Origin of the sequence: Pseudomonas sp. PS02290 (genome assembly GCF_029960075.1) — a bacterium.
Taxonomy (GTDB): domain Bacteria; phylum Pseudomonadota; class Gammaproteobacteria; order Pseudomonadales; family Pseudomonadaceae; genus Aquipseudomonas.
In genome coordinates this window covers 56,826-113,804 of the sequence record NZ_JASCOY010000003.1, presented here as the reverse complement: position 1 = coordinate 113,804, position 56,979 = coordinate 56,826, and the positions used below count along the sequence as shown (strand labels likewise).

General features: G+C 61.5%; 51 protein-coding genes, 1 tRNA gene and 1 riboswitch (2 of these 53 running past the window's edge). Of the genes, 33 read left to right on the top strand and 19 right to left on the bottom strand.

Annotated features, from left to right (window positions below; genetic code table 11):
• On the top strand, nt 1-294 hold the 3' portion of the coding sequence (gene ygfZ / locus QMX88_RS02990) for a CAF17-like 4Fe-4S cluster assembly/insertion protein YgfZ (protein ID WP_282366151.1). It extends 648 nt beyond the left edge of the window; only the last 294 of its 942 coding nucleotides appear in the window; the start codon falls outside the window, past its left edge; its stop codon occupies nt 292-294.
• Nucleotides 295-391: 97 nt separating this feature from the next.
• Entirely contained in the window at nt 392-1,213 is an 822-nt protein-coding gene (locus QMX88_RS02985; RefSeq protein WP_282366149.1) for an HDOD domain-containing protein, read from the top strand.
• An 18-nt stretch (nt 1,214-1,231) separates the two neighbouring features.
• Here the strand turns inward: QMX88_RS02985 and QMX88_RS02980 are convergent, their stop codons facing one another.
• Together QMX88_RS02980 and QMX88_RS02975 are read right to left on the bottom strand one after the other, a co-directional pair.
• Nucleotides 1,232-2,656: a sensor histidine kinase gene (locus QMX88_RS02980; protein ID WP_282366148.1), complete on the bottom strand. Its 1,425-nt coding sequence runs from the start codon at nt 2,654-2,656 to the stop codon at nt 1,232-1,234.
• A complete protein-coding gene (locus tag QMX88_RS02975) occupies nt 2,649-3,320 on the bottom strand; it encodes a response regulator (protein ID WP_192171643.1) in 672 nt (223 codons plus the stop codon). The genes QMX88_RS02980 and QMX88_RS02975 overlap by 8 nt, the downstream gene beginning before the upstream one ends.
• A gap of 496 nt (nt 3,321-3,816) precedes the next feature.
• On the opposite strand from QMX88_RS02975, the gene QMX88_RS02970 reads away from it, so the two are divergent.
• From QMX88_RS02970 to QMX88_RS02955, 4 genes are all read left to right on the top strand, one after another.
• Nucleotides 3,817-4,797, top strand: a complete 981-nt coding sequence (locus QMX88_RS02970) for a Bug family tripartite tricarboxylate transporter substrate binding protein (RefSeq protein WP_282366146.1) — start codon at nt 3,817-3,819, stop codon at nt 4,795-4,797.
• Nucleotides 4,798-4,871: 74 nt separating this feature from the next.
• Nucleotides 4,872-5,330, top strand: coding sequence for a tripartite tricarboxylate transporter TctB family protein (locus tag QMX88_RS02965; protein WP_282366145.1), 459 nt, complete (start codon nt 4,872-4,874; stop codon nt 5,328-5,330).
• Between the two features lies 1 nt (nt 5,331).
• Nucleotides 5,332-6,846 (top strand): tripartite tricarboxylate transporter permease, encoded by a 1,515-nt coding sequence (locus QMX88_RS02960; RefSeq protein WP_065992418.1) that lies wholly within the window; start codon nt 5,332-5,334, stop codon nt 6,844-6,846.
• Entirely contained in the window at nt 6,839-7,870 is a 1,032-nt protein-coding gene (locus QMX88_RS02955; protein ID WP_282366141.1) for an AbrB family transcriptional regulator, read from the top strand. The genes QMX88_RS02960 and QMX88_RS02955 overlap by 8 nt, the downstream gene beginning before the upstream one ends.
• Nucleotides 7,871-8,057: 187 nt before the next feature.
• On the opposite strand, the gene ung is transcribed toward QMX88_RS02955, so the two are convergent.
• The gene (gene ung / locus QMX88_RS02950; RefSeq protein ID WP_282366139.1) at nt 8,058-8,753 is read right to left on the bottom strand and encodes a uracil-DNA glycosylase; all 696 of its coding nucleotides are present in this window, start codon (nt 8,751-8,753) and stop codon (nt 8,058-8,060) included.
• A gap of 171 nt (nt 8,754-8,924) precedes the next feature.
• Between ung and QMX88_RS02945 the strand changes: the two genes are divergently transcribed.
• Complete coding sequence (locus tag QMX88_RS02945) at nt 8,925-10,037, top strand: enoyl-CoA hydratase/isomerase family protein (RefSeq protein ID WP_282366137.1); 1,113 nt, start codon at nt 8,925-8,927, stop codon at nt 10,035-10,037.
• A gap of 287 nt (nt 10,038-10,324) precedes the next feature.
• On the opposite strand, the gene QMX88_RS02940 is transcribed toward QMX88_RS02945, so the two are convergent.
• Entirely contained in the window at nt 10,325-10,903 is a 579-nt protein-coding gene (locus QMX88_RS02940) for a hypothetical protein (RefSeq protein ID WP_282366135.1), read from the bottom strand.
• 277 nt (nt 10,904-11,180) lie between these two features.
• Nucleotides 11,181-11,282, top strand: a riboswitch (guanidine-I (ykkC/yxkD leader).
• A gap of 59 nt (nt 11,283-11,341) precedes the next feature.
• On the opposite strand from QMX88_RS02940, the gene QMX88_RS02935 reads away from it, so the two are divergent.
• The 12 genes from QMX88_RS02935 (at nt 11,342) to QMX88_RS02880 (ending at nt 26,022) form a co-directional block, all read left to right on the top strand.
• Nucleotides 11,342-12,409: a putative urea ABC transporter substrate-binding protein gene (locus tag QMX88_RS02935; protein ID WP_282366133.1), complete on the top strand. Its 1,068-nt coding sequence runs from the start codon at nt 11,342-11,344 to the stop codon at nt 12,407-12,409.
• An 18-nt stretch (nt 12,410-12,427) separates the two neighbouring features.
• Nucleotides 12,428-13,243, top strand: coding sequence for an ABC transporter permease (locus QMX88_RS02930; protein WP_192171652.1), 816 nt, complete (start codon nt 12,428-12,430; stop codon nt 13,241-13,243).
• Nucleotides 13,240-14,004, top strand: a complete 765-nt coding sequence (locus QMX88_RS02925; protein ID WP_122536042.1) for an ABC transporter ATP-binding protein — start codon at nt 13,240-13,242, stop codon at nt 14,002-14,004. Before QMX88_RS02930 ends, QMX88_RS02925 begins: the two co-directional genes overlap by 4 nt.
• Nucleotides 14,005-14,016: 12 nt before the next feature.
• A complete protein-coding gene (locus QMX88_RS02920) occupies nt 14,017-14,742 on the top strand; it encodes an urea amidolyase associated protein UAAP1 (RefSeq protein ID WP_282366123.1) in 726 nt (241 codons plus the stop codon).
• An 11-nt stretch (nt 14,743-14,753) separates the two neighbouring features.
• A complete protein-coding gene (locus QMX88_RS02915; protein WP_282366121.1) occupies nt 14,754-15,377 on the top strand; it encodes an urea amidolyase associated protein UAAP2 in 624 nt (207 codons plus the stop codon).
• A 150-nt stretch (nt 15,378-15,527) separates the two neighbouring features.
• Nucleotides 15,528-19,217, top strand: a complete 3,690-nt coding sequence (gene uca / locus QMX88_RS02910) for an urea carboxylase (protein ID WP_282366118.1) — start codon at nt 15,528-15,530, stop codon at nt 19,215-19,217.
• A 156-nt stretch (nt 19,218-19,373) separates the two neighbouring features.
• On the top strand, nt 19,374-22,766 hold the full coding sequence (locus QMX88_RS02905; RefSeq protein WP_282366116.1) for a dermonecrotic toxin domain-containing protein: 3,393 nt from the start codon (nt 19,374-19,376) through the stop codon (nt 22,764-22,766).
• Nucleotides 22,767-22,848: 82 nt separating this feature from the next.
• The gene (locus QMX88_RS02900; RefSeq protein WP_282366114.1) at nt 22,849-23,067 is read left to right on the top strand and encodes a cysteine-rich CWC family protein; all 219 of its coding nucleotides are present in this window, start codon (nt 22,849-22,851) and stop codon (nt 23,065-23,067) included.
• The gene (locus QMX88_RS02895; protein WP_282366112.1) at nt 23,057-23,749 is read left to right on the top strand and encodes a pseudouridine synthase; all 693 of its coding nucleotides are present in this window, start codon (nt 23,057-23,059) and stop codon (nt 23,747-23,749) included. Before QMX88_RS02900 ends, QMX88_RS02895 begins: the two co-directional genes overlap by 11 nt.
• An 83-nt stretch (nt 23,750-23,832) precedes the next feature.
• Nucleotides 23,833-24,717 carry an alpha/beta fold hydrolase gene (locus QMX88_RS02890; protein WP_282366110.1) on the top strand — a complete coding sequence of 295 codons (885 nt, stop codon included), beginning with the start codon at nt 23,833-23,835 and terminating at the stop codon, nt 24,715-24,717.
• A gap of 184 nt (nt 24,718-24,901) precedes the next feature.
• A tRNA-Gly gene (locus tag QMX88_RS02885) sits at nt 24,902-24,975 on the top strand.
• Nucleotides 24,976-25,212: 237 nt separating this feature from the next.
• Nucleotides 25,213-26,022, top strand: coding sequence for an EAL domain-containing protein (locus tag QMX88_RS02880; RefSeq protein WP_282366288.1), 810 nt, complete (start codon nt 25,213-25,215; stop codon nt 26,020-26,022).
• A 57-nt stretch (nt 26,023-26,079) separates the two neighbouring features.
• Here the strand turns inward: QMX88_RS02880 and QMX88_RS02875 are convergent, their stop codons facing one another.
• From QMX88_RS02875 to QMX88_RS02865, 3 genes are all read right to left on the bottom strand, one after another.
• Entirely contained in the window at nt 26,080-26,850 is a 771-nt protein-coding gene (locus QMX88_RS02875) for an alpha/beta hydrolase (RefSeq protein ID WP_282366108.1), read from the bottom strand.
• Between the two features lie 441 nt (nt 26,851-27,291).
• Nucleotides 27,292-27,768, bottom strand: a complete 477-nt coding sequence (locus QMX88_RS02870) for a hemerythrin domain-containing protein (protein ID WP_133772400.1) — start codon at nt 27,766-27,768, stop codon at nt 27,292-27,294.
• A 256-nt stretch (nt 27,769-28,024) separates the two neighbouring features.
• On the bottom strand, nt 28,025-28,222 hold the full coding sequence (locus QMX88_RS02865; RefSeq protein ID WP_192171886.1) for an SPOR domain-containing protein: 198 nt from the start codon (nt 28,220-28,222) through the stop codon (nt 28,025-28,027).
• A 213-nt stretch (nt 28,223-28,435) separates the two neighbouring features.
• Here QMX88_RS02865 and QMX88_RS02860 point away from each other — a divergent pair, with 213 nt between their 5' ends.
• A complete protein-coding gene (locus QMX88_RS02860) occupies nt 28,436-29,467 on the top strand; it encodes a DUF4917 family protein (protein WP_282366286.1) in 1,032 nt (343 codons plus the stop codon).
• A 3-nt stretch (nt 29,468-29,470) separates the two neighbouring features.
• Here the strand turns inward: QMX88_RS02860 and QMX88_RS02855 are convergent, their stop codons facing one another.
• From QMX88_RS02855 to QMX88_RS02850, 3 genes are all read right to left on the bottom strand, one after another.
• Nucleotides 29,471-29,914 carry a DUF2442 domain-containing protein gene (locus QMX88_RS02855; RefSeq protein WP_282366099.1) on the bottom strand — a complete coding sequence of 148 codons (444 nt, stop codon included), beginning with the start codon at nt 29,912-29,914 and terminating at the stop codon, nt 29,471-29,473.
• Between the two features lie 3 nt (nt 29,915-29,917).
• Nucleotides 29,918-30,151 carry a DUF4160 domain-containing protein gene (locus QMX88_RS29530; protein ID WP_192171666.1) on the bottom strand — a complete coding sequence of 78 codons (234 nt, stop codon included), beginning with the start codon at nt 30,149-30,151 and terminating at the stop codon, nt 29,918-29,920.
• Between the two features lie 120 nt (nt 30,152-30,271).
• The gene (locus QMX88_RS02850) at nt 30,272-30,502 is read right to left on the bottom strand and encodes a hypothetical protein (protein WP_282366097.1); all 231 of its coding nucleotides are present in this window, start codon (nt 30,500-30,502) and stop codon (nt 30,272-30,274) included.
• A gap of 359 nt (nt 30,503-30,861) precedes the next feature.
• Here QMX88_RS02850 and QMX88_RS02845 point away from each other — a divergent pair, with 359 nt between their 5' ends.
• Complete coding sequence (locus QMX88_RS02845; RefSeq protein WP_282366094.1) at nt 30,862-31,761, top strand: DMT family transporter; 900 nt, start codon at nt 30,862-30,864, stop codon at nt 31,759-31,761.
• Here QMX88_RS02845 and QMX88_RS02840 read toward each other — a convergent pair.
• The 4 genes from QMX88_RS02840 to QMX88_RS02825 all read right to left on the bottom strand — a co-directional run bounded on the left by QMX88_RS02840 (nt 31,758) and on the right by QMX88_RS02825 (nt 35,093).
• The gene (locus tag QMX88_RS02840; RefSeq protein WP_282366091.1) at nt 31,758-32,975 is read right to left on the bottom strand and encodes a class I SAM-dependent methyltransferase; all 1,218 of its coding nucleotides are present in this window, start codon (nt 32,973-32,975) and stop codon (nt 31,758-31,760) included. The two genes, QMX88_RS02845 and QMX88_RS02840, sit on opposite strands and share 4 nt — an antisense overlap.
• A 124-nt stretch (nt 32,976-33,099) precedes the next feature.
• Complete coding sequence (locus QMX88_RS02835) at nt 33,100-33,717, bottom strand: TPM domain-containing protein (RefSeq protein ID WP_282366089.1); 618 nt, start codon at nt 33,715-33,717, stop codon at nt 33,100-33,102.
• Between the two features lie 27 nt (nt 33,718-33,744).
• On the bottom strand, nt 33,745-34,530 hold the full coding sequence (locus tag QMX88_RS02830; RefSeq protein ID WP_282366087.1) for a TPM domain-containing protein: 786 nt from the start codon (nt 34,528-34,530) through the stop codon (nt 33,745-33,747).
• A complete protein-coding gene (locus QMX88_RS02825) occupies nt 34,530-35,093 on the bottom strand; it encodes a LemA family protein (RefSeq protein ID WP_420793016.1) in 564 nt (187 codons plus the stop codon). The genes QMX88_RS02830 and QMX88_RS02825 overlap by 1 nt, the downstream gene beginning before the upstream one ends.
• A 341-nt stretch (nt 35,094-35,434) precedes the next feature.
• On the opposite strand from QMX88_RS02825, the gene bglX reads away from it, so the two are divergent.
• From bglX to QMX88_RS02790, 7 genes are all read left to right on the top strand, one after another.
• On the top strand, nt 35,435-37,732 hold the full coding sequence (bglX, locus tag QMX88_RS02820) for a beta-glucosidase BglX (RefSeq protein ID WP_282366081.1): 2,298 nt from the start codon (nt 35,435-35,437) through the stop codon (nt 37,730-37,732).
• Between the two features lie 43 nt (nt 37,733-37,775).
• Complete coding sequence (locus QMX88_RS02815; protein ID WP_282366080.1) at nt 37,776-39,539, top strand: sensor histidine kinase; 1,764 nt, start codon at nt 37,776-37,778, stop codon at nt 39,537-39,539.
• Nucleotides 39,533-40,879, top strand: a complete 1,347-nt coding sequence (locus QMX88_RS02810; protein ID WP_282366079.1) for a sigma-54-dependent transcriptional regulator — start codon at nt 39,533-39,535, stop codon at nt 40,877-40,879. The genes QMX88_RS02815 and QMX88_RS02810 overlap by 7 nt, the downstream gene beginning before the upstream one ends.
• Before the next feature lie 671 nt (nt 40,880-41,550).
• Entirely contained in the window at nt 41,551-42,873 is a 1,323-nt protein-coding gene (locus QMX88_RS02805; RefSeq protein WP_192171676.1) for an MFS transporter, read from the top strand.
• 249 nt (nt 42,874-43,122) lie between these two features.
• A complete protein-coding gene (locus QMX88_RS02800) occupies nt 43,123-43,587 on the top strand; it encodes a hypothetical protein (protein WP_282366076.1) in 465 nt (154 codons plus the stop codon).
• A 405-nt stretch (nt 43,588-43,992) separates the two neighbouring features.
• Nucleotides 43,993-44,316, top strand: coding sequence for a hypothetical protein (locus QMX88_RS02795; RefSeq protein WP_282366074.1), 324 nt, complete (start codon nt 43,993-43,995; stop codon nt 44,314-44,316).
• Between the two features lie 211 nt (nt 44,317-44,527).
• A complete protein-coding gene (locus tag QMX88_RS02790; RefSeq protein WP_282366070.1) occupies nt 44,528-45,151 on the top strand; it encodes a flavin reductase family protein in 624 nt (207 codons plus the stop codon).
• On the opposite strand, the gene QMX88_RS02785 is transcribed toward QMX88_RS02790, so the two are convergent.
• Together QMX88_RS02785 and QMX88_RS02780 are read right to left on the bottom strand one after the other, a co-directional pair.
• Nucleotides 45,152-45,391 carry a hypothetical protein gene (locus QMX88_RS02785; protein WP_192171680.1) on the bottom strand — a complete coding sequence of 80 codons (240 nt, stop codon included), beginning with the start codon at nt 45,389-45,391 and terminating at the stop codon, nt 45,152-45,154.
• 117 nt (nt 45,392-45,508) lie between these two features.
• Entirely contained in the window at nt 45,509-45,862 is a 354-nt protein-coding gene (locus QMX88_RS02780) for an antibiotic biosynthesis monooxygenase family protein (protein ID WP_282366066.1), read from the bottom strand.
• A gap of 370 nt (nt 45,863-46,232) precedes the next feature.
• Between QMX88_RS02780 and QMX88_RS02775 the strand changes: the two genes are divergently transcribed.
• Entirely contained in the window at nt 46,233-47,186 is a 954-nt protein-coding gene (locus QMX88_RS02775) for an AraC family transcriptional regulator (RefSeq protein WP_442969426.1), read from the top strand.
• 26 nt (nt 47,187-47,212) lie between these two features.
• On the opposite strand, the gene QMX88_RS02770 is transcribed toward QMX88_RS02775, so the two are convergent.
• Nucleotides 47,213-48,841 carry a 5-guanidino-2-oxopentanoate decarboxylase gene (locus QMX88_RS02770; protein WP_282366064.1) on the bottom strand — a complete coding sequence of 543 codons (1,629 nt, stop codon included), beginning with the start codon at nt 48,839-48,841 and terminating at the stop codon, nt 47,213-47,215.
• Between the two features lie 147 nt (nt 48,842-48,988).
• Here QMX88_RS02770 and QMX88_RS02765 point away from each other — a divergent pair, with 147 nt between their 5' ends.
• On the top strand, nt 48,989-49,876 hold the full coding sequence (locus tag QMX88_RS02765; RefSeq protein ID WP_282366062.1) for a LysR substrate-binding domain-containing protein: 888 nt from the start codon (nt 48,989-48,991) through the stop codon (nt 49,874-49,876).
• Nucleotides 49,877-50,336: 460 nt separating this feature from the next.
• A complete protein-coding gene (locus QMX88_RS02760) occupies nt 50,337-51,842 on the top strand; it encodes an MDR family MFS transporter (protein WP_282366060.1) in 1,506 nt (501 codons plus the stop codon).
• A gap of 18 nt (nt 51,843-51,860) precedes the next feature.
• Here the strand turns inward: QMX88_RS02760 and QMX88_RS02755 are convergent, their stop codons facing one another.
• Complete coding sequence (locus QMX88_RS02755) at nt 51,861-52,682, bottom strand: cache domain-containing protein (protein WP_282366058.1); 822 nt, start codon at nt 52,680-52,682, stop codon at nt 51,861-51,863.
• Nucleotides 52,683-52,910: 228 nt separating this feature from the next.
• Complete coding sequence (locus QMX88_RS02750; protein WP_192171687.1) at nt 52,911-53,555, bottom strand: TetR family transcriptional regulator; 645 nt, start codon at nt 53,553-53,555, stop codon at nt 52,911-52,913.
• Between the two features lie 256 nt (nt 53,556-53,811).
• On the opposite strand from QMX88_RS02750, the gene QMX88_RS02745 reads away from it, so the two are divergent.
• Nucleotides 53,812-54,972 carry an efflux RND transporter periplasmic adaptor subunit gene (locus tag QMX88_RS02745; RefSeq protein WP_282366052.1) on the top strand — a complete coding sequence of 387 codons (1,161 nt, stop codon included), beginning with the start codon at nt 53,812-53,814 and terminating at the stop codon, nt 54,970-54,972.
• Nucleotides 54,973-54,975: 3 nt separating this feature from the next.
• A protein-coding gene (locus QMX88_RS02740) for an efflux RND transporter permease subunit (RefSeq protein WP_192171689.1) crosses the window boundary here: on the top strand, nt 54,976-56,979 show its 5' portion. It continues 1,131 nt past the right edge of the window; only the first 2,004 of its 3,135 coding nucleotides appear in the window; the start codon lies at nt 54,976-54,978; its stop codon lies beyond the right edge, outside the window.

Sequence of the window (56,979 nt, the reverse complement as noted above, 5' to 3'; positions counted from 1 at the left end):
ATCGTGGCGCGGATGCAGTACCTCGGCAAGCTTAAACGCCGGCTGTATCGCCTGACTATGGCCGGCAACGAGCTGCCCGAGCCCGGCGCTGCGTTGTTTTCGCCAGTACATTCAAGCGCGGTAGGCAACGTTGTGATCGCGGCCCGGTCTGATGTCGGGATCGAGGTGCTGGCGGTCTTGCAGGCGGATGCGGCGGAAGATGGTCGGATCCACCTTGGTGGGGCAGAGGGCGAGGCCCTGCACTTGAACGAATTGCCCTACACCCTCGACGCGAAGCTCGAAACACAGCGTTGAACCCGGTTGAAGCATGTGCGAGACGTCAGCGTAGTCACCAGCGCCGTCCCCTCGAGTGGGCGGCCGCTGGCCGGAATGCAATGTCCAGAGATCCAATATGAGTAGCATGGCTGACGAAGTGCAGAGGGATCTGATCAAGGCGATCGACAAGGATGCTCTGTTTCTGCCAACTCTCCCTGAAGTTGCACTGAGGATTCGTCTGGCGGCGGAAGACTCGGAAATTTCCATTGCAGCGCTGAGCAAGGTCATCGGCAGCGACACCGCGCTGTCGGCCCGGCTGATCAAAGTCGTCAACAGCCCACTGCTGCGGCCGAACTTTGAAGTCAGCGACGTGCTGACGGCGGTTCGACGTCTGGGCGTGAACTACAGCTGTAACCTGGCCATCGGGCTGGTGGTGGAGCAGATGTTTCACGCCAAGTCCGATGTCATTGAAAACAAGATGCGCGACATCTGGAAACTCAGCATGCAGGTGGCCGGGGTGTGTAATGTCCTCAGTTACCGCAGTGCGCGTTTAAAGGCTGACAAAGCCACCCTGGCCGGGCTCGTTCACCTCATTGGCGTGCTGCCAATCCTGACTTACGCCGAAGACAACTACGAGTTGCTCGCCGACCCTATCAGCCTCAATCACGTTATCGAACGCATCCATCCAGTCATTGGCGAGCGGCTTCTGCGCTCGTGGGATTTCCCGGAAGGCCTGGCGATCGTGCCCCGGCAGTTTCAGAATTTCAGCCGTGTTTCCGATCAGGCCGACTACGTGGATCTGGTGCAGGTGGCGACGATTCACATTCATGAGATGAACGGCACGCCGTACTCCAATCTGCAGTTTCAGTCAGTGCCAGCCGTGTCGCGGTTGGGCCTGAACATGGCTGACGGCGCGCTGATCAACGAGATGAATCAGGCGATGACGCTGCTGTACTGATCGCTTTTATGGGCCCGCTCAGCCGAGTCCCACCAATCCCGACTCCGGCACCATAAAGCTCACCCTCACTTTCAGGCCCCGCTGTGCGCCGTCATGCAAGGTGATGCGCGCCAGATGTGCCCTGCAGATTTCACCCACAATGGCCAACCCCAGGCCCGAACCCTTGCTCTGCTGATTGCGTCGATAGAAGCGCTCGAACACCCGGTCGCGCTCGTGAGCCGGAATGCCGGGGCCGTCGTCCTCGACTTCCAGCGTGCACGGCGCATGGACGCGCAAGATCACGTTGCCGCCCGCAGGGGTGTGGGCCAGGGCGTTGTCCACCAGATTGCTCAGCAGCTCGTTGAGCAACGTGGGTTCGCCGCGCATCCACACCGGCTCGTCGGCTTCCAGCGCCAACGCCACACCCCGGGCGTGGGCAAGCGGCGCCATAGCCATGCCCAGTTCCCGCGCCAGTTGGCTGAGGTCGAGCAATTGCGCGCCGCCTTCGGCAATGGCTCGCGCGCCGTTCTCGATGCGTGCCAGCGACAGCAGCTGGTTGGCCAGATGGGTCAGTTTGTCGGTGCCGGAGGCAGCGCTTTCCAGGGTGTTGCGCCACGCGGCGGGCTCCTGATCACGCAGCCCCAGCTCCAGCCGCGCCTTCAAGGCGGCCAGCGGCGTGCGCAATTCATGGGCCGCGTCGGCGATGAACTGCGCCTGGCGCTCGAACTGCATGCGCAGCCGCTCGGTGAAGTGGTTGAGGGAGCTGACCAGCGGGCGCAGTTCGTGCTGCACCTCGACCAGCGGCAGCGAGCGCAAATCGTCAGGCTGGCGTTCTTCCACCGCCGTACGCAGGCGATCCAGGGGCCGCAACGCGGCGCTGACCGTGAACCAGACCAGCAACAACGCGCCGCTGCCGAGCATGCCCAGACGCAGCAAGGTGTCGGCCATCAAGGCCTGAGCCATGTCCACCCGGGCTTCTTCGGTTTCCGCCACGCGGATCTCGGCCATGCCGTTCATGTTCGGTTCGCTTACGGCCTTGAGCAGGCTGACCACCCGTACGTCCTGGCCTTGATAACGGCCGCTGTAGAACTTGGCGAGGGCCGGATAAGCGTCGGTGCGCGGCGTGCCCGGCGGCGGCGCGGGGATGTTTTCGTAGCCCGAAATGAGCTTCTGATTGATGTCGTTGACCTGGTAGTAAATGCGTCCCGCGCTGTCGTAGGCGAAGGTATCCAGGGCCACGTAGGGTACGTCGGCGCTGAGGGTGCCGTCGCGCTCCGACAGTCCGGCGGCGATGGTCCGCGCCGAGGCCAGCAGGGTGCGATCGTAAGCGGTGTCTGCTGCTTCGCGTCCGTTCCAGTAGGCGCTCATGCCGCTGGCGATCATCAGCACCACCAGCAGCAAACCCAGGTTCCACAGCAAGCGCCAGCGCAGGCTGTTTTCCGCTGAAGGAAACGGATTAAGCATCCCGGCTTTCCAGCAGGTAACCCAGGCCCCGGAACGTGACGATCGCAATCGGGTGCCCATCGAGCTTCTTGCGCAGACGGTGTACGTAGATTTCGATGGCGTCGGCGCTGGCCTCTTCGTCCAGCCCAAACACCTGCGCCGCCAGTTGCTCCTTGCTCATGACCCGACCGGGGCGAGCGATCAGCGATTCGAGCACGGACTGCTCGCGGGATGTCAGCGTCAGGAGTTCTTCACCGAGGGTGAAGCGGCGGGTATCGAGGTCGTAGACCAGTTCGCCGCAGCGTTGCTGGCGTTCGCCGCCGAGTACGCTGCGGCGCAACAACGCCTTGACCCGCGCCTCCAGCTCAGACAGTTCGAAGGGTTTGGCCAGGTAGTCGTCGGCGCCGAGGTTCAGGCCGTGGACCCTGTCCTTCACGTCGCTGCGGGCGGTCAGCATCAGCACCGGGGTGTTCTTGCCCCGCGCCCGCAGACGCGCCAGCACCTCAAAACCGTCCATGCGCGGCAGGCCGACATCGAGCACCACCACGGCATATTCTTCGCTGCTCAGGGCCAGATCAGCTGCAACGCCGTCGTGCAGAACGTCAACGGTCAGGCCGCTGCTCTTGAGTGCCAGCGCGACGCTTTCCGCCAGTTGCAGATGATCTTCGACGAGCAGGACACGCATCGATTTCTCCCCATTGAGCATTTTATGGGCGGAGTTTACAGGCGCGCCGTCGTCTGTGAAGGCCCGGCGCGCTGGAATGACTCCGGCGCTGACGAGCAACGTCTCTGCAACGGTCCAGCCGAACGCAGCCTGAGCGCTTCGTGAAAGGTAGTTGAAAGGTTGATGAAAGCTTCGCTGATTAGGATCCCGTTACGACTTGTCACGATTGCGTCCCGCGTGACGCTGCTGATGCCAGGGTCGTGACGAAAAACGCCTCGATGCGTTTTCAACAATAAGAACAATATCGGAGTCATCAGTGATGCCCTCACTGCAATCATCGGCCCTCGCGCCGTCTGAATCCCATTATGTTTTCTGTTCACCTCGCAACCCTGTTGCGCGGTGTTTCGTCACGTCTGCACGTTGGCTGCCCGCAGTTTTGCGAAGGTGTGACACGACTGCCTGACGAACGTACGACCGCCTGCCCCCATTAAAACAACAACTCCTCTGGAGACGGACCATGAACCTATCGTTGCGCCATATCAGCGTCGCCGCCAGCTGCATGCTGATGGCCACCCAATTGTGGGCCGCCGAGCCCAATCGTCCTGAATGCATCGCGCCGGCCTCGCCCGGTGGCGGCTTCGACCTGACCTGCAAACTGGCGCAAAGCGCGCTGATCAACGAGAAGATCCTCTCCAAACCGATGCGCGTCACCTACATGCCGGGAGGCGTCGGCGCCGTGGCCTACAACGCGGTGGTCGCTCAGCGTCCGGCCGACGCCGGTACGCTGGTGGCCTGGTCCAGCGGCTCGCTGTTGAACCTGGCCCAGGGCAAGTTCGGCCGTTTTGACGAGAACGCCGTGCGCTGGCTGGCCGCCGTCGGCACCAGCTACGGAGCGATCGCGGTCAAGGCCGATTCGCCCTACAAGAACCTCGACGATCTCGTTAAAGCACTGAAGGCCGACCCGGGCAAAGTGGTCATCGGCTCCGCCGGGACCGTGGGCAGCCAGGATTGGATGCAGACCGCGCTGATTGCCAAGGCCGCCGGCATCAACCCACGGGAACTGCGTTATGTCGCCCTCGAAGGCGGCGGTGAAATCGCCACTGCCCTGCTCGGCGGGCACATTCAAGTGGGCTCCACCGACATTTCCGACTCCATGCCGCACATTCTCAGCGGCGACATGCGCCTGCTGGCGGTGTTCTCCGAAGAACGTCTGGACGAGCCGGAAATGAAGAACATCCCGACCGCCAAAGAACAGGGCTACGACATCGTCTGGCCGGTGGTGCGCGGTTTCTATCTGGGGCCAAAGGTGTCGGACGAGGAGTACAACTGGTGGAAAGCGGCGTTCGACAAGCTGCTGGCCTCGGAAGACTTCGCCAAGCTGCGCGATCAGCGTGAGCTGTTCCCGTTCGCCATGACCGGCGAAGAGCTCGACAAGTACGTGAAAACCCGCGTCGCCGAGTACAAGACGCTGGCCAAGGAATTCGGCCTGATTCAGTGACTGACCCCATCGAAGCGTACTTGATTGGCTGAGGATTGCGCCGCCTGTGCGGTGGCGTGATCCGGGAGTTTTCCATGGTGATACAACGCATTTTCGCCGTCGTGCTGCTGGTGGTCTGTATCGGCCTGGCAATGATGGCCTGGCCTTATCAGGCGCCCTTTTCCTACGAACCCGTCGGCCCCCGCGCCTTTCCGCTGCTGATGCTGGCGCTGATGGGCATTTCGCTGCTGTACATGGCGATTCGTCCGACGCCGATCGTGCATTCCGAGGAAGAGCCGGCGCTGGACCGTCCCACACTCATCAAGATCGGCATCTGCACTGTGCTGCTGCTGGTGTTCGCCGGGCTGTTCGAGCCGTTGGGTTTTGTGCTGAGCAGCATTCTGATCGGGATTCCCATGGCGCGTCTGTACGGCGGCCGCTGGCTGCCGAGTGTCGTGATCATCACCTTCATGAGCATCGCGCTGTACGTGCTGTTCGACAAAGTGATGGATGTACCCCTGCCCCTCGGTCTGCTCGACGTTATGGAGAACTGATATGGACACTCTCGGCTATCTCGGCCAGGGCTTCGGCGTCGCGCTGACCCCTTACAACCTGATCACCGCCCTGTCCGGCACGCTGATCGGCACTGTCGTCGGCCTGCTCCCCGGCTTGGGTCCGATCAACGGTGTGGCGCTGTTGATCCCGATCGCCTTCGCATTGGGCCTGCCGCCGGAGTCAGCATTGATCCTGTTGGCGGCGGTGTACCTGGGCTGCGAATACGGCGGCCGCATCAGCTCCATCCTGCTCAACATTCCGGGCGAAGCATCGACCGTAATGACCGCGCTGGACGGCTACCCGATGGCGCGTCAGGGCATGGCCGGCGTGGCGTTGTCGCTGTCGGCATGGAGTTCGTTCATCGGCGCGTTCATCGCCACCTGCGGCATGGTCATGTTCGCGCCACTGCTGGCGAAATGGGCGATTGCGTTTGGTCCTGCGGAGTACTTCGTGCTGATGGTTTTCGCGATCGTCTGCCTGGGCGGCATGGCCGGTGATCGACCGCTGAAGACCTTTGTCGCTGCGTTGATCGGGCTGTTTCTGTCGAGCATCGGTATCGACGCCAACAGTGGCGTGTACCGTTTCACCGGCGACAACATCCATCTGGCTGACGGCATTCAGTTCGTCGTGCTGGTGCTGGGTCTGTTCTCAATCAGTGAGATCCTGTTGTTGCTGGAGAAAACCCATCGCGGCCAGGAAGCGGTGAAAGCCACCGGCCGCATGATGTTCAACTTCAAGGAGGCCAGCTCGGTGTTCTGGGTGAACATCCGTTGCGGTCTGATGGGTTTCATCATGGGCGTCTTGCCGGGTGCGGGCGCGACGCTGGCCAGCGCCGTGACCTACATGTCCGAGAAACGCATCGCCGGCGCGAGCGGCAAATTCGGACAGGGCGACATGCGAGGTCTGGCAGCGCCGGAAACCGCCATTGGCGCAACGGCCTGCGGCGCGCTGGTGCCAATGCTGACGCTGGGCGTTCCGGGTTCGGGCACCACGGCAGTGATGATCGGCGCCCTGTCGCTGTACAACATCACGCCGGGGCCACTGCTGTTTCAGCAGCAACCGGACATCGTCTGGGGCCTGATCGCGTCGTTGTTCGTCGCCAACATCATGCTGGTGATCCTCAACATCCCGATGATCCGCATCTTCACCCGCATCCTGTCGGTGCCGAACTGGGCACTGGTGCCGGTGATCGCGATCATCACCGGGATCGGCGTCTACGCGGTACATGCCACCACCTTCGACCTGTTCCTGATGGTCGGCATCGGCATCTTCGGCTACATCCTGCGCAAGCTGGATTTCCCGCTGTCGCCGATTCTGCTGGGGTTCATCCTCGGCGGGCTGATGGAGCAGAACCTGCGTCGCGCGCTGTCGATTTCCAACGGCGGCCTGGAGATTCTGTGGTCGAGCCCGATCACCCTGGGCATGTGGGTCGTGACGGCGTTCATGCTGGTGTTCCCGCTGATCCGTATCTGGCGCAAACGCTCCAGGCAGCGTCGCGCGCTGGCCGATGTCTGACCGGCCATTCAGCACGTGGTGGGGCACACCGCTGGTCGGCCTGCTGGGGGGATTTCTCGCCAGTCAGGTTGGCTGGCCATTGCCCTGGATGGTCGGCTCGTTACTGGCGATCATCCTGGTCCGCTGCCTCACGCCTTGGCAGTTGGCTGAAATTCCCGGCGGCCGCAAATGCGGCCAATGGGTGGTCGGCATCGGCATCGGCCTGCACTTCACCCCCGTCGTCATCGAACAAGTCCTTTCTCACTTCGGCCTGATTTTCATCGGCGCACTGGTGACCAGCGTCTCCAGCGTGGTCGGCGTGTGGCTGATGCTGCGCACCGGCGAGGACCGCGCCACGGCGTTCTTTTCCAGCATGCCCGGCGGTTCGGGCGAGATGGTCAACCTCGGCGCACGCAACGGCGCGATTCTCAGCAACGTCGCCGCCGGGCAGAGCCTGCGGGTGCTGGCAGTGGTGCTCTGCGTGCCGGCGATCTTCAAGTATTTGATGGGCGATGGCGGCCCGCCTTCCCACGCGACGGTGGTGGATTGGCGGTGGCTGCTGCTGTTGTTTCCGCTGGGCGCGTTGGTGGCCTGGGGCTGGGAGCGGTTAAAACAACCCAATCCGTGGTTGTTCGGGCCGTTGCTGATCAGCGCGGTAATCAGCACCAGTTTCGATTTGCACATCGGCCTGCCCCAGGGCGGCAGTCAGGTGGGGCAGTGGCTGATTGGCAGCGGCCTGGGTTGCCACTTCAACCGGGCGTTCTTTCGCAGCGCGCCGTCGTTCATCGGCCGCACGCTGCTGGGGACAGCGCTGACGATGAGCATCGCGGCGTTGTGCGCACTGGGGCTGAGCACGCTGACCCATCTGGATTTGCGCTCATTGACCCTGGGAATGATGCCGGGCGGGATCGCCGAAATGAGCCTGACGGCGGAGGTGCTGCAACTGTCGGTGCCGCTGGTGACGGCGATGCAGGTGATGCGGTTATTGTTTGTGCTGTTTCTGGCCGAGCCGCTGTTTCGTTACTGGGATCGACGGCTGGGTTAACGATTCACTCAACATGTGGGAGCGAGCTTGCTCGCGAAGAGGTCAGTACATCCGCTAAATTTTCAGCGGTTGAAATACCGTCTTCGTGAGCAAGGTGGAACGCCACCCCGATCATTCCCACAATGTCTGCGTCTGTCCAGGAATGATCCCGTGTCAGGAGTGCCCCAACTTCTGACGTCATACCGCGCTAGACAACAGCCGGCAATCGCCACTCGATCGGCGCCAGGCCGTTCTGCTCCAGAAACTTGTTCGCCAGACCAAAATGCCCACATCCGATAAACCCCTTGTACGCCGACAGCGGCGACGGGTGCACGGCGGTGAGGATCAGGTGTTTGGACGCATCGATGAGCTTTTTCTTGCTCTGGGCATGGGCGCCCCACAGCAGGAATACCAGGTGCGGCTGATGAGCGCTCACTGTTTCGATGATCTTGTCAGTGAAATGCTGCCAGCCCTTGCCGGCATGGGACGCGGCGTTGGCGCGCTCGACCGTGAGCGTGGTGTTGAGCATCAACACGCCCTGCTCCGCCCACGACTGCAGATAGCCGTGATTGGGGATGTCGATGTTCAGGTCGCGCTTGAGCTCTTTGTAGATGTTGACCAGCGAAGGCGGCGCCGGCACGCCCGGCTGCACCGAGAAGCACAGGCCGTGGGCCTGATTGGGGCCGTGATAAGGGTCCTGACCGAGGATGACCACTTTCACGTTATCCAGCGGCGTCGAGTTCAGCGCATTGAAGATCAGCGGTCCCGGCGGATAGATTTCCTTGCCCGCCGCATGCTCCTGACGCAGAAATTCGCGCAGCTCGCCCATGTAAGGCTTTTCGAACTCGTCGCGCAGGGCCTGCTTCCAGCTGGCCTCCAGTTTGATGCGGTCGTCGTTTGTCATGGTGTGATCCGGCAGAAACAATGCGCAACTTTAGGGACTGTGGCTGATTATTTCCAGCGCGGCGCCGTCGGATCTTCCTACACTCGTTCACAGCCGCCGGTTTGCAACTTCCGGGCGTCGCGGGGACTCACAATTCACGATAGATCCCCGTACCACTGACAAGAGGTCACGATGAATCTGCAATTTGAAGAGCTCACCGCCACCGACGGCGCCCGCCTGGGCATCGCCACGCTGGATGCGGAAAAATCCCTGAATGCACTGTCGTTGCCGATGATTCTGGCGCTGCAGGACCGCCTGAACGACTGGGCCAGCGACCCGCAAATCGTCTGCGTATTGCTGCGCGGCAATGGCGAAAAAGCCTTCTGCGCCGGTGGCGACGTGCGTGCGCTGGTCGAGGCCGGACGTGGTCAGCCGGGCACGGTTCCTCCGTTGGCTGCGCAGTTTTTCGCGGCGGAATACCGGCTGGATTACACGCTGCACACTTTTCCCAAACCGCTGATCTGCTGGGGCCACGGCTATGTGCTGGGCGGCGGGATGGGTTTGCTGCATGGGGCGAATATTCGAGTCGTGACGCCGAGCAGCCGGCTGGCGATGCCGGAAATCAGCATCGGCCTGTTTCCTGACGTAGGCGCCAGTTGGTTCCTGTCGCGACTGCCGGGCAAGTTGGGGCTGTTTCTTGGATTGACCGGCGCGCACATCAACGGCCGTGACGCGCTGGACCTTGGTCTCGCGGATCGTTTTCTGCTGGACGATCAGCAGGAGGAGATGATCGACCGGCTGCTGCAGCTCAACTGGCAGGAGCAGACCAAGGTGCAACTGACCAGCCTGTTCAGGGCGCTGCAACTGGAGGCGGTGGATCAGTTGCCCGCCGCGCAATGGCTGCCTCGGCGCGAGACGATCGATGAGCTGCTGGATATCGCCGACGCACCGAGCGCCTGGAATGCGTTGAAACATCATTTGAATGCTGATGACTTGTTATTGGCCAGGGCGGCGAAAACGCTGACCGATGGTTGCCCGATGACGGCGCATCTGGTGTGGGAGCAGATTGAGCGGGCGCGGCATTTGTCGCTGGCCGAGGTGTTTCAGATGGAATACGCCATGGCCCTTAATTGCTGCCGCCATCCCGAGTTCGCCGAGGGCGTGCGGGCGCGGCTGATCGACAAGGATCAAACGCCTCACTGGCACTGGCAGGACATCGCCACGATTCCGCTGGCGGTGGTGGATGCGCATTTCGAGAAGGCCTGGGAAGGACGGCACCCGCTGGCGGATTTGTCGGAGTATTGAGGCTTGAATTCATGCCTGCATGGATGGTGCTCAAACGGGCGCCTTCCCGGCTGAAGCCAGTCCTACATTCGAATGCGTGAATTCAGCGGGATTGGCGGAGATCTCATTGTGGGACCGGGTTTAGCCGGGAAAGGGTCAGGTGTTACAGCGCAAATGTGAGGGTGAATGGACGGGCCTCTTCCCGGCTGAAGCCGGTCCTACGTTTGGAATGCGTACACGCTGGCCGCTCGGGCCATCCATACAACCCATAAAAAACGGCGCTCCTCGGAGCGCCGTTTTTGCGTTACTCAGCGATTGCCGCCGCCCGGTCCGCCGTGCCCGCCGCGACCGAAACCGCCGTCTTCGCGGTGATTGCCGCCAGATCCGCCGGGGCCTGGGCGTGGACCGCCGCCGCCACCGCCCCCCCCGCCTGGATTGCCATGCCAACCGCCGCCGGGCCCTGGGCCATTGCCGCCTCCGGGTCTCGGGCCTTGGGGTGGCGGGCGATAGCCGTTGCCGCCGCCGTTATAGCCACCCCCTCCGTGGTACCCGCCGCCCCCACCATTCCAGTTGCCGCCACCATAACCCGGGCGACCTCCGAAACCGGGGCGACCTCCGCCATATCCAGGCCCGTAATAGCGGGGTGGAGGAACGTAATAACGCGGTGGCGGCGCGTAGTAGCGGGGCGCCGAGTAGTAACGCGGCGAGGAGTAATACACCGCCCCTCCGGAATACACCGGAGCGACCGGGCGATAACTGTCGTACACGTAACCACTGCTGTAGCCACTGCTATAGATCGGCTGCGTGTAGCTTTCTGATTCGTAATAACCTCCGTAACAACCTGCCAGGGACAACGTCATCAAAGCGGTAAGCAATCGTCGATACATGGCGGCCTCCCGGACCGCGGTAGAGCTCGAACCAGCGGCGCTGGTCGGCGTTCTCGAAACTGCCGAGAACGTTAACTGAGACTCCGAATTGCAGACCTAGTGCCCCACCGCGGTCCCCAGGCGCCAGACGGCGCCCTGCATCAGTGCACGTCTCGCCCGTCGTCAAACCACCTACGCCCGCCCAGCTCAGGCGCCACAAGGGTTTGCGCAACTTGGCACAACTCTCGCTTGGGAGAGGATGTGCAGGAGTCACCACAGGTTCGCGGCACCACAATTTGCAATAGCCGACTAGGGTTCCGGCTCGCGTTTCGCGAGTGGCTGGTCCGAGAGTTGGCGACCTCCAGTAGAGGTTACACGGCGGGATAAAAGCCCGGGAGACAGGACACCAGTGGTGTCGCCGTGCTCTTGACCGTCCCTTTTCGCTACTGGAGACACCCCATGCAAAAGTCCCGTCTGTTCAGCCTGCTCACCGCAGGCGTCTTTGCCGCATTGAGCCTCTCGGCCACCGCCGCCCCGAAAAAAGATTTCGACGTCTGCTGGACCATTTACGCCGGCTGGATGCCATGGGAATACGCAGGGACTCAAGGCATCGTCGACAAATGGGCCAAGAAGTACGGCATCCACATCAAAGTCACCCAGCTCAACGACTATGTCGAATCCATCAACCAGTACACCGCTGGCCAGTTCGACGGCTGCACCATGACCAACATGGACGCCCTCACCATCCCGGCCGCCGGCGGCGTTGAAAGCACCGCGCTGGTGGTCAGCGACTTCTCCAACGGCAACGACGGCATCGTCATCAAGGGCGACGGCAAGAAAGTCACCGACCTCAAGGGCATGGACGTCAACCTAGTCGAGCTGTCGGTGTCCCACTACCTGCTCGCCCGCGCCCTGGACTCGGTGGACCTGACTGAAAAAGACCTGAAAGTCGTCAACACCTCCGACGCCGACATCGCCGCCGCGTTCAACACCAGCGAGGTCAAGGCCGTCACCACCTGGAACCCGATGCTCTCGGAGATCAAGGCCAAGCCCGGCGTCACCGAAGTGTTCGACTCCAGCAAGATCCCCGGCGAGATCATGGACATGATGGTGGTCAACACCCAGACCCTGAAAGACAACCCGGCTTTGGGCAAAGCCCTGACCGGCGCGTGGTTTGAAGTGGTGGCGCTGATGAACGCAAAATCCGCCGAATCCAAAGCCGCGCTGGAGCACATGGCCCAGGCGTCGGGCACTGATCTGGCCGGATTCCAGTCGCAACTGGAAACCACCAAGCTGTTCGCCACGCCTAAAGAAGCGCTGGAGTTCGCCACCAGCAAGCAGCTGCCGACGACCATGCGCAAGGTCGCTGACTTCTCCTTCGACCACGGCCTGCTGGGCGAAGGCGCCAAAGACGCCAGCGCGGTCGGCATGACCTTCGCCAACAGCGTGACCGAAGGCGACAAGGCCAACCTCAAGCTGCACTTCGACCCGAGCTACGTGCAGATGGCTGCCGACGGCAAGCTGTAAAAACCAAAGGTCTTTGCCATGCGCTTGATTAACCGCCGCCCGGATCGCGCCAGTCGATTGATCCTGGTGCTCCTGCCGTTCGCCCTGTTGCTGTTCGCCTATTTCACGGGCTCGGCGACGCGGCTGACGGAAAACCCCAACGACAAGCTGCTGCCCAGCGCCGTGCAGATGACCGATGCGATCAAACGGGTGGCGTTCGTGCCCGATCAACGCACCGGCGAATACCTGCTCTGGCAGGACACCGGCGCCAGTCTGCAGCGCCTCGCGGTCGGCCTGGCGATCAGCGCCATTGTCGGGCTGTGCCTGGGCATTGCGTCGGGGGTGCTGCCGTTGTTCAGCGCGCCGCTCTCGCCGTTACTGACCGTGGTGTCGATGGTGCCGCCGCTGGCGATTCTGCCGATCCTGTTCATCGTCTTCGGTCTGGGCGAGCTGTCGAAGGTGATGCTCATCGTCATCGGCATCACGCCGGTGCTGGCCCGTGACCTGGAGCAGCGCGCCCGGGAGATTCCGGTCGAACTGCTGATCAAGGCGCAGACCCTGGGCGCCTCGACCTGGACGCTGATCCTGCGGGTGGTGCTGCCGCAATTGCTGCCGCGCCTGTTGATCTCGCTGCGGCTGGTGCTGGGGTCGGCGTGGCTGTTTCTGATCGCGGCCGAAGCCATCGCTTCCACCGACGGGTTGGGTTACCGGATCTTTCTGGTGCGGCGCTATCTGGCGATGGACATGATTCTGCCCTACGTGGTGTGGATCACCCTCCTCGCCTGGCTGATGGACTGGGGCCTGAAAGCCCTCACGCGCAAGGCGTTCCCATGGTACGAGGGCGCGCGCCCATGAGCTTTATTTCGGTCAAAAACGTCTGGCAGCAATATGGCGATCAGGTGGTGCTTGAAGGCCTGAACCTGAGCATCGCCGAAGGCGAGTTCTGCACGCTGGTGGGCGCGTCGGGCTGCGGCAAATCAACGTTCTTGCGCCTGCTGCTGGGCCAAGAGGTCGCCAGCAAAGGCGCGATTCTGCTGGACGGCCAACCCCTGGCGAAGGAACCGGATTCGACCCGGGGTGTGGTGTTTCAGCGCTATTCGGTGTTCCCGCACTTGTCGGTGCTGGACAACGTCGCGCTCGGCCTTGAATTGCCGCGCTCGGCGTTGCTCGGGCGGCTGTTCGGCGCCGCCAAGCGTGACGCCCGGGAGCAGGCGGCGGCGCTGTTGCACAAGGTCGGCCTCGATCACGCGCTGGACAAGTACCCGACTCAACTGTCGGGTGGCATGCAACAGCGTCTGGCCATCGCCCAGGCGCTGATCATGAAGCCAAGGGTTTTGTTGCTGGACGAGCCGTTCGGCGCCCTCGACCCCGGCATCCGCAAGGACATGCATGCCCTGCTGCTGGAGCTATGGCGCGAAACCAAGCTGACGGTGTTCATGGTCACCCACGACCTGTCCGAAGGCTTCAACCTCGGCACCCGGCTGCTGGTGTTCGACAAGGTCCGCATCGACCCCCACGCCCCCGGCGCCTACGGCGCGCGCATCACTTACGACATTCCCCTGAACAGCGATCGCCGCGCCGCCCGCGTGGCGCTTGATTCGCTGAAAACGGCTTGAAGGACATTGCCCATGAATGAATCAACCACGCTGTTCCCCGTGTTCGCCGAAGAGCTGCTGCCCGGCGGCGGTCACCTGTCGTTTGTGCTCAAACGGGGCGAACTGCTGCGCCTGACCGACCTGAACGGCAACGCCAACGTCAGCCTGACGATGTTCAACGCCCACGAAAAAACCGAGCGGCTCAACCTGCCCGACAGCCTCAAGTGCCAGCACACCGCCAAGCTCACCAGCGGCCATTGTCTGTATTCGGACATGGGCCGCGTGCTGGCGGCGATCACCGCCGACACCTGCGGCTGGAGCGACAGCATCGGCGGCGTGCTGTGCGCCGAAGAGGTCACCGAGAAATACGGGCAGGGCCGCTATCAGGAACTGCGCAACGGCTTCTTTCGCAACGGCGCCGACAACCTGCTGGTGGAGATGGGCAAGTGGGGCCTGGGCCTGTCCGATCTGTTGATGACGCTGAACCTCTTCAGCCGGGTCAACGTCGACGATCACGGCGCGCTGGCCTTCGTCCCGGGCAACTCAAAAGCGGGCGACAGCATCGAGCTGTACGCGCCGATGGACACGCTGGTCGTGATGACCGCCCTGCAACACCCGATGGACCCCAACCCCGAGTACGCACCGCAGCCGGTCCAGCTGAGCTGGATGAAGGCCGACCCCAGCGTCGCCCAACACTGCCGCACGTCCCGCGAGGAAAACGTGCGCGGCTTCATCAACACCGATCGCCTGTTCGCCTGAGGAGGCTTGCCATGAGCACCGCACAAAAAAATGCCCCCGTTTCCATCACCCACATCCCGGCCGGCGAGCCCTCCCTGACCGAACTCAAGGCCGGGCAGACCCTGCGCTTGCTCGATCTCGAAGGCAATCAGGCGGTTGACACGTTGTTTTACAGCCTCGCCAACCCACGCGAACGCTATGACGTGCAACGTACGTTGCGTCGGCAGAATAACGTTTACCTGAGCAAAGGCAGCGTCCTGTATTCGAACCTGGGCAAGCCGATGCTGACCATCGTCGAAGACACCTGCGGGCGCCACGACACCCTCGGCGGCGCCTGCGCCCAAGAGAGCAACACCGTGCGTTATGCGCTGGATAAAAAGCACATGCACAGCTGCCGCGACAGCTACCTGCGCGCCTGCATCCATGACGGTCGGCTGGGCAAACGCGACATCAGCCCGAACATCAATTTCTTCATGAACGTGCCGGTCACGGCGGACGGTGGGCTGACGTTCGAGGACGGCATTTCCGGCGCCGGCAAGTACGTCGAACTGCGCGCCGAGATGGACGTGATCGTGCTGATTTCCAACTGCCCACAGCTGAACAACCCGTGCAACGGCTACAACCCGACGCCGGCAGAACTGCTCGTCTGGGACTAACCGCTGACCGCGATTTCAAGGGTTCAAGATTCACGGGTTCAAGCTTCAAGATTTCGGCGCGAGGGACGGCCTTCGTGCAACGCGTACCACAGCGGGACGGCCCGCTACCCAGTGAGGGATTGATCGCTATCGATCCCCGGGGTCAATGCCATGTTCGACAAACTGCTGATTGCCAACCGCGGCGCCATTGCCTGCCGCATCCTGCGTACCCTTCGCGACCTGCAGGTCGGCGGCGTTGCGGTGTACGCCGAAGCGGACGCTGCCAGCCTGCACATTCTGCAAGCCGATGAAGCGCACAGCCTGGGCGAAGGTGGCGCCGCCGGCACCTACCTGGCGGTGGACAAGATTCTCGCCATCGCCCAATCCACCGGCGCCAAAGCGATTCACCCGGGTTACGGCTTTTTGTCCGAAAACGCGGCCTTTGCCCAGGCCTGTGAAGACGCCGGCATCGCCTTCGTCGGCCCGACACCCGAGCAACTGCGGGTCTTCGGCCTCAAGCACACTGCCCGCGCCCTCGCCAAACAACACGGCGTGCCGATGCTCGAAGGCACCGAACTGCTGGACAGCCTGGAAGACGCCTTGACCGCTGCTGAAACCATCGGCTACCCGGTCATGCTGAAAAGCACGGCGGGCGGCGGCGGGATCGGCATGCGCGTGTGCCGCAGCGCCAGCGAACTGAGCGAGTCATTCGAGGCCGTCAAGCGGCTGGGCCAGAACAACTTCAGCGACGCCGGCGTGTTCATCGAGAAGTACATCCAGCGCGCTCGTCATCTTGAGGTGCAGGTGTTTGGCGACGGTCGTGGCGAGGTGATCGCCCTCGGCGTGCGCGATTGCTCGGTGCAGCGTCGCAATCAGAAAGTCCTCGAAGAAACCCCCGCGCCGAACCTGCCCGCCGGCATGGCCGAGGAGCTGTGCGCCGCGGCGATCAAGCTGGCGAAAGCGGTTAACTACCGCAGCGCCGGCACGGTGGAGTTCGTCTTCGACAGCGATGATCAGCGGTTTTATTTTCTGGAAGTGAACACCCGTTTGCAGGTCGAGCATGGCGTGACCGAGCAAGTCTGGGGCGTGGACCTGGTGAGCTGGATGATTCAACTGGCGGCCGGCGATCTGCCGCCGCTGGTTGAATTGCGCGCGGGTTTACAGCCCGTCGGCCACGCCATTCAGGCGCGTTTGTACGCCGAAGACCCGGGCCGGGATTTCCAGCCCAGCCCGGGCTTGCTGACCTCGGTGCACTTCCCCACCGCCGACGGCAAACACCTGCGCATCGACACCTGGGTCGAGGCCGGATGTGAAATTCCGCCGTTTTTCGATCCGATGATCGCCAAGGTCATCAGCTGGGCGCCGGACAGGATGTCGGCCAGTGACGGTCTGGCCCAGGCCCTGAGCGAAACCCGGCTGTATGGGATCGAGACCAATCGCGACTACTTGCGACAGATCATCGCGGACGTGCCGTTCGCCAGCGGCCAGCCGTGGACGCGGTGCCTTGAGGGGCTGACCTATCGCGCCGACACGTTCGAGGTCCTGAGCGGCGGCACCCAGACCAGCGTTCAGGATTATCCGGGGCGCCTGGGTTACTGGGCAGTGGGCGTGCCGCCGTCGGGTCCGATGGACAGTCGATCGTTGCGTCTGGGCAATGCTCTGGTGGGTAACGCTGAAGGCTGCGCCGCGCTGGAAATCACCATGAGTGGGCCGACGCTGCGCTTCAACACTGATGCGGTCATTGCCGTGACGGGCGCGGTCATTCCGCTGTCGGTGGATGGCGTAGCGCTGCCGATGAATCAATCGTTGCTTGTTTCTGCTGGATCGACCTTGGTGCTTGGCACCATCGCGGGCGCCGGTGCCCGCAGTTATCTGTGCGTGCGGGGCGGGCTGGACGTGCCGGATTATCTGGGCAGCAAGAGCACGTTCACCCTGGGCCAGTTTGGCGGGCACGGCGGACGGGCATTGCGCGCAGGGGACGTGCTGCATATCGCGCCGCTGGTGGACCGCAGCGCAGGCCAGCAGTTGGCACCCGCGCAGATCGCCGCGCTGCCGGAGATACGAGACATTCGGGTGATCTACGGTCCCCACGGCGCGCCGGAATACTTCACCGAGCGCTACATCGAGACCTTCTTCGCCACCGACTGGGAAGTGCATTTCAACTCCAGCCGCACCGGCGTGCGCCTGATCGGGCCCAAGCCGGAATGGGTGCGTGCCGACGGCGGTGAAGCGGGCCTGCACCCGTCGAACATTCATGACAATCCGTACGCCATCGGTGCGGTGGATTTCACCGGGGACATGCCGGTGATCCTCGGGCCGGACGGGCCGAGCCTGGGCGGCTTTGTCTGCCCGGTGACGATCATCGAGGCGGATTTGTGGCAGTTGGGGCAGCTCAAGGCCGGGGACAAGGTGCGGTTTTATCCGGTCAGTCTCGACGCGGCCCGCTCGCTGAAACTGAACACCGATCTGTGTAGGAGTGAGCTCGCTCGCGAAGAGGCCGGTACATCCGATGAATATTTAGCGACTCGACCAGAGTCTTCGCGAGCAAGCTCACTCCTACAGGGTGCAGCGCTGACCTCACCAGTTGTGTTGCCACAGGGAGCAGCGTTGACTTCGCCGGTTGTGCTCGACATCGGCAAGGACGATACCCGTCTCGTTGCTCGCCTGTCCGGCGACACCCATCTGTTGCTGGAGATCGGCGCGCCGGAGTTGGATCTGGTGCTGCGCTTCCGCGGCCATGCGCTGATGCAGGCGCTGGAAAGCAAGCAGCTCAACGGCGTGATTGACCTGACACCGGGCATTCGTTCGCTGCAGGTGCATTACCAGCCTGAGCAACTGCCGCTGAAAACGCTGCTCGATGTGGTCGCCGGCGAGTGGGACGGCGTCTGCGCCAGCAAGAATCTGGAGGTGCCGTCGCGCATCGTTCATCTACCCTTGTCCTGGGACGATCCGGCCTGCCAGCTGGCCATCGAGAAGTACATGACCACCGTGCGCAAGGACGCTCCATGGTGCCCAAGCAACCTGGAATTCATCCGCCGCATCAACGACCTGCCGAACCTCGACGAAGTGCACCGCACGGTCTTCGACGCCAGCTACCTGGTGATGGGGCTGGGCGACGTCTACCTCGGTGCGCCGGTCGCCACGCCGCTGGATCCTCGCCATCGGCTGGTCACCACCAAATACAACCCGGCGCGCACCTGGACCGCTGAAAACTCCGTCGGCATCGGCGGCGCGTACATGTGCGTCTACGGCATGGAAGGCCCCGGCGGCTATCAGTTCGTCGGCCGCACGTTGCAGATGTGGAACCGCTATCGCGCGGTGGCGGCGTTCGATGGCAAACCGTGGCTGCTGCGGTTTTTCGACCAGATTCGCTTTTATCCGGTCAGCGCCGACGAGCTGCTGACCATCCGCCGCGATTTCCCCCTCGGTCGGTACCCGCTGCGGATCGAGCACAGCACGCTCAATCTGACTGAGTACCAAACCCTCCTGGCCGAAGAAGCGCAGAGCATCGCGGCATTCCGCAACCAGCAGCAGAGCGCGTTCAACGCCGAGCGCGAGCGCTGGATCGCCAACGGGCAGGCCTCGTTCGAGAGCGACGAAGCGTTGGCCGAATCCACGGAAGAAGCGCCGCTGCAAGACGGGCAGACCAGCGTCGACAGCCACATTGCCGGCAATCTCTGGCAGGTGCAGGTCAGCGTCGGCCAGCGCGTCGAGGCGGGGGAAACCCTGGTGATTCTGGAGTCGATGAAGATGGAAATCCCGCTGGTGGCGCCCCACGCCGGAGTGGTCAGCGACGTCCGCGTGCAGCCTGGCTCGGCGGTGCGCGCCGGACAACGGGTGGTCGTGCTGGACGTCGGCTGATTGGCGCTGATGCTCTTTGCAGCTTGCAGCTTGCGGCTTAACGCTTGCAGCTTTCATAGAGGCATAAGACGCGGTGGCATACGCGATACATAGTTACCGCCATTGCCACCCGGCATCGCGCCATAGTGGGCATCTTTCCACGTGGCGCGATTTTTCATGAACGACCGCAGCAGCTCTGATTCCGCGAGCGGCCTTGATCTCCTTTCCAACGACACCCTGCCCGATGGCGGGGATTTCAGCGTTTCGCCGTTCGCGGAACCTTTGCGCCCGGCTGAATCCCCGGAGCCCGCCGCCGCGTCCGCCAGCGAAGCTTACGGGATTAACTACAAGCGCTTGATGCGCCAGGCCGTCAGCCCGGTCGCCGAGTTGTTGTACGGATCGGTCTGGGTACTGAAAGCCTGGCAACTGGATCTCGAGTTTCCGCCCTCGGTCGTCCGCCATCTGGACCAGCGGCTGGAGGAAACGCTACAGGCCAGATTTGGCACGCCCATTGACCTTGACGAGCTGCACGTCAGTTTTAGCACCGCGCTGGAGCCGGCCGTGGAAACCGACGGTCGGGAGCGTTTCGAGCTGCGCCTGACGTTACGCGAGCTGGGCCGGGAGACGCTGAATCCGCCCGGACTCCTCGCCCTTCGACGCTGCGCCGAGGCTGATCGCCCGCTGTCGGCGTGGACGCCCACCCTGACCGTCTCGGCGTTTTTCGAGCTGCTCATCGAAGCCCGATGGCCACTGGAATATGAGCAGGTGCAGCGTCAGTTCTGGGAGCATCACGGCGACACATGGGAGATGCTCGCCAAGCTGGCGTTTCTCGATGGTGTGACCCGCCTGCATTCGCGCAAGCGCATGGATAACGAGGGCCATCTATTAGCGCTGGATGCGCTGGGGCTCACACGTTTCCCGCTTGGTGTTCAGGACCTGCAGTCGGCCGGACCGCCGGCACGCTCGGTCGTGCGCGGGGTGGCGCTGAACGGCGAGATCATCCCCGGTATCTTCCATCTACGCTCCAATACCACGGGGCATTGCTATGTCCACGTGCTGGGCAGCGCGCCCCTGTGCCATGAGTACATCAGCGATGACGCGCCCTGGAAAGCGGACAAGGTGCTGGAGGCGATCAACGCATCGGCCTGGCATCGGCTGAATCTTTCGCTCGATGGCACGCAAATCACCCTCACGCTGGCGGCGCCTTCGGACGACGTATTCACTCAACTGCGTGTCGCCCAGCAACGCTTTTGCGCTGCGCGACTGACGGGCATCGATGCGGTTGAATCAACCGACGCATTCAACGACGACGACCACGCGGCGCTCATGCCCATCGAGCCGGCACTGGCACTGGTCAGCGCCCTCGATCACTGGCAGCACCATGAGCCGCTGCTGGCGCGAATCCCGACCCCGCTCGGGTTCGCAAACCGGCTCATGGGCCAGTGGCTCAGGCAGGTGTTCCCCCGACTCAAGCCTGTCCCGTTGAAGCAAACGCACACGCCGATCACAGATCCCCGGCGCGTATTCATCCGCTACCTGCCCGGCACGTCGAGGACGCCGTGGGGCCACCCGCGAATCGCAGCGGCGAACGTGATTGTCACGCCGGCTGAAACGCCCGTCACGCTGAGTCAGGCACTGTTGAGCCGGTTCAGGGCGCTTCAGCCCCAGGGCTACGATGATGAAGGCGGTCGCTGGGTCGTCTACGCAGATCCGAGCGGAAACGGGGCCTGGTCGCCCGAGGCGGAATTGAACATCAGCGCCGCGAGCGTCGAGGCGTACATACAGGGCGTCGATTTTCTCGGCCTCATGCAGCTTCGACTCGACCAGTTCTGGCGGCAGCAACGCGCTGACATCGAGCGTTCGTTCTGGTCGACCTTCGTCAGCCAGGCGCTGCTGGCCCTAAAGAGCGGCGATCTTTCCATGCACCGTTTCCAGAGAGTGATCGATGCCGTGGAGCAGGCGCAGCAGGTGCCTGCGCCAGAGGCGCCGCTTCTCGTTGCAGAACGGATCCGCTGGAGCGCTGTGGGCTTTCACGTCAGCAGCGGACTGCCACTGAACTCCCACTGCCCTCCCTGCGTGGGCTTGCTGATGATCAGCGCGCCCGACCAGGAAGGCGGGGTGCTTTATCAGGCCGGGCAGTCAACGCCGTTCGTGGCATTCAGTCATCGTCAGCAGCTCATCGACCACCTGACTACCGCTGCCGCCAACCCTGCATGGCGCGAGACCGTGCTCAATTACATGCCGCGCCGTTTTCACGCCAGGCTCGGTTATATCCTCGAACTGTGGGGCGGGGTCCGAGCGCCGGCCGAACCGGTGTCGATCCTGCGCCCCTGGACAGAGCCGCTCTACAGCCCGGACACCCATGCCGCCCGGCAGCGTGAACTGTGCGAGCAGGAAGTGTCCGGCTCGCCCATGGCGTTCATCTGTGAGGGCCTGCGTCTTAACAGCCAGTACGACGCCGAGGACAGCATCGTGACCGACCGCGAGCAGGCACTCGGCGCCTGGATTCAACACCTCAATCGCCTGCAACTGTTATTGGCACCCATGGCGCTCGTGCTGCCGGCGGCCTCCGTTGCGGCGCTGACGGCCAGCGCGGCCAGCGTTTCGCTGGGCATTCAGGCCGCCCACCTCCCCGGCGACCGTCAGAAGGAACGGCGCCAGGTGGTGTTCGCCATTCTGTCCCTGGGGTTATTGCACATGGCACCGGCCACGCCACGACTTTTTCAGGCGTTCCGCAAACTCGCAGCGCCTGCCACAGCACTGGGCCGAGGGCTGAGTCGAGTGAAGACTGCGCTGCCGGCACGCAATTTCGGCGACTGGCTGCGCAGGGCGACCCACCCACGCAAAACGCTGCTCAAGCCATTCTTCAATGGAGCGGGCCTGATGAAGACGTGGAGCGTGGCGGGTAATGCCGAATTCGGCACGTCGTCGGTTCAAGTGTGGAAGCTGGAGCGCAAATTTCTGCTGTGGACATCGGACCGGACCCAGGCACGCACCCTGGTCGTCAGCAGCCACGGCTACTACTTGCCGTGGACGCGCACGACGGCCATTCCCAACGGCACCGAACTGCGAACTTACGCGCCCCACGGTCACGAGCTGGTCGACCCGATGCTGCACCGGATCGCCAGCCAGTCGGTGCGGCCCTACGCCCTGCTGAACACTGCGCAGCCGGTGCCCGGCCCCGGCGTCGGGCCCTTTCCGGACATGTTCGCCCGGGACACGCTGATGGCCGGCACCTCGCTGCCCGGACGCATCAAGAACTACACCCTGGCGAAATTTCAGAGCGAGCACTATGAAAGTTATCGGGACATCAGCCAGATCGTGCGCAACAGTCATCAACCGCCGCTGCCCAGCCTGCTCCCTGCAACGCCCATGGATGTGCTGACCGTGCGCAACCGGTTCGGTATGACCCGCCCGACCCTGGAGGATCTGTTCGGCGAACTGAGTCGGCAGGGCATTCACTACGACAACATCCTGCTGGTGCATTGCCGCTGTCCTGCCGTGGGTTCTATGCTGGGGCGCGCGCCCTCTTTCGTCGCCCCGCAAGGCCAGTCGCCGATTACCCCGTAGGCGCGTTGCCCGGGATCACATGCTCATGGCGCGAGACAGGGCCGCGCGCTAGCATTGGCGGCACTCAAAGGCGGCGCTCTACATGGACACTCACATCATCGACACGAGCATCTGCCCCGTTTGCGGCGCCAGTAACCGCTGCACCCTGGCTGATCCGCGCACAGTGGATCAAGCCTGCTGGTGTTTTACCGCCGAGATCGACCCGGCGGTACTGGCAGCTCTACCCGAAGAGGTCCGTGGACAGGCATGCCTCTGTCCGCGATGCGCGGGCCTTGAAGCGGCGAGTCGCGATGCGTCTTGACCGTTTCCTCAGCAACCTGCCGCGCTTCAGCCGCAAAGAGGTACGACTGGCACTGATCGCAGGCCGCGTGCAGGTCGACGGGTTGCTGGTAAAAAACCCGCTGCACGAAGTCCGCGAGTTCAGTCAGGTACGGATCGACGACGAAGTCCTTCAGCTCGGCAAACCCGCCCGGTATTTCATGCTGCACAAACCCCAGGGCTGCGTCAGCGCAACCGTCGATCCGCAGCACCCCACCGTGCTCGACCTGCTTGAGGAGCCCGACAAGGACGATCTGCACATCGCCGGCCGACTGGATTTCAACACCTCCGGGCTGATGCTCATCACCAACGATGGGCAGTGGTCGCGCCGCCTGACGCAGCCGATCACCAAACTGGCGAAGGTCTATGACGTCGAGACCGAAGACGACATCGGTGCGCACTACGTCGAAAAATTTGCTGAAGGTTTTTATTTCGCGTTTGAAGACCTGACGACACAGCCTGCCGAGCTGACGATTCTGGGCAGTCATCGCGCCCGGCTGAGCATCGTGGAAGGGCGTTACCATCAGGTCAAACGCATGTTCGGCCACTTCGACAACAAGGTGACCCGGCTGCACCGCGAGAGCATGGGACCGCTGAGACTCGACCCGGCGCTGGCCCCCGGACAGTACAGAGCCCTGAGGCCCGACGAAATTGCGTTGATCTGAAACCTGCGTCCAATTGCCTACCTGTCACGAAACACGTGCAACGTGTCTACGCGCACCCCGTTTTTTCGTCAGGAGACATGGAGATGAAGCCAGAAATCACTGTGCTGGACATACAAGGCCAGTTCCGGGTTTACACGGAGCTCTATCGCGCAGACGCCGCCGAGAAGACCATCATTCTGGTCAATGGCTCGCTCGCCACGACCACCTCCTTCGCTCAAACCGTGCGCAACCTTCACCCGCAATTCAACGTCGTGCTGTACGACCCGCCTTACGCCGGCAAATCAAAACCCCACAATGCCCATGAACGCCCCCTGACCAAGGAGCTGGAAGGTCAGTTGCTTCTGGAGCTCATCGACCACTTCAACGCCGAACTGCTGCTGTCGTTTTCATGGGGTGGCGCGGCGGCGCTGGTCGCCCTGGCGCATCGGCCCAAGCGCATCGAGAAAGCCGTGATCAGCTCGTTCTCCCCTGTCATCAGCGACCCGCTGCGCGACTACCTCGAGCGCGGCCGGCAACACTTCGCCGCCTACAATCGCCATGGCGTCGGTGAGTTACTCAACAGCACGCTGGGCAAACACCTGCCTTCTCTGTTCAAGCGCTACAACCACAAGCACGTCAGCTCCCTGGATCTGCACGAGTACGCGCAGATGCACCACCACATCAACCATGTGCTGGACGCGAGCAATCATCCGCAGATGAAAGCCGCCAGGCGCATCAATGTGCCGGTGCTGTTCATGAACGGTGTGTGGGACGAGTACACCTCGGCTGCCGACGCCCGGCACTTCGCCCACTACATTCGCGACTGCCATTTCAGCACCATTCAGGATGCGGGGCACTTTCTCGACATGGAGAGCAAGGCCGCGTGCCTGGCATCGAAAGAGGCCCTGCATGGGTTTCTGAAGCCCGCGCCCGAACCCCAGCGCATTCATTACAGAACGGGTCAGTTGCAACAGGCGTTTGCGGTGTGATTGGAATGGGAAATGATAGGGCAGCAGCCGGGGAAGGAAGGGTTTGCTGCAGAGCCTGATGAGTGCCATTGGACGGCGAATCAGGGGGCGGACACACGGCATTGGGTCGGTGAGGCATTTAACGCTTCAATTCACCCGCCGCATCTGGTACAAAGTCAGCCGCTCCAAAGGCGTCGAGTCAAAAGCGGGTATAGTTTAGTGGCAAAACGAAAGCTTCCCAAGCTTTAGTTGAGGGTTCGATTCCCTCTACCCGCTCCATTTCCCCCAGTGTTTCCGGGCTTTTCAGCCGCCCTCCTCGCTCTGAATCAATCTCGATTCGTGCCCTCGACTTCAAAAATACCGACCCATACCGCCGCCTTCTCAGGCACCGATTTCGTTACCGTTAATCCCCTGCTGCAAATCCGCATCACAGATTCCACGCCGACTGCCGATACAGAGAAACCAGTTGCTCAAAATTCATCCATCGAGCGACGAAATCTCAAGGCAGTGACGATCATGCAACATATCCCCTTGGCAACCTTCGAATCCATTGGCTGCGCTGAGTGTCGAAATCTCGAAGGGCTGGGTTTCGACTTCACCATGGCTTTCCAACCTATCTTCAACGTCACCACCGGAGCGCCCTTCGCTTATGAGGCGCTGGTCCGTGGTCTCAACGGCGAGTCCGCCGCGTTCATCCTGGGTCAGGTCAACGACGGCAACCGCTACCGTTTCGATCAGGCGTGCCGGGTCAGGGCCATTGAGCTCGCTACCCAGCTGGGCCTGCCCGCGATTCCAGACTGCAAGCTGAGTATCAATTTCCTGCCCAAAGCGGTGTACCGCGCAGAGACCTGCATTCGGGCAACGCTTGAGGCGTCTCGGACGTTCGATTTTCCGGTGGATCGGCTCATGTTCGAAGTCACCGAAGGTGAGCGTGTAGATGATCCGAATCATCTCAAATCCATTTTCGAAGAGTACGAGCGGCAAGGTTTCACCACCGCTATTGATGACTTCGGATCAGGTTATTCCGGCCTCAACATGTTGGCGATGTTTCAACCACAGGTGCTGAAGATCGATATGGCGCTCACCCGTGACATCGATCAGGACGCCGTGCGTCGGGCGATTGTTGAAGGGATTGTGCTGGTTTCGAAGCGGCTGGGAATCACTGTCGTGGCCGAAGGCATCGAGACCTGCGAAGAGCGCGACGCCCTGCTGGATCTGGGCGTCGAGCTGATGCAGGGCTATCTGTTTGCCAAACCCATGATCGGCCGTTTGCAACCGATGCCGGTGGAGCTGATATGCGGCTCGGACGCTGTCGACGTGGCCTGATTCACAAGTGAGCCTTGGACGTTGCAAGGGTTGCAGGCCAGTCGTGGGTGCGATGCGTCAATCCGCCGCGTGGGTCGCTGCCCGTTCGATCAACGCGGCCACTTCCTGCGGACGGGACTGGTACACCGAGTGACTGGCGCCGTTGATCTCGATGGTGTGGCTGTTGGCCCGCTTGGCGTACATGCGCTCAAGGTCCGGGTTGATGATCCGGTCTGCCCCGGCCACTGCGTACCAGCTAGGCTTGGTTTTCCACGCGGGCACGCCAGCGGGGGTGGTGAACACTGACGCCGCGGTCGGCTCCTGGGAAATGGCTTCGAATTCAGCCTGAGCCTTGGGCAGGTCAGCCGCGAAGTCCGCCGGATAGAATGCTGGGTCAAGGGACAGGAAGCCGTCAGCGGTTTTCTTCACCGCTTTGGTGGCATTGGGGTACAGCTTGCCGTTCTGCGCTTCGGTTTCACCCTGATCCAGCGCGTGGGCGGCGATGTACACCAGGCCCACGACATGAGCGTCATTGCCGACATCCGTGATGATCGCGCCGCCGTAACTGTGGCCGACCAGAATCGTCGGGCCATCCTGCTGGTCAACAATGCGCTTCACCGCCGTCACGTCATCGGCGAATGACGTCAATGGGTGTTCAGCGATCGAGACGTTGTACCCGTCCTTGCGCAGGATCTCGTAAACCGGCTTCCAGCCCGACCCGTTCACAAAGGCGCCATGCACCAGCACGATGTTCTTCACCGGTGCCGCCTGAGCCGCACCGGCAACGCCCAGAGCCAGGGCGCCCGCCGTAAAAACGCTTAGCAGCAATGCCGTGTTGATTCTGTTCATGGGGTGCTTCCTCAGTGTGCAGTCATGGTCAGGGGCTGGAGCGGGATAGCCGAACCTGACCCCGCATTTGGCTGTGAACCATTGAATGCGCTGCACGTATCTGCAATGTGTCGCTGAGGGCGAGCTTTCAGTCAGCACGTATCGGCAGGGGGTCTGGATACACAGGTATACAAAGCTCGCGTTTTTTGTGGGACCGGCTTGAGCCGGGAAGAGGCAAGTGTGTTCGCCATCAGCTTTGCAGCGTGACGGCTGACGCTTTCCCGGCTAAAGCCGGTCCCACAATGGAGGCCACCGCCAGTCCAGCTGAATGCATGCAATCCAAATGTAGGACCGGCTTCAGCCGGGAAGAGGCAAGTAAGTGCGCTGCACCAGTAAACCGGACTAAAACTTTCACCCACGAAAAAGCCCGGAAAACTCCGGGCTTGTTCATTCCATCAACGCTTACGCCGCAAGGCTCGGCGACGACAGGGACTTCTTGTACTCAGCCTTCATCGCTTCCATCTGCGCACCCAGCTCTTCCAGCTTCTTCTTGCCCAGCAACTTTTCAGCTTGCGGGAACATCTCTTCCTCTTCTTCCTCGATGTGGTGCTCCAGCAGCTCTTTGACCACTTTCACACGACCGGAAAACTCCGGGGTAGCAGGGTCAGTTTGCTTGAGGTCCGGCAGCACCAGGGCGTCAACGGTGCGGTGCTCTTCCTTGGCTTCGTAGTACATGATGTCCTGCTCTTTGCCGCCCGCCTCTTTAAACGCCGGATAGAGAATTTCTTCCTCGATCTTGGTATGGATGGTGATTTCCATCTCCAGTTTGGCCAGCAAGTCAGTGCGCTTTTTAACGCCGCGCTCGGTGGACTCGCTCAGTTGGGTCAAGATGGCTTTTACGCGTTCATGGTCGGCTTTCAACAGTTCGATGGCGTTCATGTTGTTTCCTCTGGATCACGGTAAGCGGATCGATCTAAGCGCCGACCCTGCAGGTTCGTGATGAGAGTTGCATCGACCGTGCCGATGTAGCGAGTTATCGAAAAGCTCAGTGAATCAAGCAGTTAGACGAACAGGGAAAATGCGAAATCGTGCAGGCTGCATGAAACTTCGCAAATGGATAGTGCAGTTCACGAGTTGCTATCCGGCCGATTGAGCTCCGGCAACACCAGAGCTCAGATGGCGACGAGTCGTGTCATTAGTGCGCTTTGGCGGCAGGTAATAACGCCGTTCGCTCTTGATAGGCTGGTAAGGAGGCCGCAAACGCCATGGCTTCTTCGCGCGTGGAGAATGAGCCTAATCGATCACGGTGGGTGCAGACCCGCCAAGGCCCGTTGTTCACGTTAATCACATCGTAACCGTTGAAGTGCGTCTTGCTGAGCATTGCGGTATGCATGGTCATCTCCTCTCATTCAAGAGAGTGTTATGGGTTGTCGGATTAAACCTTACACCCGTCATTCACTCTATAGACGTTACCGAGACCAGCGGCACCCTCCTCAAAGTGCTCGAAGCCGGGATGCCGCGTTGACAATGCCGACCTGGGTTTCTATAAGTCCCCTCCGTTCTGGCGTCCGGTCAGTACCTGCTCACCTGAAAGCGAAGCGAGATGATGGAATTCACGGATTTTGATGCCGAACTGGCCGACTGGAACACGCTGCAAGCCGTCAATCCCTGCTCGGGATTGCTGCTGGGCAACGGCGCCAGTCTTGCCGTGTGGAAGAACTTCGCCTACGACTCGCTGTTCGAGCTGGCGCAGACCACGCGCAACAAACCCTTGAGCGCCACCGAGCTGGCGCTGTTCAAATCCATGGAAACGGAGAATTTCGAGCCCGTACTCAGCGGCTTGAAAGTCGCGATGCGGGTCAACGCGGCGCTGACGATCGGTTCGTCATCGCCACGCAACCGCTATTTCGCGATCAAGGAAGCCCTGATTCATGGCATCCGCTCGGCCCACATTCCGTGGCGCCTGATGGAGGCGGCGACTATTGGCAAGATCAGCGAAGCCCTGAGCCCGTATCAGACGGTGTATTCCACCAATTACGACCTACTGGCGTACTGGGCAGCGATGCATGGCGCGCAGCCGTTCGATGATCTGTTCGACGATGACGCTGTGTTCAACCTGCACCGCACCGACAGCCACGCCACGCGCATTTTGTACCTGCATGGCGGCATGCACCTGGTGAAGAACTTCGATGGCACGGCGCGCAAGTTGCTGTCTTCGGAGAGCACGCTGCTGGGCAGTTTCGCGATCAACGCGCTGGAAGATGTGCCGCTGTTTGTCTGTGAGGGCCCTAGCGACGACAAGATGAAGATCATCCGCGGTTCGGACTATCTGTCGTTTTGCCACACCCAACTGGCGCAGCATGAGGGCGCGCTATGCGTCTTCGGCCACTCGCTGGGCAAGCAGGATCGACACATTCTCAACGCCATTCTCCAAGCCCGTCCCAAGCACATCGCCATCTCGGTATTGCCGCGCAGTGACGCCTTCATCCAGCACCAGAAACGCCGCTACAGCGAACTGTTTGAAGGGCAGAACATCGAGCTGACATTCTTCAACGCCACGACCCACCCGTTGGGCGATCCGGCGCTTGCGGTGCCGGTGGCAAGGCTGAAGGAAGCGTTGGAGTTGAAGAAGAGTTGAGGGTTAGCGCGGCGAGTGCTCATATTCCCAACCCCGACAGGCCAATGCCACGTGCTTGGGGATAAGTGCAGCACCGCTGCTGTAAGCAGTAATGGTTCGACGCGTAAAGCCCAGCTCGATGGCCGCTGCCGAGAGCGAGAGGTTGTTCTTTGCCATCCACTGTTTGAAGTCGCGCGTCGGCATGACTTCACCGGCCTGCTCCAGCGCGAGCCGGTGAAGCGTCGACGCAGACAGCTCGATATCATTCCCCCACGACACGTCGAACCCCCAATCACCCACAGTCACCTGACTGAACAGCGTTTCATCCTTCAGCGGCACCAGCGCTTCAAATTGGTCGATGTAGGCCGACAAATCAACGGTATGACGCTTGCCGTTGTTCCAGCCGAGGATCAACGAGCGGCTGTTCGCGACAGGTTGCGCAGCGACGATGCGTAATTTGCTGGTCATGCCTCAAGTCCTCCGATTCTGCTCATACCAGATACGCCACAAGTCCCGGGTATGATTCCTGGCCCACTGCAGCGCTTCTTTCAGCGCCTTCCCCTCAGCGCCCCTGCCTAAGACCCTTAAACCGTCAATCTGCACGAGTGACTCCCCGTCAGGCGTCTGGACATGGAAATGGGGCGGGGCATGGTCGTCCGGATAGATTTTGATCTTCCAGTTGCGATTGTTATGTACGGTAGCCATGGCGGGATACTAGAGAAATTTTTTCCCCAGTACAAACTCTGATGACAAAAACAAAAACCGGACCCTACAGGTCCGGTCTTCCAATTACTCACCGCTTCAAATCTTCCCAGCCGCTGCCCTTTATTCGTTACCTTCCGACAACGACCCCACGACCACTGCCCCACCCTGCGTGTGTCTATTGACGCTGGTGGCGACCGATTCAGTGGTCAGGCGCATGCTGCTGAGGGCGGCGAGTCGGTCGCTGCTTGTCGTGTGCACGACGCTGCCTGACCAGTGAGCCGCCACCGTCGCCATCCATGCGAAAAGGAATACCACGACACCCTGCAACGCCCATTTTTCGATAACCGACACGATGGCTCTCCTGGCTGAATTCGACGGCACCAATTTGACCTTCAAACTGTTGCAGGAACGTTGCATTCAACTTCTGCACCAACATTTGAGTCGATTGAGTGCTCGTCAGGAAAATCCTCGAAAACGGCAGTTCCCCCCTTGTCCCCCGTTCATAATTCCCGGCTGAAGCCGGTCCCACAAAAGCATCGCGGTCGGTTAGCAGGACCGGCTTCAGCCGGGAAAAGGCCCGTTTGAGCGCCGCAGCATTAACAGGCGAAGTGTACGGACGATTCCGCACGCATCTGTAAATGGCCCCCATGCCGCCTCTGTGGCTGAATGAGCACGCGTTTCGCACCAACAAAAACAAGGCACGGCCCCCTATGTCCTCTCGTGAAAACACCGGAATGGTCCTCGGACTGATCGGCGTGGTGATCTTCAGCCTGACACTGCCCATGACCCGCATCGTGGTGCAGGAAATCCATCCTTTGCTCAACGGTTTAGGCCGCGCCCTGGTCGCGGCGGTGCCAGCGGCGGCGTTACTGATATGGCGCAGAGAAAAATGGCCGACCCCCGCGCAGTTCAAGGCGCTGGTGGTGGTCGCGCTGGGGGTGATCGTCGGGTTTCCGGTGCTGTCAGCCTGGGCCATGAAAACCCTGCCCGCCTCCCACGGCGCGCTGGTCAATGGCCTGCAACCACTGCTGGTCGCCATCTACGCCGCATGGCTCTCCCACGAGCGCCCGTCGAAAGCCTTCTGGGCCTGCGCCGCCATGGGCAGCGTTCTGGTGCTGGGTTACGCGCTGATCAGCGGGGCCGGCAATCTTCAGGCCGGTGATCTGCTGATGGTCGCCGCGGTGGCGATTGGCGGGCTGGGTTATGCCGAAGGCGGCCGCCTGGCCAAGGAGATGGGTGGCTGGCAGGTGATCTGCTGGGCGCTGGTGATTTCGATCCCGGTGCTGATCGTGCCCGTCAGCTATCTGGCGTGGCAGCATCAGGGGCCGATTTCTCCCGGCGCCTGGTGGGCCTTCGGTTACGTGTCGCTGTTCTCGCAATTCATCGGTTTCTTCGCCTGGTACGCCGGACTGGCCATGGGCGGCATCGCGCGGGTCAGTCAGATTCAGCTGGTGCAGCTGTTTTTCACCATGGCCTTCTCGGCGCTGTTTTTCGGTGAGCACATCGACCCGACGACCTGGATCTTCGCCGCCGGTGTCGTGGTCACGCTGGCCATCGGGCGTAAAACGGCGGTGATCGCACCCAAGCCGGTCGCCGCCGCTCGCGTCTAACCCAGCAGGCCATCCGCCTGGAGCAAGCGCTCCAGGCACTGCTCCTGAATGCCGTAGAACACTTTCAGCTCCTGAATCTTCGCCAGCAGCTCAGCCGGATCCGCCGGAGTCGCGCGCTTGACAGCCAGAATCATCTTGTTCTTGTTGGTGTGCTCCAGCGAGATGAACTCGAAGACCTTGGTTTCATAGCCGCACGCTTCCAGCAGCAATGCGCGCAGGGCATCGGTGACCATTTCGGCCTGCTGGCCCATGTGCAAACCGTATTGCAGCATCGGCTTGAGCAGCGTCGGGCTCTGGATCTGCAGGCGGATCTGTTTGTGGCAGCACGGCGAGCACATGATGATCGAGGCGCCCGAGCGGATACCGGTGTGAATCGCGTAGTCGGTGGCGATGTCGCAGGCGTGCAAGGCGATCATCACGTCCAGCTCGCTGGGCGCCACCGAACGCACGTCACCGCACTTGAACACCAGCCCCGGATGCTCCAGCCGCGCGGCAGCGTTGTTGCACAGCGTGACCATGTCCTCGCGCAGCTCGACGCCGGTGACGTTGCCTTCAGCCTGCAAGGTGTTGCGCAGGTAATCGTGGATGGCGAAGGTCAGATAACCCTTGCCCGAGCCGAAATCCGCGACCGTCACCGGTTTGTCCAGCGTGATCGGCGAGGTCGCCAGCGCGTGGGAAAACACCTCGATGAACTTGTTGATCTGCTTCCACTTGCGTGACATCGCCGGAATCAGCTCGTGCTGCTTGTTGGTCACGCCAAGATCGGTCAGGAATGGCCGGCTCAGTTCCAGGTAACGTTTTTTCTCGCGGTCATGCTCGGCGGTCGGGGCTTCGCGCTCCTGCTGGGCCTTGTTGCGGAATAGCGTGCTCTTGCCCTTCTTGCTGAACTCCAGCTGCACTTCATCGGTGAGCGACAGCAGATGAGCGTTCTTGAAGGACTCGGGCAGCAGGCTGGCGATCAGCGTCTGCGCCTCGGCAAGGGGGTGATTTTTGGTGATGTCGCGGGTCTTGTAGCGATAGACGAAGGACAGGCACGGCTGATCCTTGACCGTGACGGGTTTGATGATCACCCGCTGCAACTCCGCTTCGCTTCCGACGTACTTGGCCAGCACCAGTTTGATCAGCGAATTTTGCGTCAGGCAGGTGTCCAGCAGACTCAAGAACTGAGCGCGGTGATCCTGCGCAGGAACGGTGACGGGTGCGGTAACAGACATCGGAAAGCGCCTCGGGAGCGGAAATGCGAGGCGCTATTTTAGGCGGGTCGAGAGCGGTAGGTGCAATTAAATGACGCGGAGGGTCAGCAGAGGCATTCCCCCGCGGAGCGCGGGAACGATCAGATCACTCCAACACCACTAACCGGTTTGGCAACTCGTTGCGCGCCTGGGTCACGGGCACCTGCTCGCTCAGCACCTCGCCGCACGAAGTAATGCACCCCATAAAACCTTCCACAATCCGGCCGTCCTTTACCTGCCGGGTGAAGGTCTCGACCATCGAGCGCCAGACTTCGTTGTCCACGCGCCGGGCGATGCCGTCGTCGACGATGATCTCGACATAACGCTCGGCCTCGCTGACAAAAATCAGCACGCCAGTGCCATTGGCGGTGGCGTGCAGGTTCTGTTCGAGAAACTGCCGACGCGCCAGATTGCCCGCCCGCCAGTGCCGCACGCGAACAGGCACCAGCCGCGTGGTGATGCCCGGCAGCCGGCACACCAGCGCCACCACGATGAACGTGACAACCTGCACCAGCAGCAGATGATTGGCATTGAGCCAGCCGGTCAGCAGGTTGATCAGCCCCGGTACGAGCAACGCGATGACCCCGGCCCAGATCAGTGGCACGTAGGTGTAGTCGTCAGCGCTGGTGGCCAGCACCGTCACCAGTTCCGCGTCGGTCTGACGCTCGACGGTCTCGATGGCGTGGGCAACCCGCTGCTGTTCGTCTTTATTGAGCAATGTCATGCAAGCAAACCCTTCCTGAGCGAACAACTACCAGCCACCGGAGGCACCGCCCCCGCCAAATCCACCACCGCCACCGCGCATACCGCCCGAGCTCGAACCGCCAGAGCCGCCAGCACCGAAGCCCCCTGAGCCGCCAGAGCCGAAGCCGCCAAAGCCGCCGCCACCGGAGCCGATGGACCTGCCACGCCCGGAACGTGCGCTGATGTAACTGATGACCACGAATAACACCAGAAACAGCAGGGTCACTTTCCAGTCGACGCCTTCGTTTTCACTTGCCGCTGCGCTGCCGGTGGCGCCGACGGCGGGTTCGGCAAGGGGATCGCCGCCGAGCACCTGGACCATCGCCTCGGCACCTTTGGTGATACCGCCGACAAAATCGCCCTGCCGGAACGCCGGGGTGATGATCTGACTGATGATCACCGATGACTGCGCATCCGTCAGACGATCTTCCAGGCCGTAACCCACTTCGATGCGCACCTTGCGCTCGTCCCGGGCCACCACCAGCAGCGCGCCATTGTCCTTGCCCTTCTGGCCGATGCCCCAGTGACGACCGAGCTGATAGCCGTAGTCCTCGATGGTCGAGCCCTGCAGGTCTGGCAATGTGACCACCACCACTTGCTCGGTGGTCAGTTCTTCATGGGCGCGCAGCATCTGTTCGAGATGCTCTTTGCTCGGGCCGTCGATCATCCCGGCGGTGTCAACGACGCGCCCGGTCAGCGGCGGAAACGTGAGGTCGGCTTGCGCCCACTGGGCAAATACGCCCACCGACATCGCCAGTAACGCGACCAGCACTCCCCGCCGCGCGCGTCCCATCAGAATTTCACTTGTGGCGCTTTGTCAGCGTCAGCGGCAGTGGCTTCGAAGTTCGGACGCACCGGCAGATCGCTGTACATCACGGTATGCCACAGACGGCCCGGGAAGGTGCGGATCTCGGTATTGTAACGCTCGACCGCCGTGATGAAGTCGCGACGGGCCACCGCGATACGGTTTTCCGTGCCTTCAAGCTGGGACTGCAGCGCGAGGAAGTTCTGGTTGGATTTGAGGTCCGGATAGCGCTCCGAGACCACCATCAAACGGCTCAATGCGCCGGTCAGCTGACCTTGTGCGTCCTGGAACTGCTTGAGTTTGGCCGGATCGTTCAGGGTGCTGGCGTCCACCTGAATCGACGTCGCCTTGGCACGCGCTTCGATGACTGCGGTCAGGGTGTCCTGCTCTTGCTTGGCGTAGCCTTTCACCGTTTCCACCAGGTTGGGGATCAGGTCGGCGCGGCGCTGATACTGGTTCTGCACCTGGGCCCAGGCAGCCTTGACCTGCTCGTCGTAGGTCGGAATGTTGTTGATCCCGCAGCCGGACAACAGGGTCGTCAGCAGCATCATCAACGCCAGTGACAATTTGTAACGACTGCCCCGGCTGTGGTCATAACGCTCTGTTTGCATGGCGTGCGTGCTCCCTGTACTCATCAATAGTTAGTCCTGTCAGTCATGACTTTAGCCAAACCGGACGATCCCCGGCATAATCCCGCCCCATCGCGTTGTCGGGGCTCTGGATTGCCGGGCCACAATCAGATAAAACTCGTTGCGCTACTGATGCTCATATGAGGCAGGAGTTCAGCGGCGTTGCCGTCCTGACGACAATAAAAACCAAAGGTTCGACACCTATAACAACGGCTGACCGGTATTACGTGCGAGTTGCCGGCAACGCCTTGAGAAAACCATTCATGAATAAGCTGTGTTTCCTGAGTCTCGTCATCGGCCTGGTCAGTCAGTCCGCCTGGGCCGAAAACGCCACCACTGGCGTTGGCACCCCCTCCACGCTGCAAGCCAAGAATGCATTCATCGCCAACCTGATGAAGCAAATGACCCTCGACGAGAAGATCGGCCAACTGCGCCTGATCAGCATCGGCCCGGAGATGCCCAAGCCGGAAATTCTCAAGGAAATCACCGCAGGCCGCATCGGCGGCACGTTCAACTCCGTCGTGCTGCCGGACAACCGCGCCATGCAGGACGCCGCCGGGCACAGCCGCAACAAGATCCCGATGTTCTTCGCCTACGACGTCGTCCACGGCCAGCGCACCGTATTCCCGATCAGCCTGGGTCTCGCGTCGACCTGGGACATGAACGCCATCACCCGCACCGGTCGCGTGTCAGCGATCGAAGCCGCCGCCGACGGCGTGGACATGACCTTTGCACCGATGGTCGACATCACCCGCGACGCGCGCTGGGGCCGCAGCTCCGAAGGCTTCGGCGAGGATACCTATCTGGTGTCGCGTATCTCCGCCACCATGACCCGCGCGTTTCAGGGCACCAGCATGCAGGCGCCCAACAGCATCATGGCGGTGGTCAAACACTTCGCCCTGTATGGCGCGGTCGAGGGCGGTCGCGACTACAACACCGTCGACATGAGCCCGGTGCGCATGCAGCAGGACTACCTGCCGCCCTATCGCGCATCGATTGATGCCGGCGCAGGCGGCGTGATGATCGCGCTCAATTCCATCAACGGCGTGCCTTCCACGTCCAACGCCTGGCTGCTGCAGGATGTCTTGCGCAGGGATTGGGGCTTCAAGGGCGTAACCGTCAGCGACCACGGCGCGATCAAGGAACTGATCGACCACGGCGTGGCCAAGGACTTCCGCGAAGCCGCCAAGCTGGCGATCAAGGCCGGCGTCGACCTGAGCATGAACGACAAGGCCTACGGCGAAGAACTGCCGGATCTGGTAAAGAGCGGCGAAGTGTCGGTCAAAGAAGTCGATAACGCCGTGCGTGAAGTGCTCGGCGCCAAGTGGGAAATGGGCCTGTTCGCCAACCCGTACCTGCGCATCGGCGCGGCAGTGGATGACCCGGCCGATCGCAACGCCGAAAACCGTCTGCACCGTGCCGAAGCCCGCGACGTTGCGCGAAAGAGCGTCGTGCTGCTGAAGAACCAGAACGACACCCTGCCGCTGAAGAAGCAAGGCACCATCGCTGTGATCGGTCCGCTGGCCAAGAGCTCGATGGACATGATGGGCAGTTGGTCAGCGGCCGGGCTGGCGCGTCAGACCGTCAACGCCTATGACGGCATTGCGGCGGCGGTCGGCGACAAGGCCAAGCTGGTTTATGCACTGGGCTCCAACATCACCGACAACCAGCACGCCATTACCTACCTGAACAAGATGGACGACCAGATCGCCATCGACCCGCGTCCCGAGCAGGAAATGATCGACGAAGCGGTCAAGGCCGCGCAGCAGGCGGACGTGGTGGTTGCCGTTGTGGGTGAGTCGCGCAACATGTCCCATGAAGCGGCGAGCCGTGTCGACCTGGTAATACCGGGCCGTCAACGGGACCTGATCCGCGCGCTCAAGGCCACAGGCAAACCGCTGGTGCTGGTGCTGATGAATGGCCGGCCGCTGGCGCTGGGTGAAGAAAACGAACTCGCCGACGCCATGGTGGAAAGCTGGTTCCTCGGCACCGAGGGCGGCAATGCCCTGGCTGACGTGCTGTTCGGCGACTACAACCCGTCCGGCAAACTGCCGATGACCTTCCCACGCTCCGTGGGCCAGGTCCCGGCGTACTACAACCACCTGAACACCGGTCGCCCGTACCGCCCGAACGACTCGAACTACACCTCGAACTACTTCGAAGAGCCGACCAGCCCGCTGTTCCCGTTCGGTTATGGCTTGAGCTATACGCAGTTCAGCGTGTCGGACATCACCCTGTCGATCAACAAGATGACCCGCAAGGACAAGCTGACTGCCAGCGTCATGGTCAAGAACACCGGCAAGGTCGCCGGTGAAACCGTGGTTCAGCTGTACTTGCGCGACGTCGCCGCATCGATCAGCCGCCCGGTCAAAGAGCTGAAGAACTTCCAGAAAGTCATGCTGAACCCCGGGGAAGAGAAATCCGTGAGCTTCACCCTGACCGAAGAAGACCTGAAGTTCTTCAACCCGTCGCTGAAGTACGCGGCCGAGGCGGGCGAGTTCAAGCTGATGATCGGCCTGGATTCGGAGAACGTGAAAGAGACGACGTTCAATTTGCTGTAAGGCAGGAATCCGGGGCGAATGCGCCAGCCACTGAAAGGAGGTCATGCCCATGCCCCGTTCCGTCCGCCTTGTGCTCTATGTGTTGCTGATCTTCGCCGGTACCGTCATTGCGGCGACGCGGGCGATGCATCAAGCTCATCGGCATGCCCTGGAAGACGACGCTGGCCGCTCTAAAGATCGGCTGGCGCTCTACGCCAACACGCTGCAGACCCTGATCGAGCGCTACCGGGCTCTGCCGGCTGTTCTGGCCCTTGATCCGCAACTGCGGACGGCGCTGAGCGGACCGGTCAGCGCCGACACCACCCAGGCGCTCAATCTCAAACTGGAGCAGATCAACGGCGCTGCCCAGTCCTCCACCCTCGAACTGCTGGACCGCAACGGCCTCGCCGTCGGCGCCAGCAACTGGAGTCTGCCAAGCAGCTACGTGGGCCACAACTACGGCTTCCGCCCCTACTTCACGCAAACCCGCGCCACCGGTGTCGGGCGTTTTTATGCCGTCGGCGTGACCAGCGGCATCCCGGGTTACTTCCTGTCGAACGCGGTGCGCGACGAAGCCGGGCAGTTCATCGGGGCGATGGTGGTCAAGCTGGAGTTTCCGGACCTTGAACACACCTGGGCGCAAAACGATGACCTGCTGCTGGTCAGCGACGCCAAGGGCATCGTCTTCATCGCCAATCAACCGGGCTGGCGCTATCGGGCCCTGCGGCCGCTGACCGAGCAGGACCGCGCCGAACTGGCGAGCACGCGTCAGTACGACAAGCAGCCGCTGACGCCCTTGCATCAGGAGCTGCTGCGTACGTTCGGCGAAAACAGCCATCTCAGCCGCGTCGACGCCCCCAACGAGCAGACCGATTTCTTGTGGCAGTCAATGCCGCTGCCGACCGAGGGTTGGACCTTGCACCTCCTGCGCAGACCGCAGGCCGCCAGTGAAGACGTGCGCAATGCCGGACTGGCGGCGGCAGGCATCTGGCTGACGCTGGTGTTTCTCGGGCTATTTCTGTATCAGCGCTGGCGCCTTGGCCGCATGCGCCAGCGCAGTCGCGAAGAGCTTGAACGCTTGGTCGAGGAGCGGACGCGGGACCTGCAAACGGCGCAGGACGGTCTGGTGCAGTCGACCAAGCTGGCGGCTCTCGGCCAGATGTCTGCCGCCCTCGCCCACGAAATCAACCAGCCGCTGACGGCCCAGCGCATGCAACTCGCGACCCTGCGTCTGTTGCTGGAGCATGGCCGTGTTGACGATGCGTACAAGGCGTTGAGCCTGCTCGATCAGCAATTGACCCGCATGGCCGCGCTCACCGGCCACCTGAAAACCTTCGCCCGCAAAAGCCCCAGCGGCCTGCGCGAACGCCTTGATCTGGCCACCGTGGTCGATCAGGCGCTGCTGTTGCTGGACGCACGAATTCGTGAAGAGCGCGTCAGCTGCGTGCTCGACCTGACGCGTCCGGCCTGGGTGCGCGGCGACGCGATTCGGCTGGAACAGGTGCTGATCAACCTGATGCGCAACGCCCTGGACGCGATGGGCGACAAACCGCTCAAGCGTCTGGAAATCCGCATCGATGCACAACGCGAGCACTGGTGCATTTCGGTCATCGACAGTGGTGGGGGAATTGCTGAAGAGCATCTGGCCAACGTCTTCGATCCGTTCTTCACCACCAAACCGGTGGGCGACGGCCTGGGCCTGGGGCTCGCGGTGTCGTTCGCCATCGTGCATGAACTGGGCGGCCGGCTCAGCGCCGAAAACGTCAACAACGGCGCGCGGTTTTTCTTCTGTCTGACCCAGGCCCCGGAGGCCGACGCCCCATGCTGAACTCGGTAATCGTGGTGGATGACGAGGCGCCCATTCGGCAAGCGGTGGAGCAATGGCTCACGCTGTCCGGGTTCGAGGTGCGCCTGTTCAGCCGCGCCGAGGATTGCCTGGCGCAGCTGCCCGAGCACTTTCCCGGCGTGATCCTCAGCGATGTGCGCATGCCCGGCATGGATGGTTTGCAGTTGCTGGCCGAGTTGCAGCGGCGGGATCGCGACTTGCCAGTGATCCTGCTGACCGGCCACGGCGACGTGCCGATGGCCGTCGATGCCATGCGCGACGGCGCCTATGACTTTCTCGAGAAGCCGTTCACTCCAGAGACCCTGCTCGGCAGTTTGCGGCGGGCACTGGAGAAACGCGCGCTGGTGCTGGAAAACCGTGCCTTGCATGAACGGGCGGATAACCGCTCGCGTCTGGATGCAACGCTGCTGGGCATGTCGCCGACGATGCAGACATTGCGGCGGCAGGTCCTGGACCTCTCGCCACTGCCGGTTAACGTGCTGATTCGCGGCGAGACCGGCAGCGGCAAGGAAATGGTCGCGCGCTGCCTGCATGACTTCGGCCCGCGAGCGGACAAGCCTTTCGTTGCGGTCAACTGCGCGGCGATCCCTGAGCAGTTGTTTGAAGCCGAGCTGTTCGGCCACGAAAGCGGTGCGTTCACCGGCGCCCAGGGCAAGCGCATCGGCAAACTGGAGTACGCCCACGGCGGCACGGTGTTTCTCGATGAGATCGAGAGCATGCCGCTGGCGCAGCAGGTCAAGCTGCTGCGGGTGATTCAGGAGCGGCGGATCGAACGACTGGGTTCGAACCAGAGCATCGATATTGATGTGCGCATCATTGCCGCGACCAAGCCCGATCTGCTGGACGAAGCCAGGGCCGGGCGTTTCCGCGAGGATCTGGCGTATCGGCTGAACATCGCCGAATTGCGACTGCCACCGCTGCGCGAACGGCGAGAAGACATCCCTATGTTGTTCAGCCATTTCTCGCGGAATGCGGCAGAGCGCCTCGGCCGCAGCGCGCCGGTGCTGAGCAGTGAACAGCTGAGCCATCTGCTCAGCCACGACTGGCCGGGGAATGTGCGCGAACTGGCGAATGCGGCCGAGCGCCAGGTGCTGGGGCTGGACGGTCCCGCGGCAGAGGGCATCCCGGTGGGTCAGTCGCTGGTGGCGCAGCAGGAAGCGTTCGAAGCCCATTGCATTCGCTCGGCGTTGCGACGCCATCGGGGCGATATCAAGGCGGTCATGCACGAACTGCAACTTCCCCGCCGCACCCTGAATGAAAAGATGCAGCGGCACGGGTTGGTGCGCGAGGACTTTCTAGCGGAAGACAGTCATACAGGATGATCGCGGGGTGTCAGTGGGACCTGCTTCAGCCGGGAAATGGCCCGTTTGAGCACCCTCGATTTCGCGGCGTAACATCCGACGCCTTCCCGGCTAAAGCCAGTCCCACTAGATGATCGCGGGGTGTCAGTGGGACCAGCTTCAGCCGGGAAGAAGCCAGCATGACACCCTCAATTTCGCGGCGTGACACCCGACGCCTTCCCGGCTAAAGCCGGTCCCACTAGATGATCGCAGTCCGTCAGTAGGACCGGCTTCAGCCGGGAAGAGGCCAGCGTGAACACCCTCAATTTCGCGGCGTGACACCCGACGCCTTCCCGGCTAAAGCCGGTCCCACTAGGTGATCGCAGTCCGTCAGTGGGACCGGCTTCAGCCGGGAAATGGCCCGTTTGAGCACCCTCGATTTCGCGGCGTAACACCCGACGCCTTCCCGGCTAAAGCCAGTCCCACTAGATGATCGCAGTCCGTCAGTGGGACCAGCTTCAGCCGGGAAGAGAATTGCGGCAATGAGCGGATTTTCGCTCAGGCATCTTACGCAACAAGCGGATTTCCGCTCATCCACCCCACGCCAACCCTTCTACTCCGGGCCTTTCAGCTTTTGGCACAGCTCCTGCTATCACTGTCGTCAGAACGCCTCGATGCGTTCCTTCTAACAACAATGACCTGCAGGAAATCCCATGGCCATCCCCAATTCTGCCTCCCACGGAGCGGCTGCCACGCCAGTCGCCGAGAAAACCACCGGAAGTCGCCTGAAATCCATTTTCAGCGGTTCGGTCGGCAACATGGTCGAGTGGTACGACTGGTACGTCTACGCCGCCTTCTCCCTCTACTTCGCCAAAGTCTTCTTCCCCAAGGGCGACACCACTGCCCAGTTGCTCAACACGGCCGCGATTTTTGCCGTGGGCTTCTTGATGCGCCCCATCGGCGGCTGGCTCATGGGCCTCTACGCAGACCGCAAAGGCCGCAAGGCCGCGCTGATGGCGTCGGTGCTGTTGATGTGTTTCGGCTCGCTGATCATTGCTCTCACCCCTGGTTATGAAACCATCGGCGTCGGCGCCCCGATCATGCTGGTGTTCGCGCGCCTGCTGCAGGGCCTGTCGGTGGGTGGCGAGTACGGCACCTCGGCGACCTATCTCAGCGAGATGGCGACCAAAGAACGCCGGGGCTTCTTCTCCAGCTTTCAGTACGTGACGCTGATCTCCGGCCAGCTCATCGCGCTGGCGGTGCTCATCGTGCTGCAGCAGACGCTGACCACTGAACAACTGCAAACGTGGGGCTGGCGCATCCCGTTTGCCATTGGCGCGTTGTGCGCGGTGGTGGCGCTGTTCCTGCGTCGCGGCATGGAAGAAACCGAGTCGTTCACCCGCAAGAAGGACAAACCCAAAGAAAGCCTGATGCGCACATTGATGCGCCATCCGAAAGAGCTGATGACCGTCGTCGGCCTGACCATGGGCGGCACGCTGGCGTTCTACACCTATACGACCTACATGCAGAAGTACCTGGTGAACACGGTCGGCATGAGCATCACCGACTCGACGACGATTTCTGCCGCGACGCTGTTCCTGTTCATGCTGTTGCAACCGGTGATCGGCGCGCTGTCTGACAAGGTCGGCCGCCGCCCGATCCTGATTGCCTTCGGCGTGCTGGGCACCTTGTGTACCGTGCCGATCCTCACCACCCTGCACACCATCCAGAGCTGGTGGGGCGCGTTCTTCCTGATCATGGCCGCGCTGATCATCGTCAGCGGCTATACGTCGATCAACGCCGTGGTGAAGGCCGAACTGTTCCCGACCGAGATCCGCGCCCTGGGCGTCGGCCTGCCGTACGCACTGACGGTGTCGATCTTCGGCGGTACGGCCGAATACATCGCGCTGTGGTTCAAGAGCATTGGCATGGAGACCGGCTATTACTGGTACGTCACGGCCTGTATTGCGGTGTCGCTGCTGGTGTATGTGTTCATGAAGGACACCCGCAAGCACTCGCGGATCGAAACCGACTGACCTGAAACGGGGGGCTGGCGAGCCGCTTCGACCCGCTTCCAGAGGGCAAAATCAGGGGCAGCTCACTCACATGAGCTGCCCTTTTGCATTCGCAGGCGTGGCTAAGTGCATGAATAACGATCGCTTTTTGCAGTATCAATTTCAGCGATGATTGCTACTAATGCGATTGACTTATTAATAATTTTGAGGCGAGTAAAGTTCACTCCATACCGAGTTACCTACTAACTAAATCGATCTGGAGCAACTACCATGAAAACTAACAAACTGATCTTCGGCCTCGCTTTCTCCCTTCTTGCAAGCAGCGCCTTTGCACTTCCAGCCGTTGATGCGCACCACGCGGTAAATGCTGCGGTCGTTGCAGAAAACGGCTCGTCCCACACTAATATCGGTCGCGTCGCTGCTGACGGTTCTGACCACGTAGGTGCCAACCGCCTCGCTGCTGATGGTGCTGACCGCGTCGGTGCAAACCGCCAGGCCGCTGATGGCTCGGACCACGCAGGTGCCAACCGCCTCGCTGCTGATGGTGCTGACCGCGTCGGTGCAAATCGCCAGGCCGCTGATGGCTCGGACCACGTAGGTGCCAACCGTCTCGCTGCTGATGGCGCTGACCGCGTCGGTGCAAACCGCCAGGCCGCTGATGGCTCGGACCACGTAGGTGCCAACCGTCTCGCTGCTGATGGCTCGGACCATGTTGGTGCAAATCGTCTGAGCTAATACATCCATGACGTTCTCTCAGCCCGGCTTAATGCCGGGCTTAATTTTTCTGCGTTAAAACCTGAAACCCTTGGTTTGACTGGGCGCATGGCGGGTATCCATCGGAAACGCAGCAGCTTTTCACTCCAATACTGCTAACGCTCATGCTCAGCCGCCCCCCTACCCGGGCGCAGCGCTAGCAAAAAAATGACACCCAAGTCAACAGACAAATTCGCCATCACGAGCGAAAATTGCCCCATGTCAGCGCAAAAAGTTCTGCAACGCTTTAAAACCGGGCGCTCCAGCCCACTATCATTTTTGGCGATGGTCGTTACCAATACCGTTAACTTCAACTTAATCCGTACGCGCGTAATATTGGCTCCATTCCCAAGTTAACTAATTATTGAACTTACTGGAGCAACACTCATGAAAACTTCAAATATTATTTTTGGTATTAGTCTGTCCATCCTGGCATCGAGCGCATTCGCTCTGCCTGTTTCCGAACAGCACTCTGCATTTAATGGCACTGTCGTAGCAGAAGGCGGTTCTTCTCACACCAATGCGTCGCACACCGGTTCTTATCGTCAGGCTTCCGATGGTTCTGACCACGTTGGCGCCAACCGTCTTGCCGCCGACGGCGCTGACCGCGTAGGCAACAACCGCCAGGCCGCTGATGGCGCTGATCACATCGGTGCAAACCGCCTGGCCTCTGATGGCGCTGATCGCGTCGGTGCCAACCGCGCCAGCTAATCGGTGTCCGCATCATCCCGCTGCATGTTTATCGCTTCATGTTTCACCTCCTGAACTCCCTTTGTAGCCCGACGCTTGTCGGGCTTTTTTTTGCCCGGGGTTCGGAGGCTGCTGGAATCCTCACCCAATGCCTTGCACTATGTCGGCCTGCATGCCGCACATGCGCATACCTTGGCCGCCTCGCCGGCACACCCTCATTCAGGAACACACCATGTCAGACGATATTCATTTCTACGAACCGTCCAAAGGTCATGGACTGCCCCACGACCCGTTCAACGCCATTGTCGGCCCACGTCCGATCGGCTGGATCTCGTCCCAGGACGGCGAAGGCAAGCTGAACCTGGCGCCCTACAGTTTCTTCAACGCCTTCAACTATGTGCCGCCGATCATCGGGTTCTGCAGCATCGGTCGCAAAGACAGCCTGAACAATATCGAACAGACCGGGGAGTTCGTCTGGAACCTCGCCACGCGCAGCCTGGCCGAGCAGATGAACATGAGTTGCGCGGCAGTGCCGGCGGACGTCAGTGAGTTCGAGCTGGCTGGGTTGACCGCAGAACCGTCGCGCATCGTTTCGGTGCCAAGGGTCAAGGAGACGCCGGTTTCGTTCGAATGCAAAGTGACGCAGATCATCCAGCTGCAACGCGCTGACAAGGAAGTCGTGCCGAGCTGGCTGATTCTGGGGGAAGTGGTAGCGGTGCATATCGCCAAGCGGCTGCTGAAGGAAGGTGTGTATGACACCGCAGCTGGCGAGCCCATCCTGCGCGGCGGCGGCCCGGCTGACTATTTCCAGCTGAGCGCGGAGTCGCTGTTCAAAATGTACCGGCCGAAAGTCTGATCAATCCTCGGCGAACACCAGTTCGCCCTCTTGCGTGACGTCGGCAAGCCGCTCCAGCTCTTTGACGGCGGCGTCGTCAGCGGCGAGCGCGGTAGGGAATTTCTGTTCGGCGAGCACGCGGTGAAAGGTCGGCGCACCGCCCATGACCCGGGCCTTGACGGCGATTGCGGCACTGTAACCGTCGTCACCGGGGACTGCGGCCGAGACGGCTTCGTGGTGCTGGAATTCTTTGCGTGCCATGGTTCGACGCCTTGCCTGGAAAAATGAAGGCGAGATTTTAAACGCAGGCGTTCGAACACCTGAAAGGTTTTCTTCGCAGGCCCATCGCCTGCACCCGAGCAAAAGCACCGAAACCTGTTAGCCCGCCAGACGAGCCCCCTCAGGGGCATGAGCCGTCTGTGCCTGAGACGCCGTCACGGTGGCGAAGGTTTGAAAGTCCAGGCTCGCCACCAGCATTTCGGTCAGCAGCTCGGAAAAAAGGTTCAGTTCAGGCGCGGCAAACCAGTCGTTCATCGCGGAAGGATCGGCCCACGTACCGGTGATAACCCAGAGGTCTTCGTCGGTCAGAGACTTCTGCAGCGCGAAGTGCAGACAACCCGCAGCAGCGGCCGACGGGCTGATCAGACTGCTCAAACGGGCACCCAGTTGGGCACTGCGTCCAGCACGGGCGCGAACGGAAACCCAATGGCTCACAACTGAAGTGTTTAGCATGCTCTGCGCTCCTGCTTTTTTGCGTGCGTGTGTTTTGCGTGCGTGCCGCGCGCCGGGATCGGGAATCCATGAAACGAGCCGCGACGGGAAGTGAAGGTTAGGGTCAGGCGCGCGCCCTGCGGTAGCCAATTACTGCCCGGTTATTGCCTGATTCTGCGCTGACAGGTTCATCGTTACGTCGGGGGCTCCCCGCTGCGCCGCGTGATGCCCATGGACTTTCGAGCAACGATCCCAAGCGAACAGGGCACGTTCATGGCAACGCAACACAGCGGTAACAGAATCAGGCAAGCATCCGGCAGGATTCGCCTAACGCTTGCGCTTGCCCAAAAATAAGCTGTGCTGCATCAATGCTCTGTCAGAGGAATTCCCCATGTCGCTATCTGCTCTTGCGCCGTCCGCTCCGGATGCTCGACCTGTTGCCGAGCTGAGCGCGCAGATGACGCAACAGCGCGCCGAACTGGCGGAGCTGATCCGCCGTCATGCGCCCGCCGATGGCAGTTTCCAGACGGTGATCAAGCCGCTGTTCATGGTTCGCCACGATCATCCGTCGCAATCGGTGCCGGGGCTGGTGCAACCGGCGCTGTGCATCATGGCCCAAGGCCGCAAGGACGTGACGCTGGGCGGCGAGTTGTACACATACGACCCGCTCAATTACCTGGTGCTGTCGGTGGCGCTGCCTATCAGCGGCAAGGTGATTTACGCGACGCCGGAAGAGCCGCATCTGGCCCTGCGCCTGGAAATCGATCCGGTGGAAATCAACGCATTGATCGCCGAGGCCGGCCCGATGAGCGTACCGACGCGTCACAGCGGCCGCGGCATGTACGTCGAGCGGATCGATTCACAGCTGCTCGATGCCGTCATCCGGCTGATCCGCCTGCTGGACACGCCGAAAGACATTCCCATGCTCGCGCCGCTGATCAATCGGGAGATCCTTTACCGGCTTCTGCGTGGGAGCGAAGGGCACCGGCTGTATGAAATCGCCATCTCCAACTGCCAGACCCATCGCGTCACCCAGGCGATCAAGTGGCTCAACGACCATTTCCAGGAGCCGCTGAGGATTGAGGATCTGGCGAAGGAGGTAAACCTGAGCGTTTCGACGCTGCACCACCGTTTCAAGTCCGTCACCGCCATGAGCCCGCTGCAATACCAGAAGCAACTGCGTCTGCAGGAGGCCCGGCGCTTGATGCTGGCGGACGGCCTCGAAGCGTCGGCCGCCGGTTACCGGGTCGGCTACGAAAGCGCTTCGCAGTTCAGCCGCGAATACAGTCGCCTGTTCGGTGCGCCACCGTTACGCGACCTGGCGCGGCTGCGCAGTACGGTTTGAAGCGCGCCGGTCAGTTACGTAAACCGTCAGTCGAGGCTGCTCATCCAGCGCTCCTGATCGATCTCGATCAACGTCGGGCCGTCACGCTGACTGGCTGAGCTCAGTGCCGCCTTCAGTTGCTCAACACTGCCGACCGCCTCCGCGGCGCATCCCAGGGCTTTGGCAACACCGACAAAATCAGGCGTGAAAATGTCGACGCCGATGGGCTCGATGGCGCGGTTGACCATGTACTTCTTGATCTCTTCGTAGCCCTGGTTATTCCACAGCAGCACGACGATGGGGGTTCGCGCTTCCACCGCACTCGCCAGCTCGGACAGGGTGAATTGCAGACCGCCGTCGCCAATCAGGCACACCACCGGGTTGGATTCTCCGGCGTCGCGGCGGCCCAGCCACGCGCCCACTGCAGCGGGCAATGCGTAGCCAAGGGTTCCGTAACCGGTTGATGAATTGAACCAGCGACGGGGCTTGTCGAGGTCCAGGGTCAGGTTGCCCGTGTAGACCGGCTGGGTCGAGTCGCCCACGATCACGGCTTCCGGCAGCACGTCGAGCACCGTCTGCAAAAACAGCGTCTGCCCACGGGTCGCATCGTCCCAGCCCGCCTCAAGACTTGCCTTCAGCGCGGCAACCCGCGCGGTGCCCCACTCCTCGCGGCGTGGCATCAGCACTTCGCTCGCCAGCGCATCGACCAAGGCCTCGGCGGCGTATTGAGCGTCAGACACCAACGCGACCGTCGGCGCGAAATGACGCACAGTCTGATCGGGGTCGATGTCGATGCGCAGTAACGCGCCTGGAATCTTGAAGTGGCCCTGGAAGGTGATGTCGTAGTCGGTCTCGGCCAGTTCAGTGCCGATGGCCAGCACCACGTCGGCACTTTCAATGACCTCACGGGTGGCATCGAGGGATTGCGTCGAGCCGATCAGCAGCGGGTGAGCGCTCGGCAGCATGCCTTTGGCGTTGATGGTCAGCGCGACCGGCGCGCCGAGCCGTTCGGCCAGACGCGTCAACGACGGGGCGGCGTGAATGGCGCCGCCTCCCGCCAGAATCAACGGCCGTTGGGCGGTGGCAAGCAGATTCGCCATTTGCCGGATCGCCGCAGGCGCCGGCCCTGCGCGACTCACCGATACCGGTGGGCTGTGCAGGGCATCGGCATTTTCCACCAGCACGTCCAGCGGGATTTCGATGTGCACCGGACGCGGCCGCGCCGTTTGGAACACCGCGAACGCCCGGGCCAGCACCGACGGCAGCTCGGCCGCTGACATCAGCGTATGAGAAAACGCCGCGACACCCGCGACCAGCGCACTCTGGGACGGCAGCTCATGCAGCTTACCGCGACCGCCGCCCAACTGACTGCGCGACTGCACGCTGGAAATCACCAGCATCGGGATCGAGTCCCCATAGGCCTGGCCCATCGCCGTGGTGATGTTGGTCATGCCGGGGCCGGTGATGATGAAGCACACACCCGGCTTGCCTCGCGTGCGCGCGTAACCATCGGCCATGAAGCCTGCGCCCTGCTCATGGCGCGGGGTGATGTGGATAATCGACGAACCCGCCAGCCCTCGGTAAAGCTCGACCGTGTGCACGCCCGGAATCCCGAACACCCGCTCCACCCCGTAGCCTTCGAGCAACCTGACCAGCACTTCCCCGCACGTCGCCATGTGTCTGCCCCTTTCGTATGCATTTCCCAACGCCACCCGCAATTTGCCAGGCTCGATAGGCGACCATTGAAGCTGCAGGGCCGTATCGACCACAACGCAAAAAATGTCATGCTTAGCCATGTCCTCAGCTCATGGCTCGTCCCCCCGATGAAACGCCTCCCGCCCCTGCCCGCTTTGCACACGTTCCTGATCACGGCGAAGTGCTGCAATTTCACCCGGGCCGCGGAGGTGCTGCATATCACTCAGGGTGCCGTCAGCCGTCAGATCTCCGGGCTGGAAATGCATCTGGGCTATCGTCTGTTCTATCGCGAGGCCCGAGGCTTGAGCCTGACCGCCCAGGGCCGCGAACTGCTGCCGCGCATGGAACAGGTGTTCAGCCTGATCGAAGAAGCGGTGGATCAGGTCGGTGCCAAGCCAAAGGCGCTGCGGATCAAGGCGCCCACCTGCATCAGCCGCTGGTTGTTGCCGCGCCTGATGCAGTGGCAGAAAGAGCGGCCTGACGTGCCGGTGCAACTGACCACGACCAGCGCCCACACGGTGGATTTTCGGCGGGAAGAGTTCGACGCCGCCGTTGTGTTCGGCGTCCATCCGGGTGATTCCACTTACGTACGGCACCTCTTCGACGAACAACTGACACCCGTGTGCTCAGCGTCGCTGCTGGCGAGCAATCCCCTCTTCCGTCTCGCCGATCTGGAACAGCACATGCTCCTGCACCCCACCCTCGATGAGCGTGACTGGACGCTGTGGCTGAAGGCCGCCGGGGCCAAGCTGAGCAATGTCGAGCACGGCCAGCACTTCGACACGATGGACCTGGCGATGACCGTCGCATCACAAGGGTCGGGCGTTGCCATCGGCGACTGGTCGCTGATCGGTGAAGACCTGAGCGCGGGGCGCCTGGTCATGCCGTTCGAGCTGAAAGTCCGGAGCGGCGCGGCGTATTATTTCGTGCATCCCAAGCGCGCCGAGGCGCCTTCTCCGCTTCAGAACCTGCTGGAATGGCTGTGGCTGCAGGCGGCTGAACGGCGCACCGGTTGAGGGGCGCAATGCCGGCTCTTCCCCAACGGCCCGGCTGATACAAACATTCAATCCCCATCGCCCGACCCACTCTCCAATAGCGACCTACACTCAGAGTGTCCGCTCTGAAACAGTTGTCCTACCGGATCGAGGCAAATGTCATGAGAACCACAATAAAAAGACAGTGCGTTTATGTTGTCGCCGTTGCCGCTGTATTGAGCCTGTACGGCGCAGGTGCCTACCGAATCGAACAAATGCGGCAGACGCCCCGCATGGCGGTGGTCTGCACAATGGGACATTGCATGCCCACTGATGCAACGTTCAGCGCCCTTCGTTGACGGCAAAGGCCGGTCCGCGTAATGCGGGTCAACGTACTGCGAAAATCCCCACAGCCTGCTATCGATTAGCAAGCTAACGGACTAGACTTGGCACAAATTCCTGCGGGTGTTCAGCAGGTTAATCTGTCAGTCGAGTCCCTTCTGTGACGAGTCTTAGTCAACCCCGTCCGGACATCCGCAGCATTCTGTTAGCGCTGATGATGGCCGTGTTTCTCAGTGCACTGGATCAGACCATCGTCGCGGTCTCGATGCCGGCCATCTCCGCCCAATTCCAGGATTTCGACCTGCTTGCCTGGGTGATCTCCGCCTACATGGTTGCGCTCACCGTGGCCGTGCCGATTTACGGCAAGCTGGGGGATTTGTATGGCCGGCGCCGCTTGATGCTGTTCGGGCTGGCGACTTTTACCCTCGCCTCGCTGTTCTGCGCCATGGCCCAGAGCATGGAACAACTGGTGCTGGCGCGTGTGCTGCAGGGCATCGGCGCCGGGGGCATGGTCTCCGTGAGCCAGGCGATCATCGGCGACATCGTCCCTCCCCGAGAGCGTGGCCGCTATCAGGGTTACTTCAGCGGGATGTACGCAGCGGCCAGCGTGGCGGGCCCGGTGCTCGGCGGCTTCATGACCGAGTACCTGTCGTGGCGCTGGGTGTTCATTATCAATCTGCCGCTGGGGCTGGCGGCCTGGTGGGTGGCGCGCAAGACGCTGGTCGGCCTGCCGATTCCCCAGCGCAAACCGGTGATTGACTACCTGGGCACGGTGCTGATGATCGCCGGCCTCACAGCCTTGTTGCTGGGCATCACCGAAATCGGTCAGGGCCACAGTTGGCGTGACCAGTCAGTGGTCATGCAATTGTCGGTGGCGCTGCTCGCGCTGGTGATTTTTGTGCTGTATGAACGGCGCACCCGCGAACCTCTGCTGCCCATGCACCTGTTCGCCAATCGCAGCGCGGTGCTCTGCTGGTGCACGATTTTCTTCACCAGCTTTCAGGCCATCTCGCTGATCGTGCTGCTGCCGCTGCGCTTTCAGACCGTCACGGGCGCAGGGGCCGACAGCGCGGCGTTGCACCTGATGCCGCTGGCTATCGGCATGCCCCTGGGCGCTTACTTCGGCGGCCGACGCACCTCGCTGACGGGCCGCTACAAACCGATCATTCTCACCGGCGCGGCACTAATGCCGCTGGCAATCCTCGGCATTGCCTTCACGCCGCCGCAGTCGGCCCTTCTGACGAGCTTGTTCATGGTCCTCACCGGCATCGCCAGCGGCATGCAGTTTCCGACCTCGCTGGTGGGCACGCAGAACTCGGTAGACGTCAAAGATATGGGCGTGGCGACCAGCACGACCAACCTGTTTCGCTCCCTAGGCGGCGCAGTCGGCGTGGCAACGATGTCGGCGCTGCTGCTGGCGATGCTTGCCGGCTCCGGCATTGCCCAGGTCGGCGGCAGTTCAATTGCGGGTGAAGGCTCTGGCAATTTGCTGATGGACAGCCTGCACGCCGCCAGCGGCCCGGCCCTTGAACTGCTGCGCGGGCAGCTGTCGATGACCTTTCAGCACCTGTTGATGGGCAGCGCAGCGGTGTCGCTGCTGGGACTGTCCGCCGCGCTGGCGATGCCCAATAACCTGCTGCGCGGGCGGGACGACAAGGACCGGTAACCGAACCGGTCAGGGTGATCAGCCGCTGTAGTAACCCACCGCCACCATGAACTCACCGACCTTGCGCGCGTAGGCGTGCTTGTGTTCGATCTTGCTGGTGACCGGATTGCGCCAGCGGTATTCGTATTCACCGTCGGGCTGCTGCTTGACCAGCTCGAGCATCGGAATGCCGACCGGCTTGCCTTCCGGATCCCTGACCTTGCTGAAGTCGGTATTCACCAGCCGCAAGTTGGTGCCGTGGGCCACATAGCGTTTGGTATCGATGTTCACCACGAAGACGTACAGATCGTCCTGCAGAAATCCGCCCTTTAGGTCGTTGATCGCACGGAGTGTGCCGTCCTTGTCCTGTTCCAGCGCTTTGGACGCCTTGTCGAGCAACGCCCTCGCCTGCTCAGGCGAAGCGCGGGGCAAGTAATAACCGACCGCCAAAACCCGATCGCCGATGCGTTGGAAATACACTCGCTTGCGCTCGACCTTACCGTCGCGCCAGTTTTGCCAGCGATATTCGGCCTGCTGAACGCCGGCGCTTTCCGGCGTCTGCAGCACCTGCTTGAAGTTTTTTTGCAGCTCCGGATCGAGCACCGACGATACGTCGCGGCCGATCAATGCCACCGAGGGTCCCCCGCTCGCCAGCATGATTCCTTTGGTGTCGGTGACAAAGACATAGCGCTCGCCATCGACGAACTCGCCCTGGCGGCTGAACTCGGCCAGCGCCTTATCCCCCTGAACGCGGTAACGGGCCACGGCTTTTTCCAGCAGCGCCTTGGCCGCTGCTGCTTCTTGCGCTTCATCCCCAGCGGCCCAGCCTTGCCCCATGCACAGGGCGGCGAGCACACCCATCAGGAGTTTTCTGCACACGTTTTTTGACACGACTGCCATCGCTCCGCCCCCACTCTTATTGGTTATGGGGCAAGCGTAGACGGGGGATTGCAATAGGGCAGCATTCGGCACTTCAATGGGTATCAGAGACTGAATGGTCGCCGAATCACCGGGCGCGCTGAGTAAAGCGAAGGTAAACCGCCTGTTCAGCGAAGGTCAGGCGCGGTATAGATAGAGGCCAAACGCCATTTAGTTCGACGAAATATCGCGTAACGCCGGGCTGAAGCGGAGCATGTCGAGGATGCCGTCGACCAGTCGCTCCGCATCGTCCTGCAGCGAAAAGCTCTCGGGCACCAGCAGCCACTGGCCGATGATGCCGTGCACATAGGCATGCAGGCAGATCGCGGCGCGTTGGGGATTCAGGTCAGCGGGGAGCTGGCCTTGTCGAGAAGCATTACCCAGCGCCAGCGCAATTCGCTCGTTGGCGTCAAGCCAGACAAACTGACGCTGTTGCCGCATGTCACACATTTCGTCGGTAAATTCGAATTTATGAAACAGAATTTCATTGATGCGGCGGGTTTTAGGGTCGCTGGCAATTTGTTGAAACAAATGAGTGAGAAGCTTGCGCGTCCACCCCAGCGGATCAATTTCATCTTCGCTTTCGCTCGCCCTCGCCATTTCTTCGAGGGGCTCGTGCAGACTGTCGAGCATGGCCTGGACCAGATCGGCCTTATTGCTGAAATGCCAATAGATCGCGCCGCGGGTCACGCCAGCCAGGGCCGCGATGTCGGCGAGCGTCGTGCGGGAGACCCCTCGATCGTAGAAAGCCTGCTCGGCAGCTTCGAGGATCTGCTTGCGCGTTTCCTGAGCCTCTTCTTTCGTGCGTCGAACCATGGCAGTAAAAACCTCAATGAAAATGCCTCAGGCGCTCTGGTCGAGTGGCCTGCACAGCACGTCGGGCGGCCTTTGTGATGCCTTGTCCCGGACCTACAATCGATGCCCTCGGTGCGTTGGAGTGTCGCACTCGCGGGTGTTTACAAACAACCGTGAATGTAAGTATATTCATTAGCATCCTACTTATCTAGCTGGAATACTTTTCCTGCCCCCTTTCCACTTTCCATGAGTTCAGGCTCCTGACCCGAGGATCTTCATGCAATTCAAGCCAGCTGTTACCGTACTGGTCACTGCCGTCGCCCTGGCATCGCTGCTCTCCGGATGCAGCAAGAAGGAAGAAGCGGCCGCAGCACCACCGCCCCCTCAGGTCGGCGTCGTCACTCTGAAAACCCAGGCCTACACCCTGACGTCTGAACTTCCCGGCCGGACCACCGCGTTCCGTATCGCCGAAGTGCGTCCTCAGGTGAACGGCATCATCCTCAAACGCCTGTTCACCGAAGGTGCAGACGTCAAAGCCGGTCAGCAGCTCTACCAGATCGACCCGGCGATTTACCAGGCCACCCTGGACAGCGCCAAAGCCACCTACGAATCCTCAAACTCCCTCGCTGGCCGCTATAAGCAGCTGATCAACGAGCAAGCCGTCAGCCGTCAGGAATACGACACGGCGGTGGGTTCGGCTCGCGAAGCGAAGGCGGCGGTGCAGACCGCAGAGATCAACCTGCGCTACACCAAGGTCTACGCGCCGATCTCCGGCCGTATTGGCCGCTCGCTGGTGACAGAAGGCGCGCTGGTCAGCAACGGTCAGGCCGATGCGATGGCCACCATTCAGCAGCTCGACCCGATCTACGTCGACGTGATCCAGTCCTCGGCCGAAATGCTCAAGCTGCGTCGCGATCTGGAAAGCGGCAGGCTGCAGAAAGCCGGCGACAACACCGCCAAGGTCAAGCTGGTACTCGAAGACGGCAGTCTCTACCCGATCGAAGGCAAGCTTGAGTTCTCCGAAGTGTCGGTCGACCAGACCACCGGTTCCGTGACCCTGCGCGCCGTGTTCCAGAACCCGGACCACACGCTGCTGCCAGGCATGTTTGTGCATGCACGGCTGCAATCGGGCGTGGCCGAGAACGCGATTCTGGTTCCACAGCAAGGCATCACCCGTGACCTGAAAGGCACACCGACCGCACTGGTGGTGAACGCCGATAACAAGGTCGAGTCCCGCACGCTGGTTGCCAACCGCACCATCGGCAGCGACTGGCTGGTTGAGAAGGGCCTGAACGCAGGTGATCGCGTGATTACCGAAGGGCTGCAATACGTCAAGCCAGGTGCTGAAGTGAAAGTGGCCGAAGCCACCAACGTCAATGCAGCTAACCCGGCCCCTGCCCCGGCAACTGATAAAGCCGCAGGCAGCAAAGGGGAGTAATTCATGTCGAAATTTTTTATCGACCGGCCGATTTTCGCGTGGGTAATTGCCCTCGTGATCATGCTGGTGGGGACGCTTTCGATCCTCAAGCTACCGATCAACCAATACCCGGCCATTGCGCCGCCGGCCATCGCGATCGCCGTGACCTACCCGGGCGCCAACGCGCAAACCGTGCAGGACACCGTGGTTCAGGTGATCGAGCAGCAGCTCAACGGCATCGACAACCTGCGGTATGTGTCGTCGGAAAGTAACTCCGACGGCAGCATGACCATCACCGCGACGTTCAACCAGGGTACCAACCCGGACATCGCTCAGGTTCAGGTGCAGAACAAGCTCAACCTGGCCACCCCGCTGCTGCCGCAAGAAGTGCAGCAACAGGGTATCCGCGTCACCAAGGCGGTGAAAAACTTCCTGATGGTCGTCGGTCTGGTGTCCGAAGACGGCAGCATGGGCAAGGAGGACTTGTCCAACTACATCGTCTCGAACATGCAGGACCCGATCTCCCGTACCTCCGGTGTGGGTGACTTCCAGGTCTTCGGTGCCCAGTACGCCATGCGTATCTGGCTCGATCCGGCCAAGCTGAACAACTTTCAGCTGACCCCGGTAGACGTCAAGACGGCCATCACTGCCCAGAACGTTCAGGTGTCTTCCGGCCAGATCGGCGGTCTGCCTGCGCTCAAGGGTCAGCAGCTGAATGCCACGATCATCGGTAAAACCCGTCTGCAGACCGCCGAGCAGTTCGGCAACATTCTGCTTAAGGTCAATCAGGATGGTTCGCAGGTTCGCCTGAAAGACGTCGGCAAAGTCGGTCTGGGTGGCGAGAACTACAGCATTGACGCGCAGTTCAACGGCAAGCCGGCTTCCGGTCTGGCGATCAAGCTGGCGACCGGCGCCAACGCGCTGGACACCGCCAAGGCGATTCGCGCCACCATTTCGCAGCTGGAGCCGTTCTTTCCGCCTGGCATGAAAGTGGTTTACCCGTACGACACCACGCCAGTGGTTCAGGAATCCATCACCGGTGTGGTTCACACCCTGGGTGAAGCGATCATCCTGGTGTTCCTGGTGATGTACCTGTTCCTGCAGAACTTCCGCGCCACCATCATCACCACGATGACCGTGCCGGTGGTATTGCTCGGTACGTTCGGGATCCTCGCCGCAGCCGGTTTCACCATCAACACGCTGACCATGTTCGGGGTGATCCTTGCCATCGGCCTGCTGGTGGACGATGCCATCGTTGTGGTGGAAAACGTCGAGCGGGTGATGGCGGAGGACAAACTTTCGCCGCGGGACGCCACGATCAAATCCATGGAGCAGATCCAGGGCGCGCTGGTCGGTATCGCACTCGTATTGTGTGCGGTTCTGTTGCCAATGGCGTTCTTCGGCGGCTCCACGGGTGTGATCTACCGGCAGTTCTCGATCACCATCGTGTCGGCGATGGCACTTTCGGTCCTGGTCGCGCTGATCTTCACCCCGGCGCTGTGCTCCACCCTGCTCAAGCCAATCGATCACGAGAAGCACGGGCAGCCGAAACGTGGATTCTTTGGCTGGTTCAACCGCACCTTCGACCGCAGCGTAGTCAGCTATGAGCGCGGCGTCGGCAACATGCTCAAGCACAAGATTCCGGCCTTCATCGTTTACGCGCTGATCGTCTGCGGCACCATCTGGATGTTCACCCGCATTCCGAGCGCGTTCCTGCCGGAAGAAGACCAGGGCGTCATTTTTGCCCAGGTGCAGACACCACCGGGCTCCTCGGCGGAACGTACGCAGACCGTCATCGACAACATGCGCAAGTACCTGCTGGAAGAGGAATCCGGCGCGGTCAACTCGGTGTTCACCGTTAACGGCTTCAACTTTGCCGGTCGCGGTCAGAGCTCCGGTCTGGCGTTCATCATGCTGAAACCGTGGGGCGATCGTGATGCCTCCAACAGCGTCTTCGAACTGGCCAAACGGGCGCAGCAGCACTTCTTTGGCTTCCGCGACGCAATGACCTTTGCGGTCGTACCGCCT

Bases quoted from the DNA above. Each gene is read 5' to 3' on its own strand.
- QMX88_RS02750 (WP_192171687.1), bottom strand. From the start codon at position 53,555: ATGGTTCGACGCACGAAAGAAGAGGCTCAGGAAACGCGCAAGCAGATC.
- QMX88_RS02985 (WP_282366149.1), top strand. From the start codon at position 392: ATGAGTAGCATGGCTGACGAAGTGCAGAGGGATCTGATCAAGGCGATC.
- QMX88_RS02810 (WP_282366079.1), top strand. From the start codon at position 39,533: ATGCTGAACTCGGTAATCGTGGTGGATGACGAGGCGCCCATTCGGCAA.
- QMX88_RS02890 (WP_282366110.1), top strand. From the start codon at position 23,833: ATGAAGCCAGAAATCACTGTGCTGGACATACAAGGCCAGTTCCGGGTT.
- ung (WP_282366139.1), bottom strand. From the start codon at position 8,753: ATGACAAACGACGACCGCATCAAACTGGAGGCCAGCTGGAAGCAGGCC.
- QMX88_RS02765 (WP_282366062.1), top strand. From the start codon at position 48,989: ATGAAACGCCTCCCGCCCCTGCCCGCTTTGCACACGTTCCTGATCACG.
- QMX88_RS02895 (WP_282366112.1), top strand. From the start codon at position 23,057: ATGCGTCTTGACCGTTTCCTCAGCAACCTGCCGCGCTTCAGCCGCAAA.
- QMX88_RS02905 (WP_282366116.1), top strand. From the start codon at position 19,374: ATGAACGACCGCAGCAGCTCTGATTCCGCGAGCGGCCTTGATCTCCTT.
- QMX88_RS02785 (WP_192171680.1), bottom strand. From the start codon at position 45,391: ATGGCACGCAAAGAATTCCAGCACCACGAAGCCGTCTCGGCCGCAGTC.
- QMX88_RS02830 (WP_282366087.1), bottom strand. From the start codon at position 34,530: ATGGGACGCGCGCGGCGGGGAGTGCTGGTCGCGTTACTGGCGATGTCG.
- QMX88_RS02945 (WP_282366137.1), top strand. From the start codon at position 8,925: ATGAATCTGCAATTTGAAGAGCTCACCGCCACCGACGGCGCCCGCCTG.
- QMX88_RS02960 (WP_065992418.1), top strand. From the start codon at position 5,332: ATGGACACTCTCGGCTATCTCGGCCAGGGCTTCGGCGTCGCGCTGACC.
- QMX88_RS02900 (WP_282366114.1), top strand. From the start codon at position 22,849: ATGGACACTCACATCATCGACACGAGCATCTGCCCCGTTTGCGGCGCC.
- QMX88_RS02875 (WP_282366108.1), bottom strand. From the start codon at position 26,850: ATGAACAGAATCAACACGGCATTGCTGCTAAGCGTTTTTACGGCGGGC.
- QMX88_RS29530 (WP_192171666.1), bottom strand. From the start codon at position 30,151: ATGGCTACCGTACATAACAATCGCAACTGGAAGATCAAAATCTATCCG.
- QMX88_RS02870 (WP_133772400.1), bottom strand. From the start codon at position 27,768: ATGAACGCCATCGAACTGTTGAAAGCCGACCATGAACGCGTAAAAGCC.
- QMX88_RS02845 (WP_282366094.1), top strand. From the start codon at position 30,862: ATGTCCTCTCGTGAAAACACCGGAATGGTCCTCGGACTGATCGGCGTG.
- QMX88_RS02780 (WP_282366066.1), bottom strand. From the start codon at position 45,862: ATGCTAAACACTTCAGTTGTGAGCCATTGGGTTTCCGTTCGCGCCCGT.
- QMX88_RS02805 (WP_192171676.1), top strand. From the start codon at position 41,551: ATGGCCATCCCCAATTCTGCCTCCCACGGAGCGGCTGCCACGCCAGTC.
- QMX88_RS02775 (WP_442969426.1), top strand. From the start codon at position 46,233: ATGTCGCTATCTGCTCTTGCGCCGTCCGCTCCGGATGCTCGACCTGTT.
- QMX88_RS02880 (WP_282366288.1), top strand. From the start codon at position 25,213: ATGCAACATATCCCCTTGGCAACCTTCGAATCCATTGGCTGCGCTGAG.
- uca (WP_282366118.1), top strand. From the start codon at position 15,528: ATGTTCGACAAACTGCTGATTGCCAACCGCGGCGCCATTGCCTGCCGC.
- QMX88_RS02970 (WP_282366146.1), top strand. From the start codon at position 3,817: ATGAACCTATCGTTGCGCCATATCAGCGTCGCCGCCAGCTGCATGCTG.
- QMX88_RS02865 (WP_192171886.1), bottom strand. From the start codon at position 28,222: ATGCATACCGCAATGCTCAGCAAGACGCACTTCAACGGTTACGATGTG.
- QMX88_RS02800 (WP_282366076.1), top strand. From the start codon at position 43,123: ATGAAAACTAACAAACTGATCTTCGGCCTCGCTTTCTCCCTTCTTGCA.
- QMX88_RS02795 (WP_282366074.1), top strand. From the start codon at position 43,993: ATGAAAACTTCAAATATTATTTTTGGTATTAGTCTGTCCATCCTGGCA.
- QMX88_RS02975 (WP_192171643.1), bottom strand. From the start codon at position 3,320: ATGCGTGTCCTGCTCGTCGAAGATCATCTGCAACTGGCGGAAAGCGTC.
- QMX88_RS02815 (WP_282366080.1), top strand. From the start codon at position 37,776: ATGCCCATGCCCCGTTCCGTCCGCCTTGTGCTCTATGTGTTGCTGATC.
- QMX88_RS02930 (WP_192171652.1), top strand. From the start codon at position 12,428: ATGCGCTTGATTAACCGCCGCCCGGATCGCGCCAGTCGATTGATCCTG.
- QMX88_RS02860 (WP_282366286.1), top strand. From the start codon at position 28,436: ATGGAATTCACGGATTTTGATGCCGAACTGGCCGACTGGAACACGCTG.
- QMX88_RS02855 (WP_282366099.1), bottom strand. From the start codon at position 29,914: ATGACCAGCAAATTACGCATCGTCGCTGCGCAACCTGTCGCGAACAGC.
- bglX (WP_282366081.1), top strand. From the start codon at position 35,435: ATGAATAAGCTGTGTTTCCTGAGTCTCGTCATCGGCCTGGTCAGTCAG.
- QMX88_RS02840 (WP_282366091.1), bottom strand. From the start codon at position 32,975: ATGTCTGTTACCGCACCCGTCACCGTTCCTGCGCAGGATCACCGCGCT.
- QMX88_RS02755 (WP_282366058.1), bottom strand. From the start codon at position 52,682: ATGGGTGTGCTCGCCGCCCTGTGCATGGGGCAAGGCTGGGCCGCTGGG.
- QMX88_RS02915 (WP_282366121.1), top strand. From the start codon at position 14,754: ATGAGCACCGCACAAAAAAATGCCCCCGTTTCCATCACCCACATCCCG.
- QMX88_RS02925 (WP_122536042.1), top strand. From the start codon at position 13,240: ATGAGCTTTATTTCGGTCAAAAACGTCTGGCAGCAATATGGCGATCAG.
- QMX88_RS02955 (WP_282366141.1), top strand. From the start codon at position 6,839: ATGTCTGACCGGCCATTCAGCACGTGGTGGGGCACACCGCTGGTCGGC.
- QMX88_RS02790 (WP_282366070.1), top strand. From the start codon at position 44,528: ATGTCAGACGATATTCATTTCTACGAACCGTCCAAAGGTCATGGACTG.
- QMX88_RS02920 (WP_282366123.1), top strand. From the start codon at position 14,017: ATGAATGAATCAACCACGCTGTTCCCCGTGTTCGCCGAAGAGCTGCTG.
- QMX88_RS02980 (WP_282366148.1), bottom strand. From the start codon at position 2,656: ATGCTTAATCCGTTTCCTTCAGCGGAAAACAGCCTGCGCTGGCGCTTG.
- QMX88_RS02935 (WP_282366133.1), top strand. From the start codon at position 11,342: ATGCAAAAGTCCCGTCTGTTCAGCCTGCTCACCGCAGGCGTCTTTGCC.
- QMX88_RS02745 (WP_282366052.1), top strand. From the start codon at position 53,812: ATGCAATTCAAGCCAGCTGTTACCGTACTGGTCACTGCCGTCGCCCTG.
- QMX88_RS02965 (WP_282366145.1), top strand. From the start codon at position 4,872: ATGGTGATACAACGCATTTTCGCCGTCGTGCTGCTGGTGGTCTGTATC.
- QMX88_RS02825 (WP_420793016.1), bottom strand. From the start codon at position 35,093: ATGATGCTGCTGACGACCCTGTTGTCCGGCTGCGGGATCAACAACATT.
- QMX88_RS02770 (WP_282366064.1), bottom strand. From the start codon at position 48,841: ATGGCGACGTGCGGGGAAGTGCTGGTCAGGTTGCTCGAAGGCTACGGG.
- QMX88_RS02835 (WP_282366089.1), bottom strand. From the start codon at position 33,717: ATGACATTGCTCAATAAAGACGAACAGCAGCGGGTTGCCCACGCCATC.
- QMX88_RS02940 (WP_282366135.1), bottom strand. From the start codon at position 10,903: ATGTATCGACGATTGCTTACCGCTTTGATGACGTTGTCCCTGGCAGGT.